This is a genomic window from Marinobacterium lutimaris (assembly GCF_900108065.1).
Taxonomy (GTDB): domain Bacteria; phylum Pseudomonadota; class Gammaproteobacteria; order Pseudomonadales; family Balneatricaceae; genus Marinobacterium_D; species Marinobacterium_D lutimaris.
In genome coordinates this window covers 342,463-399,733 of sequence record NZ_FNVQ01000004.1, presented here as the reverse complement: position 1 = coordinate 399,733, position 57,271 = coordinate 342,463, and the positions used below count along the sequence as shown (strand labels likewise).

General features: G+C 59.5%; 50 protein-coding genes (2 of these 50 running past the window's edge). 29 read left to right on the top strand and 21 right to left on the bottom strand.

All coding sequences use genetic code 11. The features are described from left to right. Together spoT and C4S72_RS18935 are read left to right on the top strand one after the other, a co-directional pair. Positions 1–2,046, top strand: the 3' portion of a protein-coding gene (gene spoT, locus C4S72_RS18940; protein ID WP_104004738.1) for a bifunctional GTP diphosphokinase/guanosine-3',5'-bis pyrophosphate 3'-pyrophosphohydrolase. It extends 78 nt beyond the left edge of the window; only the last 2,046 of its 2,124 coding nucleotides appear in the window; its start codon lies off the left edge, out of view; the stop codon is at positions 2,044–2,046. A 192-nt stretch (positions 2,047–2,238) separates the two neighbouring features. Then, a complete protein-coding gene (locus C4S72_RS18935) occupies positions 2,239–3,576 on the top strand; it encodes an HDOD domain-containing protein (protein ID WP_235009194.1) in 1,338 nt (445 codons plus the stop codon). A gap of 7 nt (positions 3,577–3,583) precedes the next feature. Here the strand turns inward: C4S72_RS18935 and C4S72_RS18930 are convergent, their stop codons facing one another. After that, complete coding sequence (locus C4S72_RS18930; protein ID WP_104004837.1) at positions 3,584–5,506, bottom strand: ATP-binding cassette domain-containing protein; 1,923 nt, start codon at positions 5,504–5,506, stop codon at positions 3,584–3,586. Between the two features lie 56 nt (positions 5,507–5,562). On the opposite strand from C4S72_RS18930, the gene C4S72_RS18925 reads away from it, so the two are divergent. Both C4S72_RS18925 and C4S72_RS18920 read left to right on the top strand, forming a co-directional pair. Then, entirely contained in the window at positions 5,563–6,063 is a 501-nt protein-coding gene (locus C4S72_RS18925; RefSeq protein WP_104004737.1) for a TIGR02444 family protein, read from the top strand. A 63-nt stretch (positions 6,064–6,126) separates the two neighbouring features. Further along, positions 6,127–6,831 carry an FKBP-type peptidyl-prolyl cis-trans isomerase gene (locus C4S72_RS18920; protein ID WP_104004736.1) on the top strand — a complete coding sequence of 235 codons (705 nt, stop codon included), beginning with the start codon at positions 6,127–6,129 and terminating at the stop codon, positions 6,829–6,831. 93 nt (positions 6,832–6,924) lie between these two features. On the opposite strand, the gene C4S72_RS18915 is transcribed toward C4S72_RS18920, so the two are convergent. Together C4S72_RS18915 and rsd are read right to left on the bottom strand one after the other, a co-directional pair. Next, positions 6,925–7,860, bottom strand: coding sequence for a WD40 repeat domain-containing protein (locus C4S72_RS18915; RefSeq protein ID WP_235009193.1), 936 nt, complete (start codon positions 7,858–7,860; stop codon positions 6,925–6,927). Between the two features lie 29 nt (positions 7,861–7,889). After that, entirely contained in the window at positions 7,890–8,366 is a 477-nt protein-coding gene (gene rsd / locus C4S72_RS18910) for a sigma D regulator (protein WP_104004734.1), read from the bottom strand. Between the two features lie 142 nt (positions 8,367–8,508). On the opposite strand from rsd, the gene C4S72_RS18905 reads away from it, so the two are divergent. Continuing rightward, a complete protein-coding gene (locus C4S72_RS18905; protein ID WP_104004733.1) occupies positions 8,509–8,907 on the top strand; it encodes a flagellar basal body-associated FliL family protein in 399 nt (132 codons plus the stop codon). A 39-nt stretch (positions 8,908–8,946) separates the two neighbouring features. Here C4S72_RS18905 and gshA read toward each other — a convergent pair whose 3' ends face one another. The 3 genes from gshA to pyk all read right to left on the bottom strand — a co-directional run bounded on the left by gshA (position 8,947) and on the right by pyk (position 14,376). After that, positions 8,947–10,512: a glutamate--cysteine ligase gene (gene gshA, locus C4S72_RS18900; RefSeq protein WP_104004732.1), complete on the bottom strand. Its 1,566-nt coding sequence runs from the start codon at positions 10,510–10,512 to the stop codon at positions 8,947–8,949. 69 nt (positions 10,513–10,581) lie between these two features. Then, positions 10,582–12,852 (bottom strand): Tex family protein, encoded by a 2,271-nt coding sequence (locus C4S72_RS18895; RefSeq protein ID WP_104004731.1) that lies wholly within the window; start codon positions 12,850–12,852, stop codon positions 10,582–10,584. Positions 12,853–12,939: 87 nt separating this feature from the next. Further along, positions 12,940–14,376: a pyruvate kinase gene (gene pyk / locus C4S72_RS18890; protein ID WP_104004730.1), complete on the bottom strand. Its 1,437-nt coding sequence runs from the start codon at positions 14,374–14,376 to the stop codon at positions 12,940–12,942. Between the two features lie 116 nt (positions 14,377–14,492). Between pyk and C4S72_RS18885 the strand changes: the two genes are divergently transcribed. After that, positions 14,493–16,772 (top strand): ATP-binding protein, encoded by a 2,280-nt coding sequence (locus C4S72_RS18885; protein ID WP_104004729.1) that lies wholly within the window; start codon positions 14,493–14,495, stop codon positions 16,770–16,772. A 1-nt stretch (position 16,773) separates the two neighbouring features. Further along, positions 16,774–18,147 (top strand): sigma-54-dependent transcriptional regulator, encoded by a 1,374-nt coding sequence (locus C4S72_RS18880; protein ID WP_104004728.1) that lies wholly within the window; start codon positions 16,774–16,776, stop codon positions 18,145–18,147. Positions 18,148–18,404: 257 nt separating this feature from the next. On the opposite strand, the gene C4S72_RS18875 is transcribed toward C4S72_RS18880, so the two are convergent. Continuing rightward, positions 18,405–20,012: a methyl-accepting chemotaxis protein gene (locus C4S72_RS18875; protein WP_104004727.1), complete on the bottom strand. Its 1,608-nt coding sequence runs from the start codon at positions 20,010–20,012 to the stop codon at positions 18,405–18,407. Between the two features lie 194 nt (positions 20,013–20,206). Then, entirely contained in the window at positions 20,207–20,329 is a 123-nt protein-coding gene (locus tag C4S72_RS26145) for a hypothetical protein (protein WP_268807723.1), read from the bottom strand. Positions 20,330–20,410: 81 nt separating this feature from the next. Here C4S72_RS26145 and C4S72_RS18870 point away from each other — a divergent pair, with 81 nt between their 5' ends. The 4 genes from C4S72_RS18870 to C4S72_RS18855 all read left to right on the top strand — a co-directional run bounded on the left by C4S72_RS18870 (position 20,411) and on the right by C4S72_RS18855 (position 24,235). Then, positions 20,411–21,397, top strand: a complete 987-nt coding sequence (locus tag C4S72_RS18870) for a TRAP transporter substrate-binding protein (RefSeq protein ID WP_104004726.1) — start codon at positions 20,411–20,413, stop codon at positions 21,395–21,397. Positions 21,398–21,527: 130 nt separating this feature from the next. After that, a complete protein-coding gene (locus C4S72_RS18865) occupies positions 21,528–22,085 on the top strand; it encodes a TRAP transporter small permease (RefSeq protein WP_104004725.1) in 558 nt (185 codons plus the stop codon). Then, positions 22,082–23,479, top strand: coding sequence for a TRAP transporter large permease (locus C4S72_RS18860; protein ID WP_104004724.1), 1,398 nt, complete (start codon positions 22,082–22,084; stop codon positions 23,477–23,479). Before C4S72_RS18865 ends, C4S72_RS18860 begins: the two co-directional genes overlap by 4 nt. A gap of 255 nt (positions 23,480–23,734) precedes the next feature. Then, positions 23,735–24,235, top strand: coding sequence for a hypothetical protein (locus C4S72_RS18855; protein ID WP_104004723.1), 501 nt, complete (start codon positions 23,735–23,737; stop codon positions 24,233–24,235). Positions 24,236–24,302: 67 nt separating this feature from the next. Here the strand turns inward: C4S72_RS18855 and C4S72_RS18850 are convergent, their stop codons facing one another. Beyond that, a complete protein-coding gene (locus C4S72_RS18850) occupies positions 24,303–24,926 on the bottom strand; it encodes a TetR/AcrR family transcriptional regulator (RefSeq protein ID WP_104004722.1) in 624 nt (207 codons plus the stop codon). A gap of 289 nt (positions 24,927–25,215) precedes the next feature. On the opposite strand from C4S72_RS18850, the gene C4S72_RS18845 reads away from it, so the two are divergent. From C4S72_RS18845 to C4S72_RS18830, 4 genes are all read left to right on the top strand, one after another. Then, positions 25,216–26,661: an efflux transporter outer membrane subunit gene (locus C4S72_RS18845; protein ID WP_160115549.1), complete on the top strand. Its 1,446-nt coding sequence runs from the start codon at positions 25,216–25,218 to the stop codon at positions 26,659–26,661. After that, complete coding sequence (locus C4S72_RS18840) at positions 26,658–28,196, top strand: MFS transporter (RefSeq protein ID WP_104004720.1); 1,539 nt, start codon at positions 26,658–26,660, stop codon at positions 28,194–28,196. The genes C4S72_RS18845 and C4S72_RS18840 overlap by 4 nt, the downstream gene beginning before the upstream one ends. Before the next feature lie 38 nt (positions 28,197–28,234). After that, entirely contained in the window at positions 28,235–29,263 is a 1,029-nt protein-coding gene (locus C4S72_RS18835) for an HlyD family secretion protein (RefSeq protein WP_104004719.1), read from the top strand. A gap of 98 nt (positions 29,264–29,361) precedes the next feature. Continuing rightward, positions 29,362–29,670: a DUF190 domain-containing protein gene (locus C4S72_RS18830; protein ID WP_104004718.1), complete on the top strand. Its 309-nt coding sequence runs from the start codon at positions 29,362–29,364 to the stop codon at positions 29,668–29,670. A gap of 78 nt (positions 29,671–29,748) precedes the next feature. Here the strand turns inward: C4S72_RS18830 and C4S72_RS18825 are convergent, their stop codons facing one another. The 3 genes from C4S72_RS18825 to ilvA all read right to left on the bottom strand — a co-directional run bounded on the left by C4S72_RS18825 (position 29,749) and on the right by ilvA (position 34,436). Then, positions 29,749–31,251: a Na+/H+ antiporter NhaC family protein gene (locus tag C4S72_RS18825; protein WP_104004717.1), complete on the bottom strand. Its 1,503-nt coding sequence runs from the start codon at positions 31,249–31,251 to the stop codon at positions 29,749–29,751. 89 nt (positions 31,252–31,340) lie between these two features. Next, on the bottom strand, positions 31,341–32,630 hold the full coding sequence (locus tag C4S72_RS18820) for an NAD(P)/FAD-dependent oxidoreductase (protein ID WP_104004716.1): 1,290 nt from the start codon (positions 32,628–32,630) through the stop codon (positions 31,341–31,343). 255 nt (positions 32,631–32,885) lie between these two features. Next, positions 32,886–34,436, bottom strand: coding sequence for a threonine ammonia-lyase, biosynthetic (gene ilvA, locus C4S72_RS18815; RefSeq protein ID WP_268807722.1), 1,551 nt, complete (start codon positions 34,434–34,436; stop codon positions 32,886–32,888). 114 nt (positions 34,437–34,550) lie between these two features. On the opposite strand from ilvA, the gene rpiA reads away from it, so the two are divergent. After that, entirely contained in the window at positions 34,551–35,228 is a 678-nt protein-coding gene (gene rpiA / locus C4S72_RS18810) for a ribose-5-phosphate isomerase RpiA (protein ID WP_104004714.1), read from the top strand. 469 nt (positions 35,229–35,697) lie between these two features. On the opposite strand, the gene C4S72_RS26140 is transcribed toward rpiA, so the two are convergent. Further along, positions 35,698–35,820, bottom strand: coding sequence for a hypothetical protein (locus tag C4S72_RS26140; RefSeq protein ID WP_268807721.1), 123 nt, complete (start codon positions 35,818–35,820; stop codon positions 35,698–35,700). Positions 35,821–36,057: 237 nt separating this feature from the next. Between C4S72_RS26140 and C4S72_RS18805 the strand changes: the two genes are divergently transcribed. Next, positions 36,058–39,225 (top strand): DUF748 domain-containing protein, encoded by a 3,168-nt coding sequence (locus C4S72_RS18805; protein WP_104004713.1) that lies wholly within the window; start codon positions 36,058–36,060, stop codon positions 39,223–39,225. Here the strand turns inward: C4S72_RS18805 and C4S72_RS25810 are convergent. The 3 genes from C4S72_RS25810 to C4S72_RS18795 are packed head-to-tail and all read right to left on the bottom strand — an operon-like array spanning position 39,222 to position 42,575. Further along, the gene (locus tag C4S72_RS25810) at positions 39,222–39,377 is read right to left on the bottom strand and encodes a hypothetical protein (RefSeq protein ID WP_160115548.1); all 156 of its coding nucleotides are present in this window, start codon (positions 39,375–39,377) and stop codon (positions 39,222–39,224) included. The two genes, C4S72_RS18805 and C4S72_RS25810, sit on opposite strands and share 4 nt — an antisense overlap. A gap of 19 nt (positions 39,378–39,396) precedes the next feature. Further along, a complete protein-coding gene (locus C4S72_RS18800) occupies positions 39,397–41,883 on the bottom strand; it encodes an ABC transporter permease (RefSeq protein ID WP_104004712.1) in 2,487 nt (828 codons plus the stop codon). A 2-nt stretch (positions 41,884–41,885) separates the two neighbouring features. Beyond that, positions 41,886–42,575 (bottom strand): ABC transporter ATP-binding protein, encoded by a 690-nt coding sequence (locus tag C4S72_RS18795; protein ID WP_104004711.1) that lies wholly within the window; start codon positions 42,573–42,575, stop codon positions 41,886–41,888. 122 nt (positions 42,576–42,697) lie between these two features. On the opposite strand from C4S72_RS18795, the gene C4S72_RS18790 reads away from it, so the two are divergent. Together C4S72_RS18790 and C4S72_RS18785 are read left to right on the top strand one after the other, a co-directional pair. Further along, the gene (locus C4S72_RS18790; RefSeq protein WP_104004710.1) at positions 42,698–43,309 is read left to right on the top strand and encodes an arylesterase; all 612 of its coding nucleotides are present in this window, start codon (positions 42,698–42,700) and stop codon (positions 43,307–43,309) included. 23 nt (positions 43,310–43,332) lie between these two features. Continuing rightward, positions 43,333–43,821, top strand: coding sequence for a hypothetical protein (locus C4S72_RS18785; protein WP_104004709.1), 489 nt, complete (start codon positions 43,333–43,335; stop codon positions 43,819–43,821). A 92-nt stretch (positions 43,822–43,913) separates the two neighbouring features. On the opposite strand, the gene C4S72_RS18780 is transcribed toward C4S72_RS18785, so the two are convergent. Beyond that, positions 43,914–44,495 carry a superoxide dismutase gene (locus C4S72_RS18780; RefSeq protein ID WP_104004708.1) on the bottom strand — a complete coding sequence of 194 codons (582 nt, stop codon included), beginning with the start codon at positions 44,493–44,495 and terminating at the stop codon, positions 43,914–43,916. Positions 44,496–44,792: 297 nt separating this feature from the next. On the opposite strand from C4S72_RS18780, the gene C4S72_RS18775 reads away from it, so the two are divergent. Continuing rightward, positions 44,793–45,077 carry a hypothetical protein gene (locus tag C4S72_RS18775; RefSeq protein WP_104004707.1) on the top strand — a complete coding sequence of 95 codons (285 nt, stop codon included), beginning with the start codon at positions 44,793–44,795 and terminating at the stop codon, positions 45,075–45,077. Positions 45,078–45,080: 3 nt separating this feature from the next. Here C4S72_RS18775 and nudE read toward each other — a convergent pair whose 3' ends face one another. Further along, complete coding sequence (gene nudE, locus C4S72_RS18770) at positions 45,081–45,638, bottom strand: ADP compounds hydrolase NudE (protein ID WP_104004706.1); 558 nt, start codon at positions 45,636–45,638, stop codon at positions 45,081–45,083. Between the two features lie 83 nt (positions 45,639–45,721). Between nudE and yrfG the strand changes: the two genes are divergently transcribed. Beyond that, positions 45,722–46,378: a GMP/IMP nucleotidase gene (gene yrfG, locus C4S72_RS18765; RefSeq protein ID WP_104004705.1), complete on the top strand. Its 657-nt coding sequence runs from the start codon at positions 45,722–45,724 to the stop codon at positions 46,376–46,378. Continuing rightward, positions 46,375–46,809, top strand: coding sequence for a ribosome-associated heat shock protein Hsp15 (hslR, locus tag C4S72_RS18760; protein ID WP_104004704.1), 435 nt, complete (start codon positions 46,375–46,377; stop codon positions 46,807–46,809). The genes yrfG and hslR overlap by 4 nt, the downstream gene beginning before the upstream one ends. Here the strand turns inward: hslR and C4S72_RS18755 are convergent, their stop codons facing one another. After that, on the bottom strand, positions 46,810–47,601 hold the full coding sequence (locus C4S72_RS18755; protein WP_104004703.1) for a phosphatase PAP2 family protein: 792 nt from the start codon (positions 47,599–47,601) through the stop codon (positions 46,810–46,812). 112 nt (positions 47,602–47,713) lie between these two features. Here C4S72_RS18755 and hslO point away from each other — a divergent pair, with 112 nt between their 5' ends. Next, entirely contained in the window at positions 47,714–48,589 is an 876-nt protein-coding gene (gene hslO, locus C4S72_RS18750; protein WP_104004702.1) for an Hsp33 family molecular chaperone HslO, read from the top strand. 181 nt (positions 48,590–48,770) lie between these two features. Then, positions 48,771–50,318 (top strand): phosphoenolpyruvate carboxykinase, encoded by a 1,548-nt coding sequence (locus C4S72_RS18745; protein ID WP_104004701.1) that lies wholly within the window; start codon positions 48,771–48,773, stop codon positions 50,316–50,318. 190 nt (positions 50,319–50,508) lie between these two features. Here the strand turns inward: C4S72_RS18745 and ppx are convergent, their stop codons facing one another. After that, positions 50,509–52,026 carry an exopolyphosphatase gene (gene ppx, locus C4S72_RS18740; protein ID WP_104004700.1) on the bottom strand — a complete coding sequence of 506 codons (1,518 nt, stop codon included), beginning with the start codon at positions 52,024–52,026 and terminating at the stop codon, positions 50,509–50,511. Between the two features lie 401 nt (positions 52,027–52,427). Here ppx and trxA point away from each other — a divergent pair, with 401 nt between their 5' ends. From trxA to C4S72_RS18720, 4 genes are all read left to right on the top strand, one after another. Then, positions 52,428–52,754, top strand: coding sequence for a thioredoxin TrxA (gene trxA / locus C4S72_RS18735; protein WP_104004699.1), 327 nt, complete (start codon positions 52,428–52,430; stop codon positions 52,752–52,754). 221 nt (positions 52,755–52,975) lie between these two features. After that, positions 52,976–54,235, top strand: coding sequence for a transcription termination factor Rho (gene rho / locus C4S72_RS18730; RefSeq protein WP_104004698.1), 1,260 nt, complete (start codon positions 52,976–52,978; stop codon positions 54,233–54,235). Positions 54,236–54,367: 132 nt separating this feature from the next. Then, positions 54,368–55,852: a 4-hydroxy-3-polyprenylbenzoate decarboxylase gene (gene ubiD, locus C4S72_RS18725; protein WP_104004697.1), complete on the top strand. Its 1,485-nt coding sequence runs from the start codon at positions 54,368–54,370 to the stop codon at positions 55,850–55,852. Next, positions 55,845–56,150, top strand: coding sequence for a 2Fe-2S iron-sulfur cluster-binding protein (locus C4S72_RS18720; protein WP_104004696.1), 306 nt, complete (start codon positions 55,845–55,847; stop codon positions 56,148–56,150). The genes ubiD and C4S72_RS18720 overlap by 8 nt, the downstream gene beginning before the upstream one ends. Before the next feature lie 6 nt (positions 56,151–56,156). On the opposite strand, the gene C4S72_RS18715 is transcribed toward C4S72_RS18720, so the two are convergent. Continuing rightward, positions 56,157–56,477: a ribbon-helix-helix domain-containing protein gene (locus C4S72_RS18715; RefSeq protein WP_104004695.1), complete on the bottom strand. Its 321-nt coding sequence runs from the start codon at positions 56,475–56,477 to the stop codon at positions 56,157–56,159. 217 nt (positions 56,478–56,694) lie between these two features. Between C4S72_RS18715 and C4S72_RS18710 the strand changes: the two genes are divergently transcribed. Continuing rightward, positions 56,695–57,271, top strand: partial view of a tat (twin-arginine translocation) pathway signal sequence gene (locus tag C4S72_RS18710; RefSeq protein WP_235009192.1) — the 5' portion only. The gene runs 14 nt beyond the window's last position; 577 of the gene's 591 nt are visible here — the first part of the coding sequence; it begins with the start codon at positions 56,695–56,697; its stop codon lies off the right edge, out of view.

Here is a 57,271-nt window from a genome sequence, read left to right as displayed (position 1 = left end):
TATTTCTACGCCGAACAGGCCCATGACGGTCAGCGCCGCAAAAGCGGTGAACCCTACGTAACCCATCCGCTGGCGGTCGCCGGTGTTCTCTCCGAAATGCACATGGATCATCAAAGCCTGATGGCGGCGATGCTGCATGATGTGATCGAAGATACCGAGATCAGTTACGAGGGGATCGAAACCCAGTTCGGCAAGCCGGTGGCGGATATCGTCGACGGCGTATCCAAGCTGACCCATCTTGAGTTCGAAACCAAGGCTGAGGCCCAGGCGGAAAACTTCCAGAAGATGGTGCTGGCCATGGCGGAGGACATCCGCGTCATTCTGGTCAAGCTGGCCGACCGTCTGCATAACATGCGCACCCTGGGTGCCATGCCGCCGGTGAAACAGCGCCGTATCGCCCGTGAAACCCTGGATATCTATTCTCCCATCGCTGCGCGTCTTGGTATGCGCGATCTGCAGGTGGAGCTCGAGGACCTGGCGTTCCAGGCCTACTACCCGATGCGCGCGCGCTATATCCGCCGCGCCGTGGTCAAGGCGCGGGGCCAGCGTCGCGATATCATTACCCAGATCGAACAGGCGATTCAGGGACGGATCGACAAGGAACACCTGCCCGGCATAGTGACCGGTCGCGAGAAGCACCTGTACAGCATCTATCGCAAGATGAAAACGCAGAGTAAGGCGTTTTCAGAGATCATGGATGTGTTCGCGTTCCGCGTCGTCACCGACTCGGTGGACGATTGCTACCGCATCCTGGGCGCAGTGCATAACCTCTATAAACCGGTGCCGGGTCGCTTTAAGGATTACATCGCTATCCCCAAGGCGAACGGTTACCAGTCGCTGCACACCGCGCTGTTCGGCGCCCGCGGAATCACCATCGAGGTGCAGATCCGTACCCGCGAGATGGATGCCGTGGCCAGCCAGGGGATCGCCGAGCACTCCCACTACAAGGTTTACGGCGATTCAGACAGCGCTGTCGGATCCTACAACCGTGCCCGCAAATGGGTTCAGGGGCTGCTGGAGATGCAGCGTCGTGCCGGCGATTCCATGGAGTTTATCGAGCACGTCAAGAAAGACCTGTTCCCGGACGAGGTCTACGTGTTCACGCCCAAGGGGCGCATTCTCGAGCTGCCTCGCGGTGCGACTCCGGTGGACTTTGCCTACGCCGTGCATACCGATGTCGGCAACTCCTGCGTTTCCTGTCGCATCAACCGCCGCCTGGCACCGCTGTCTGAAGCGCTGGACTCCGGCCAGACCGTCGAGATCATCACCACGCCGCGGGCACAGCCCAACATGGCCTGGCTCAATTTCGTCGTCACCGGCAAGGCGCGTTCCAGCATTCGTCACTTCCTGAAGAACCAGCAGCGCCACGAATCCGTGGAGCTGGGCCGGCGTCTGCTGAACCAGTTCATGGCTAACTATGGCGCCGGTATCGACGATATCGATCCGGACAAGCTGCAGGCCCTGCTGGATGAGGCGGAGCTCAAGAATATCGATGCCCTGCTGGAAGATATCGGCATGGGTAACCGCATGGCCTACGTGGTGGCGCGTCGGCTGCGGCCCGAGGTTGCACCGGACAGCGAACAGACCCAGACGCTCTCACCCCAGGGTAAGCCGCTGGCGGTGCATGGCACCGAGGGCATGGTGATGCACTATGCACGCTGCTGTCATCCGATCCCGGGTGATGCCATCGTCGGTCATATCAGCACCGGCCGTGGCCTGGTGGTGCATCGGACCGACTGCCGCAATATCCGCTACATGCGTGAAGATCCGGAAAAATGCGTTTTCCTCGAATGGTCGAGCCTGGCCGAAGAGGAATATCCGGTGGCATTGATGCTGTCGGTGGAGTCTCAGCGCGGCATTATTGCCCACCTGGCCATGGCGGTAGCTTCCGCGGGAGCCAATCTGCTCAAGATCGATAGCGGTGAGCGGGAAGGGCAGCTATACAGTGTTCAGATGGAACTGACCGTATTCAACCGTATCCACCTGGCGAAGGTGATCAAGCAGCTGCGCCGGCAGTTGGGCGTAAACCATATCGCTCGTCTCTAAGATCTCTTCTGTCTCTGTGTTGTGTCAGTTCTTTATTGAAAGTTAAAGGTTTTTGCGGTTTTCAGCCGCTCGTTCATATAATCTGGTTCATTCGCTGGAACGTATTGAATGGGCCAGGGAAGCTGGTAAGGAATACTGGCTTCTCTTCGATATAAATTCCTGACATAGCTTTTTCCAATCCGGAGATTTTCAGTGACTTTAGGTGTGCAGATCCCCGCATATGACAACCCAGAAGGGGCCTGTGTCCGGCTCGTGCTGATGCATGATGCCGAAGGCAAGGTGCTGGTTCTGGTGCCCTCCGACAAACTGCTCAACATGGCTGCCGTCTGGTCGCTTTCAGGCCGCAAACTGCGCGCCGCTCGCGGCGAGGATACGCTGCGCTATTTCTCCCAGGCGGGTCTGCAGAACGAAGAGGGGCAGCAGCGGTTGATGCACTCCTTTACCCTGCTGGTGGATTCATCCCTGCAGGGGTGTAGCGGCGTAGAGCTCTGTGAGTTGCGCAGCGGACTGCACTTTCACTGGGGGCTGGATACGGCGCCGGAACAGGAGGTTCTCTACGGCGAGCTGGGTCTGGAGCCTGAGACCATCCAGGTGCAGAACGGCGGCGAGCGCGGCCGGGATGCCGTAGCAATCACTCGCGCGGTGGAGCGTTTTACCGCGCTGCGTATTCAGCAGCGCCTCGAAGACACCCTTGGGCTGCCGGCGCTGGCGCCGACCACCCAGAAGATCATCATGTTGCGCTCGGATCCGGATTCCGGTGTTGATGCTTTGGTCCCTGTCGTACGTCTGGACCCCAGCCTGTCGGCCCAGGTGATGAGCTGGGCGGCATCGCCCTATTACGCGGCGCCGGGCAAGGTAGAATCGATTGAGGATGCGGTGATCCGCGTGCTGGGCTTTGATCTGGTGGTAAACCTGGCGCTGGGAATCGCCATGGGCCAGGTGTTGAACCTGCCGGAAGATGTGCCCCGCGGCTCGACTCCGTACTGGAAGCAGTCGGTATATACGGCCACTCTGTGTGAGCTGTTGACCCGTCGCATGCCGATCGAAACCCGGCCCAAGGCAGGTCTTGCCTATCTTTCCGGGCTGCTGAATAACTTTGGCTACCTGGTGCTGGCCCACCTGTTCCAGCCGCAGTTCTCCGTGTTGTCACGTTACATCGAGGCCAACCCGCATCTGGAGCCCCAGCTGGTTGAACAGCATGTGCTCAAGGTAACCCGGGATCAGGTCGGTGGCTGGTTGCTGGAAAGCTGGAATCTGCCGTCGGAGGTGTGCTCGGGTATACGCCAGCAGCAGTTCGAACTGCCGGTCGGAGATGGCGAACCCTACGCCCGCTTACTGCGTCTGGCTCAGGCTCTGTTGCGTCAGGAGAAACTGGCCGATGGGCCGATCACGACCCTGGAGCCGGATATGTATGAGTCTCTGGGGCTCAGTGAAGATGATCTGGAAGCCGCCATGACAGCATTACTTGCCAACCGTGACGGCCTGGATCAACTGACCCACACCCTCAGCAAACACCGGACGGCGGTCTGAGCGACGCTCAGCTGTCCGCCTGATCCAGCTCTTCCTGGAGCAGTTCGAGTGCTTCGAGCTGCTCCATCCAGGCTTCTTCGATCTCCTGCTGTTCACGGGTCAGGCGAGCCTGATCCGCCAGCAGGGTCTTCAGCTGCTCCTTGGCGCTGTCATCATAGACTGCCGGATCACCCAGTGCTTCTTCCACCTTGCCCAGCGCATCGCTGGTTTTCTCCAGCGCCTTTTCCAGCTTTTCCACCTCTTTCTTCAGCGGTCTTAACTGAGCGCGTCGCTCCGCTTCAAGGCGTTTCTGTTCCTTGCGCTCGGCAGCGCTGAGCGAGCGGGTCTCTTTAGGTGCTTCGTCGCTGCTGGACTGGTCCCGGCGCTGCTGTGCCAGCCACTGGTGATAGTCGTCCAGGTCTCCGTTGAACTCCTCGACACCGCCGTTTGCGACCAGCAGGAAGCGGTCCACGCTGTTCCGGATCAGGTGGCGGTCGTGGGAGACCAGGATCAGCGCACCATCGAAAGATTGCAGGGCCAATGTCAGTGCATGACGCACTTCCAGGTCCAGGTGGTTGGTGGGCTCATCGAGCAGCAGCAGGTTGGGTTTGCGCCAGGCGATCAGGGCCAGCGCGACGCGGGCCTTTTCGCCGCCGGAGAACGAACCCACCGGGTCCAACGCCTGATCACCGATGAAGCCAAAGCTGCCTAAAAAGTTACGCAGCTCCTGGTCGGAGCTTTTGGGCGATATACGTTGCAGGTGCAATAGCGGTGATGCGGCCAGATCCAGGGCTTCCAGCTGGTGCTGGGCGAAGTAGCCTATCTCGAGATGCTCGCCCTCATGGCGCTCACCGTTCACCAGATCGATGGAGCCGACCAGGCTTTTGATCAGCGTCGATTTACCGGCGCCGTTATGACCCAGCAGGCCGATCCGTTCGCCCGGCGTCAGCGTCAGCGCGATATCCTTGAGTATGGTGCGGCCCGGGTAGCCGAGATCCGCATCGTAGAGCGTCAGCAGCGGCGAGGAGAGCTTGTCGGAGCAGTCGAAAGTAAAGGTGAACGGGCTGTCGATATGAGCCGGGGAGAGTTGCTCCATCCGCTCCAGCTCCTTGACCCGGCTCTGCGCCTGCTTGGCTTTCGAGGCCTTGGCCTTGAAGCGGCGCACAAAGCCCTCGATCTGCTCGATACGGGCCTGCTGTTTCTCGTAGGCGGCCTGCTGCTGGGAAAGCTTTTCTGCACGCAGGTGCTCGAACGCCGAGTAGCCACCCTTGTAGAGAGTGAGCTGACGGTTGTGCATATGCGCCACATGGCCGACTACGGCGTCGATAAAGTCGCGGTCGTGGGAGATCAGCAGCAGGGTGCCCGGGTAGAGCTTGAGCCACTGCTCCAGCCAGATGGTGGCGTCCAGATCCAAGTGGTTGGTGGGCTCGTCGAGCAGCAGCAGGTCGGAGCGGCACATCAGCGCCTGGGCCAGGTTAAGACGAATCCTCCAGCCGCCGGAAAAGCTGTTGACCGGACGTTCGGCGTCACCCGGCATAAAGCCAAGGCCGTCGAGCAGCTGGTGGGCGCGGGACTCGGCCCGGTAGCCGTCGATGGCATCGAGCTCGGCGTGCAGTTCACCGATACGGCCCGCCTGGTGCGCCGCTTCCGCCTCGGCGAGCTGTTGCTGAACCTGGCGCAGACGCGCGTCGCCGTCGAGCACATATTCCAGCGCCGTGCGGTCGGTGGCGGACACCTCCTGGGCCATATGGGCGATAGAAAGCCCTGCCGGCAGCTTGAGCTCGCCGGCATCCGGCTGAAGCTCGCCCAAAAGCAGTTTGAAGAGGCTCGATTTACCGACGCCGTTGTTACCGACAATGCCGACTTTCCAACCGGAATGCAGGGTCAGATTTGCCTGCTCCAGCAGGGCCAGGGCGCCGCGGTTTAAGCTGAGATTCTGGATCTGTATCATGGCGCTGAATCTTACAGCGCGCATGGCCTTCAGCGCCAGTTCTAAGGAGTGCAATCATGGCACTGGATAATCCACTTTGGCGCTTTGCTCTCGATCTCTATGCTCGACCGGGAGTGGAAGCCGCCGCCCTTGAGCTGCAGAGTCTTGGATGCAGTATCAACCGCCTGATACTGGCCTGTTTCCTGGCGCAGAAGGGGTGCCGGTTGATGCCGGAGCTGCTGCGCGGTGAAGCGCAGCAGTGGCAGAACGAACTGACCCATCCACTAAGGGCGCTACGCTACAAAGTGAGAGCGCGGAAAGCGGATAACCCGGAGCTTGATCCGTGCTATCGCAAGCTGCGTGAAGCCGAGCTCGCCTGTGAGCAGGTTGAGATCATGCTGCTGTGGCAGTGCGTTGAGGCTGTGCCTGAGGTGCAGTTGGCGCTTGGGGAGGATCTGCTGCGTGGCAACATTGAACAGATCGTTGCAGAAATGGGTGATCGGGCTGTATCTCAAGCGTCATCACAGATCGACGCTTTTATAACTGTCGTTGATCCAGGTCGGCTGGCCAGTGGCTGAACTTTCGCGTTTAATGGACGACTAACCCAGCACAACCCGCGTTAAACTGTTAAGGAATCGAGCATGAAGAAAACCTTAATCGCTGTGGCACTGACCGGTGCGCTTGTGTCTGCACCGGCTCTCCAGGCCGAGGAGCTTAGCACCGACCAGGAGAAACTCAGCTACAGCTTGGGTCTTATCCTCGGCCAGAAGCTGAAACTGGATATTGAAGACCTGGATATCGATGCCTTCCGTAGCGGCGTGGAGACTGTCTACTCCGAGGAAGAACCGCTGCTGACCCAGGAAGAGATGGGCGCGGTGATGCAGTCGTTCCAGCAGCAGAAAATGCAGGAACAGCAGGCTGCCATGGCCAAGCTGGCCGACGACAACAAGGCTGCCGGTGAAGCGTTCATGACTGAAAACGGCAAGAAGGATGGCGTGGTTACCACCGATTCCGGCCTGCAGTATGAAGAGCTGACCGAGGGTGAAGGCGCAAGCCCGAACGAAGAGGACACCGTCAAGGTTCACTACCGCGGTACTCTGATCGACGGCACCGAGTTTGATAGCTCTTACGCACGTGACAAGCCGGTATCTTTCCCGCTGAACGGGGTGATCCCGGGTTGGACCGAAGGTCTGCAGCTGATGAAAGAGGGCGGCAAGGCACGCCTGGTGATCCCGTCCGACCTGGCCTATGGTCCGGGTGGCATGGGTAACGCTATCGGCCCGAACGAAACCCTGGTATTTGAAGTCGAGCTGCTGGAGATCAATCCGGAATCCGACGCTCAGTAAGGCACTGCCTTGCACCGAAAAACGGCCGCTGATGCGGCCGTTTTCGTGTCTGGTAGGAGGCGCGCCTCGCGCCGATTGGGAGGGCAGAAGAATTTACCTCAGCACGTTAATCAGCCCGTTAGAGCCGATGGCGTAATAACGGCCATCGTTGCCGAAGCCTACCGCTTCGATGCTGGTGCTGGTGGGTCCGTAGGCTTCACGCTTTTTGGTCTGCCACTTGCGCAGCTGTTTGCCGGTGCTGACATCCCAGAGCTGCACACTGCCGGACGCGGAGCCGGTCAACAGCTGGCTGCCATCGTTGGAGAAGCGGGCGCTGATGTAACTGATCCGTTTTTGCCACAGCATCTCGTCCCCACTCAGCGTATGCAGAATCTGCCCGCTGCGGGTGTCCCAGATATAGGCCTTGTCCAGCGTGGCAGAACTGAAGGCGAAGCGTCCGTCTCCGGAGAGAGCCACGGTATCGACGGTATTATTGAAGCTGACGCTGTGCAGTTCTTTACCGCTGCTCATATCCCAAAGCCTTGCGGCGTAGGCGTCATCGCCGGTCAGCGCCAGGCTGGCGGTGTTGTCGAGCGCCACCGAACGCACCCGGGCAGGATGCAGCAGAGTGCGCAGGATGCCGCCATTCTTGATATCGAAATAGACCGCCTGATGGTTACCCAGGCCGAGCAGGGCGTAGTCGCCGTTGTTTGACAGTGCGATAGAGAGCACCTCGGCGGGAGCGATCCAGTACCAGATCGGGCTGCCGTCATCGGTGTTCCAGAGCACCAGGTCGATGCTGCTCGCAGTGGCGGCAAAGCGGCCATCCGGCGAAAAGCTGCTGTCGACGATGTTGGTGTATTCGCCCTGCTTGTGGTTCCAGTCGTAAAGACGTTCATGCCGGCGTGTGTCCCAGTAACTGCCGCCATGCTGGGTAGAGCCGACGATAGCATGGCTGCCATCGGGCGAGAGGGTGGCGCTGTAGATCCCCTGGGCGGTGTACTCCTGCCAGCTATCCGGGCTATCGCCGCTGCAGCCAGTCAGGAGCAATACACTGCAAAGGAGGGCTAGGCTGAACTTCACGCCTCGTCGGCCACCGCGGGTCGGTGGGCGTTGTGCAGAACCTCGATCAGCTGGTCTTCCAGCTCGAAGCGGTCTTCCAGCGTTTCACACATGTTGGAGAGTTCCTCGGCAAAGTCGCGAATCTCACGCAGTGTGGGGCTGTCGAACGATCCGTAGCGGTCGTTGAAGTCCAGTGCGGCGTTGGTGGTCGGCTGAATGCGCGGGAACAGGTCCTGCACCTTGTCGACGCTGCCATCGTCAAACTCGCTGCCCTCAAGCAGCAGCTGCTCGTAGACTTCGAAGTGGCCGGAGGAGAGGTAATCCATCAGCAGGTCGCAGAACAGTGTCAGCTGTTCATTGAGCGGTTTGCCGATCTCACAATCCGAAAGGGAGAAAAGGGTTCGGATCAGCTGCTGACGCTGTTCTAGCCACTGATCGATAATATCGCTGACACCGCCCCAACGTTCTTTGGCATTACGGCATTTTTCCAGCATTTTCGCCCCTCCGCATTTATTATTCCCCAATACTAATGCCAGCCCAACAGGGGTGCAACAGCGCACCGAATAGTGTCAGCCCAGCCTCGGCACCGGTATACTTTTGCGGCACAGGCCACAGGTTTTCACAGAGGGAAAGGGAATGTTCAGAACGCTCAAGTCGCTGCTACTAATGATGCTGTTTCTGGCGGCTCCTCAGCTGCATGCGGCGGAAGAGGGTGCGCCCTATATCAGCTATATCGAGCTCAAGCCGTTCGTGACCAACTTCGGCTCGGCGGATGATCTGCATTTTCTTAAGGCTGAGGTGACGCTGCAGGTGGAGTCTGAAGCCGCGCATCACGCGGTGAATGCGCACAAGGCCCAGATCCGTAACGATCTGGTGTTCCTGTTCAGCGCCCAGACCGAGGAGAGTGTAGACAGCATCGCCTCACAGCAGGTGCTGTCCGGCGAGGCGTTAAAGCTGGTGCAGGATATGCTGCGCGAAGAGGAGGGCGAACCCTTTGTCGCCGACCTCTTCTTTACCAGCTTTGTCGTTCAGTAAAACAGGCGGGAAACCCGGCCAGCCTTAGCTGGCCGTCATTTAACTTGCCATGTAGTGGGCGAGGAATTCGTCGAAGCTCTGGCTGTCGGCGGCCTCAATCGCCTGCTGCTCGGCCAGGGAATCCGCGGCCATCTTGTCGAACAGCCGCTCTTTTTCCGCTGACAACGGCGTAGCGCACAGGTTTTTCCGGTGTGTGCGGCTCTGTTGCAGCGCCCATTCGTTATAACCGGCACCGCTTTCGCGGATGGCGTTCAGCACCTGTGCCGACGGCGTCTGATCCGGATCTTCCAGCTTGGCGTACTGCGCATCCACCGCTTTGGTATAGCTGTCGCCGCCCTTGATGCTGTCCATTACCTGGGCGGTGAGTCGCACCTGGTCGAGCATATCGCTGCCGCGCTCGGCCACGCTCTGGCCACCGTTGTAGCAGGCCAGTTTCAGGCCAGGCTCACGGCCACGGGTAACGATCAGCTGGTGGTTGATGGCGATCTGTTCGCACTCGGCATCGGTGATCGGCTCGTTGGAGCAGATCAGGCAGGTGATCAGGAACGCATCCATAAACAGGGACTGCTCCAGATCGATCCCCAGCGGTTTCAGTGGGTCGATATCGGTGCTGCGCACCTCGATGTACTCCACACCGCGCTCACGCAGCGCCTGGATCGGCTTCTCGCCGGAACGGGTCACCCGTTTCGGACGCACGTCGCTGTAGTACTCGTTCTCGATCTGCAGCAGGTTGGTGTTGAGCTGGTTGTACTGGCCGTTCTGCTTCACACCCAGCTGTTCGTAAGCCGGGTGGGGCCTGCGGATCGCATCGCTCAGCGAGGCGGTGTAGCTGTCGAGATGGTTGTAGCAGATATTCAGTGCCGACTGCGCCTTGTTGGAGTAACCCAGGTCGCTCATTCGCAGCGAGGTGGCCCAGGGCATGAACAGCGTATGGTCGCCGATCTTTTCCAGTTGATTCGGGCGGCCTTGCATAAAGCTGGATGACAGCGCCGGTGAGGCACCGAACAGGTAAAGCAGCAGCCAGCTGTAGCGGCGGAAGTTGCGGATAAGGCCGAAGTAACCGGCGGAGCGGAACGCATCCATAGTGCCCGCGGTCTGCGTCAGCTGCTGATACACCGGCCAGAAGTTTTCCGGCAGTGAAAAGTTGTAATGAATACCGGCTATGGTCTGCATCATCTTGCCGTAGCGGTGCTGCAGACCAACGCGGTAGATGTGTTTCATCGTACCCACGTTGGAACGGCCATACTCGGCGATGCGGATCGCCGCCTCGGACGGGATATCGCAGGGCATGCTGGCGTTCCAGAGCTCTTCGTCGCCGAGGTGCTTGTAGGTGTAGCGGTGCAGGTCAGCGAGGTAGGCCAGCGTGTCCGCCGGCGTATCGCACACCGGAGTGATGAACTCCAGCAGCGCTTCGGAATAGTCGGTGGTGATCTGCGGATGCGTCAGCGTGGAGCCGAGCGCGCGCGGATGGTCGGTCTGTGCCAGACGCCCCTGAGAGTCGACTCGCAAGCCCTCTTTCTCGATGCCATGGCCCAGTTGGGTCAGCAGTTTGGCATCGCCGGTGGCGACCAGTAGATCCAGATGTTTTTCCAGAGTTGCCTGCACAGGTGAATTCCTGTTCAAAAGACTAAAACGCGGCATTATACGCCCGCCCAAGGGCGGGAGTCATGCACCCTATTTTTTCCCGCGACCCAGGCCCGCTGCGCGCAGTTTAGCGCCCAGGCTGCCTTCGTGAGCCGGCTTCTGCTCACGGCTTGGGGCGCTCTTGTTTGGCTTGCGCTCGGACGCGACCTGGGCCGGGCGTTCGCTCTTCATGCTCAGGCCGATCCGCTTGCGGCGCTCGTCCACCTCAAGCACGCGTACCTGCACGATCTGGCCGCTGGAGACCACGTCATGCGGGTCGCTGACAAAACGATCCGCCAGCTCTGAGACATGCACCAGGCCATCCTGATGTACGCCGATATCCACAAAGGCGCCGAAGTTGGTGACGTTGGTGACCACGCCTTCAAGCTTCATGCCCGGCGTCAGGTCGGCCAGGGTTTCCACCCCTTCCTGAAATTCGACCGAGCGGAACTCCGGTCGCGGGTCGCGCCCAGGCTTTTCCAGTTCGCGGAATACATCGTTTACGGTATAGCTGCCGAAGCCTTCGCTGACAAAGCTGGACGGGTCCAGTGATTTCAGCGCATCCGGTTTCGCCAGCAGTCCGCTCTGGCTCAGCCCCGCCGCCCTGGCGATGGCCGCAACCAGCGAGTAGGACTCAGGGTGTACGGCAGAGTTGTCCAGCGGCTCTTCGCCGTCGCGGATGCGCAGGAAGCCGGCGCACAGCTCGAACGCCTTGGGTCCGAGCCGCTTTACCTTGAGCAGCTGGCGGCGGTTGCTGAACACGCCCGTTTCATCGCGCCAGGCGACGATATTGTCGGCCAGGGCGCTGTTGAGGCCGGAGACATGGCGCAGCAGCGCACTCGAGGCGGTGTTCAGGTCGACACCTACGTGGTTGACGCAGGTTTCGACCACCGCATCCAGCGCTTCGGCCAGCTTCTGCTGGTTCACGTCGTGCTGGTACTGGCCCACGCCGATGGAGCGGGGATCGATCTTCACCAGCTCCGCCAGCGGATCCTGCAGCCGGCGGGCGATGGAAACCGAACCGCGGATGCTCACGTCCAGGTCGGGAAACTCTTTCGCTGCCAGTTCGGAGGCGGAGTAAACCGAGGCACCGGCTTCACTGACGACTACGGGTTGCAGGTTGAGGCTGGTCTCGCGCTTGGCCAGCTCACGGGCGAGCTGCTCGGTCTCCCGCGAAGCGGTGCCGTTGCCGATGGCGATCAGCTCGACGCTATGCTTTTTGCACAGCTTCGCCAGGGTCGCCAGGGATTGGTCCCACTGTTTTTTCGGCACGTGTGGATAGATCGTGGTGTGTTCGAGGAAGCGGCCGGTGGCGTCCACCACAGCGACCTTGACGCCGGTACGCAGGCCCGGGTCCAGCCCCAGGGTGACGCGGGAGCCGGCCGGCGGTGCCAGCAGCAGGTCATTCAGGTTGCGGGCGAACACCTCGATGGCGGCGTCCTCCGACTGCTCACGCAACCGCTTGACCAGCTCGGTCTCCAGCTGCGGCTGGAGTTTTTTACTCCAGCACTGTTCCAGGGTTCGCTGCATCCAGTCGGACAGGGAAGCGGCGCGCAGCTGCCAATGGCGCAGAATCTGCTCGATGCCCAGCTGCTCGCGGCCTTCCGGCAGCTCCAGCTTGTACTTCAGTACCCCTTCCTGCTCACCACGCAGCAGCGCCAGAGCACGGTGGGACGGAATCTTCGCGACCGGCTCCGAATATTCGAAGTAGTCGCGGAACTTGCTGTCAGGATCCGCTTTGCCGCGGGCGGCGCGGCTGACCAGCAGGCCGTACTGCCAGAGCATTTTGCGCAGCGATTCAACCAGATCGGCGGCTTCGGACAGCTGCTCGATCAGGATATGCCGTGCGCCTTCCAGCGCTGAATCGCTGTCGGCGATACCCTTGTCTGCGTCGATAAAAGCTGTCGCGGCTTGTTCTGCTTGCTGTGACGGGTTTTGCAGCAGACTCTCGGCCAGTGGGCCAAGACCTGCTTCGCGCGCCTCCTGTGCCTTGTTGCGGCGCTTGGGGCGGTAGGGAGCGTACAAGTCTTCAAGTCGGGCGCGGTTATCTGCCGCCAGCAGCTCCTTTTTCAGGCCGTCGCTGAGCTGACCGTTGTCCTCGAGTTGGCGCAGAATCGTCTCGCGGCGGCTCTCCAGGTCACGCAGTTGTCCCAGGCGCTGATGCAGGTTACGCAGCTGGGTATCGTCGAGAGCGCCGGTGGCTTCCTTACGGTAGCGGGCGATAAAGGGGACGCTGGCGCCTTCGTCCAGCAGTGCGATGGTGGCGCGCACCTGACCGGGGTTGATGCCAAGGTCACTGGCCAGTCTCTGTTCTATCTGCATGGGGTTTTCCGGGGTGAATGGAGAGCGAATCGAGGTGGAAAAAGCCCCCGCGTGGCGGGGGCTGGATGGCTGTCAGCAACGCGGTGCTCAGGGCACCTGGATGATCTGCATGGAGTTGGTGCCGCCATGCACGCCCAGCTTCTGGCCGCGGGTCAGCAGCACGGTGTCGCCGCTGTTGATCTTGCCGGCGGCAACCAGTCCCGCCAGCGCCTCTTCGTTGAGCTTCGCTTCGCTGGCCTGGGTGGCGTCGAAGAACATCGCTTCCACACCGCGGTAGAGGGCCACGCGACGCATGGTCTGCTCGTTACGGGTCAGCGCGTAGATCGGCAGACCGGAGCGGATACGCGACATCCACAGCGGGGTAGAGCCGGATTCGGTCAGGCAGATGATCGCCTTGATGGTCGGCAGACTGTTGGCGGTGAACATGGCGGAACGGGCGATCGCCTCGTCGCTGCTCTTACAGGCATGTTCCGGCTCGGTGGTGATCGGACGCGACAGCAGGTGCTTCTCGGCGCCCTGGCAGATGCGGGTCATCGCCTGCACTACCTCTACCGGGTATTGGCCGGCAGCGGTCTCTGCGGACAGCATCACCGCATCGGTGCCGTCGAGGATGGCGTTGGCCACGTCAAACACCTCGGCACGGGTCGGCATCGGTGCGGTGATCATGGTTTCCATCATCTGGGTGGCGGTGATGACAACGCGGTTCAGCTCGCGGCCGCGGCGGATGATGTGCTTCTGTACGCCGATCAGCTCGGCATCGCCGATCTCAACGCCCAGGTCGCCTCGGGCCACCATGACGCCGTCGCAGGCAAGGATGATCTCATCCAGCGCCGCTTCGGTAGCGACGGTTTCGGCGCGCTCCACCTTGGCGATGATCTCGGCGCGGCTGCCGGCTTCATCGAGCAGGGCGCGGGCTTCGCGCAGATCGTCGCCGGAGCGCGGGAAGGAGACCGCGACATAGTCCAGGTCCAGCTCGGCCACCACCTTGATGTCGGCCTTGTCTTTTTCGGTCAGCGCGGCAGCGGAAAGACCGCCGCCCTGGCGGTTGATGCCCTTGTTGTTGGAGAGCTTGCCGCCGATGGTCACTTCGGTGTTTATGCGGCTGCCTTCGATGCTGGTAACACGCAGCTGCACGCGGCCATCGTCGAGCAGCAGGATATCGCCTTCAACGCAGTCACCCGGCAGCGCCTTGTAGTCGATGCCAACTTCCTGCTGGTTGCCGGCGTTGGTGTCCAGCGCCGCGTCGAGGACAAAGTGATCGCCGATCTTCAGCGTGATCGGACCCTCGGCAAAGCGGGCGATACGGATCTTCGGTCCCTGGAGGTCGCCCAGGGCCGCGACTGAAATGCCCAGCTTGCGGCTGGCTTCGCGCACCGCCTGAACACGCTGGCGATGATCGTCGGCGCTACCGTGGGAGAAGTTAAGGCGGACAGTATTCACGCCGCTCTGAATCAGCTGTTCCAGAACGCCGGGTTGGTCGGTGGAGGGGCCCAGGGTGGCAACGATCTTGGTACGTTTCAGCATCGGAAGGTCTCTGCTTGCAGTGGAGGACGCCTGTTCGGCGGAGCGCGACTAAAGTAAGATTCAGACACTACAATTTCAAGTCATGCAGGATTTCAACATGGAGATAGGTCGATAAGATGGCGGAAAAAACCGACCCGTCCATCCATCCGCCCAAGGCCTTGCGGCCTGCCATCCTGTTCCTGCTGCTTGCGCTGTTCTCCCTGCTCCTGCTTGAAACCGGCGTGATCAGCCGACAGGAGGCGCTTGAAGATCTGCAGCAGAGTGCCGAGTCTCACCTCGATCGCTATATTATCAGTTTGCAACAGAAGCTGAGCCGCTACAAAGATTTGCCGCATCTGCTCTCGACTCATTCCGATCTACGCTCCGCCGTGGTAGCCGAAGCAGGCGTCCCTGCCATCGACAGCGCCAACCGTTATCTCGAGCAGGTTAACGAGATCATGGGCACCACCGATGCCTACCTGATGAACGCCGAGGGGTTGACCGTGGCGGCCAGCAACTGGCGCAAGGAAGACACCTTTATCGGTCGTAACTTCAGCTTCCGCCCCTATTTCCAGGACGCCATGGCTGGTAACGAAGGTCGTTACTTTGCACTGGGCACCACCTCCAACCGCCGCGGTTATTACTTCTCCAGTCCTCTGCGTCTTGATGGCAAGGTGGTTGGCGCGGTAGTGGTCAAGGTGGATCTGCACGATGTGGAGCGCCACTGGAGTAACCCGCTGATCGATATTCTGGTGACCGACTCCGATGGGATCATCTTTATTTCGACCCGGCCGGAATGGAAGTTTCGCTCGCTGCGGGCGCTCTCCCAGGCCGATCTTGGGCGCATTGTGGATAGCCAGCGCTACGGCGATTACGAGCTGTCGGCGCTGGAAGTGGTTAAACGAGAACCCCTGGCTGAGGGCGGTGAGCTGATTACGCTGCTCGATGGTAAGGAGATCCGCAACGAAGCCCTCGATGGGGTGGAACCGAAAAAGTATGTGCTGCGTCGCAAGCAGGTGCCGGGTACCGGCCTTCATGTCTCGGTACTGGCGAGCCTGGCGCCAGTAGGCGAGGCGATGTGGAGTGCGCTGCTGCTGGTGGGCTTCAGTACCGCCGCCATCACTCTGCTGATCCTGTTCCTGCTGGCGCGTCGTCGTATCGTGCGCGAGCGGGCCCTGTTCCAGCAACGCGAGATGCTGGCGCTGGAGGAGAACGAAGCGCGAGTACGGGCGATTATCGACAACACCCATGCGGGGCTGGTGGTGCTAGATTCCAGCGGTTGTATCGAGTCGATCAATCCCACCGCAGAAATCCTGTTCGGGCAGAGTCTGGAGCGGGTGCGTGGGCACTATTTCAGTCAGCTGCTGACACAACCGGACCGGGTCAAATGCTGGCGCCATATCCTGGCCGATACCGTCGAGCAGGCGGACCTGCTTAACGCGGAGGTCACCGGGCTGCGTGGCGATGGTGGCGAGATTCCGCTGGAGATCACCATCAACCGCATGGCGCTGACCGATGGCCGCCACTTTATCGTCACCCTGCACGACCTGACCGAGCGCAAGGAGCAGGAGGACCGGCTGCGGGCTGCCCAGGAAGCGCTGGAAAGCCGGGTGGAAGAGCGTACCGCCGACCTGAGCCGCGCCAACGACAAGCTGCGCGAAGAGATGGAACAGCACAGCCAGACCCAGAACGAACTGATCCAGACCGCGAAACTTGCGGTCATCGGGCAGATGTCCGCCGGGATCAACCACGAACTGAACCAGCCGCTGACGGCGATCCGCAACTACGCCGATAACGCCCGCGCCTTCCTGGCCCGGGACCGACTGGAAACCGTGGACAGCAATCTCACCGAGATCAGCGGCCTCACCGAGCGCATGAGCCGCATCATCCATCCGCTCAAGGAGTTTGCCCGCAAAAGCAGTAACAGCTCAGAGCTGGTATCGCTCCAGGCGGTGCGCGATGGCGCCATGTCGCTGATGTACGGCCGCTTCGAAAAGGCCGGTGTCGATGTGCACTGGCCGCAGCGGCTGGCTGAATTTTACGTGCTCGGCGACATTCTCAGGCTCGAGCAGGTGCTGGTGAACCTGCTGGCCAACGCGTTGCAGGCGATGGAGCAGAGCCCGGACAAGCGCATCGATGTCAGCATTGAGACCCATGACAAGCGCCTGCTGCTGGCGGTGCGCGACCATGGGCCGGGTATCCCCGAAAAGGATCTTGAACGAGTATTTGAACCCTTCTTCACCACCAAGAAGTCGGGCCAGGGGTTGGGGCTTGGGTTGTCGATCTCCTACAGGATCGTCGAAACCCTGGACGGAAAGCTCACGGCGGCGAATCATCCCGAGGGCGGTGCGGTATTTACCATCGATCTGCCCCGTGGCGTGCGCCCGGAACTGACAGTCCTGCCGGCGGAGGAATAGGATGACAAGCGTTGAAGCGACGATCGCACCGATACTGCTGATCGACGATGAGAAACATATACGACTGGCGGCGGGGCAGACGCTGGAGCTTGAGGGCTACACGGTGGAAGCCCTGCCTTCAGCAGACGGTGTGCTGGAGCGCCTGGATCCGGACTGGCCCGGTGTGATCGTTACCGATATCAACATGCCCGGCATCGATGGCCTGGAGCTGATGCGCCAGGTGCGGGCGGTAGACAGTGAGCTGCCGGTGATACTGATTACCGGACATGGCGATATCTCCATGGCGGTCAGCGCCATACGCGAAGGGGCCTACGACTTTATCGAAAAGCCGTTCGCTTCCGATTTTCTGCTCGATACCGTGCGTCGTGCCGTCGACAAGCGCCGGCTAACGCTGGAAAACCGGCGTCTGCGTCAGGAGCTGGAGATACAGAACACGGCGGGGCCGCGCCTGGTGGGTAAAGACCCGAAAATCGTCGCCCTGCGCAAACTGTGCAAAACAGTGGCGGAGACCCCGGCGGATATTCTGATCCTGGCCGAAACCGGCTCCGGCAAGGATCTGGTGGCGCGCTATATCCATGAGAGCAGTCCGCGGCGGTCGAAAAACTTCGTCGCCATCAACTGCGGCGCGGTGCCGGAAAACCTGATCGAGAGTGAGCTTTTCGGTCACGAGGCGGGTGCTTTTACCGGTGCCAAGGCGCGGCGTATAGGCAAGCTGGAACACGCCAACGGTGGCACACTGTTTCTCGATGAGATCGAGAGCATGCCGATGTCGCTGCAGATCAAACTGCTGCGGGTGCTCGAGGAGCGCGCCATAGAACGTCTGGGTTCCAACCAGCTGATCCCGCTGGATATCCGCGTGGTGGCCGCGGCCAAAATCGATCTGAAAAAACTGGCGGAAGAGGGTAAGTTCCGTGAAGACCTCTACTACCGTCTGAATGTGGTCAGGATCGATATCCCGCCGCTGCGCGAGCGCCGCGAAGATATTTCACTGCTGTTCCAGCATTTCGTACTGGTGGCCTCGGCGCTGTATGGACGCGAGGTGGTGGAGGTTTCCGCCGAGCGCATGCACAGCCTGTTGATGCATGACTGGCCCGGTAACGTGCGTGAGCTGCGTAACCTGGCGGAGCGTTATGTGCTGCTGGGTGAATCCTGCACCTTCGACTTCGACAACCGGCCGATCACCGACGAGGCCCAGGGCAACGGCCTGACCCTGCCGGAACAGGTGGAGCGGTTCGAGCGCATGCTGATCCACACCGAGCTCTCCAAGCATGGCGGTTCGATCAAGGACACCCTGCATGCGCTGGGCCTGCCGCGCAAAACCCTGTACGACAAGATGAAGAAGTACGGACTGGAAAAGGAAGACTACAAGGCGTAAGCGGCGTCGCGCCACGATCAACCGCCAGAGTTTGAAATAACCGCCGTGCCGGGTTCAATCGGCCCGGGGGCGGGCCTCCTACCGGGTGGAGTGGTTGCTTTTGCGTAGGAGCGACGCCCCCGTCGCGATAAACCGCCGTGGTTTGAAATCACTGCGGGGCCATGTCCAATCGGCATGGTGGCGTGCCTATTACCCGGATTTAAAAGAGTGGCGAAAATCCGCCACTCTTTTAAAACTCCTCTAAACTGTCCCCGCAATCAGAGTTTGAATCGGCTCACCATCTGTTCCAGCTGCTGCGACAGATCGCTGAGCTGGTCAGAAACGCTGGCCAGTTCCTGCGCCCGGCTGGCGGTGGTTTCGGCGCCGTCGTTGATCTCGGTGATGCTCTGCTCCACGCTGGTGGCCATCTGGGTCTGCTCGCGTACGGCGCTGGCTACCTGGTGGTTCATATCGTTGATGATACGGACCTCCTCGGCGATGTTGCTCAGGGCATTGGCGGTTTTACGCACATGCTCCACGCCATCGCCGGCACCATCGAGCGCAGTGCGCATTACGGAAACGGCGTCCTTGGCATCCACCTGCAGGTCGCTGATGATCTTGTTGATCTCTTCGGTGGAGGCGTGGGTGCGGCTCGCCAGGGTGCGTACCTCGTCGGCCACCACGGCAAAACCGCGGCCCTGTTCGCCGGCCCGGGCCGCTTCAATGGCGGCGTTCAACGCCAGCAGATTGGTCTGCTCGGCCACCTTCTGAATCACCTCCAGCACCGTGCCCACGTTCTCGCTCTGGGAGTCGAGCCGTTCAATGACGGCGGTCGCGCGCTCGATACTCTGCTTCAGCGACTCGATCGATTCGATGGCGGTCTGGGTCACGCGGGTGCCGTCGGAGCTCTCCTGCAGCGCCAGATCGGAGGCGGAGACGGTGTTTTCGGCACTGGCCTCCACGCTCTTGGTGGCGGCTTCCATCTGTTCCATGGCAGAGGCTACGGAACTGGTCTGCATCTGCTGGCCACGCGCGGCATCGATGGAATGAGTGGCGATGGTACTGATCTGGGAGCTGGAGCTGGCCAGTTTCTGCACCGTTTCATTCACATGCTGAATGCTGGACTGGAAGGTACCCAGCATGGAGTTGAAGGCGGTGGCCATCTGACCGACCTCGTCACCGGACTGGATATCGACACGCTGGCTCAGGTCGGCGTTTTTCTCGATATCGCTCATGGTGCTGGCGAAGGCGTTGATCGGGCGGATAACGATGCGACGGATGATAAAGCTGATCAGCAGTACGCCGGCAATAAACAGAGCCAGTTCCACCAGCGCCACGTTGCGCAGGTTCTTGAGAATCTCGCCGTCGACCCGGGCGAAGTCATAGGTGACACGGACGGCGCCCAGCACCGTGCCTTCTTCGACCTGGTGACAGAGCAGGCAGTTGGTGCCCTTGTATTCGCTCAGTGCCTTCATCGGCGTGACCACGGTCAGACGGTGGCCCTTGCTGTCGTTGAACTCTTCAACCACGTGCTCGCCGCTCATGGCGCGCTCATCCAGCTCGTCCATAACGACGGAGTCTTCGCTGCCGGGACCGTACATATCGGTGACGGGAGCGCCGCGGATGATACGGGCCTCGGTGACCGATTCGTTGCTGAGAATCTTCTGCTGCAGGGTGCCGCGGTTCTGCATGGCGCCGCTGAGCATCAGGATATTGATGCTGTCGAAGTAGGAATCAGCGGTAGCGAGCGTGGTGAATTCCGCCACGTCACGGCTGAGTGAGCCCTCGCTGCGGTATATGGCCGTCAGTGAGCTGGCAAATACGATCAGGAACACAATCGCCAGCGAGAGGTTCACTTTAGTCTGTATAGAGAGGGCCTTCTTCACTGCACCGTTCATCCTTTGATATGGGGTGGCTACTTAATAGGGCTTTCGGCATGTTGCGCAAATTCTATAGTCCGTTCAATACGAAAGGTCTTTATGGCGCAAAAAGAATACATCTTATTGACCTGGAGAGTGGTTTTCAGTTTGGGCGAACTACCGCCTGTTTTCATTTTTCGATGTGTGGAAATCCGCCGATTTCACGCTTCTTCCGCCAGACCCGTTTTCGCCTCTTGCTGGTTGCTGTTTCTTAAGTTTCTGAATTTTTTGAGTTTTTGGCGTTTGTTGAAATATTTTTCATATTTGGCATCGGTTTTGCTCATCTATGGTACTGCCGGGATTTCCCCAAGATGCCGGCGACAATAACGACGACTAACAACGATAAATGTTTCAGGAGAAGTAAAATGCGTCTACTGACTGCCGCAGTTACCACCGTTGCCCTCACCCTGGGTGCCCAGATCGCCAGCGCCGCTCCGATCGAGATCAAGTTTTCCCACGTGGTTGCCGAAAACACCCCTAAAGGCAAGATGGCGCTCAAGTTCAAGGAGCTGGTGGAAGAGCGTATGGGAGACGAAGTAAGCGTTTCCGTATTCCCTAACTCCCAGCTGTTCGGTGACGACAAGGTGCTGGAGGCGATGCTGCTGGGCGATGTCCAGATGGCGGCTCCGTCCCTCTCCAAATTCCAGAAGTACACCCCGAGCCTGCAGGTATTCGACCTGCCGTTCCTGTTCAACGACATGGCCGCGGTTGATCGCTTCCAGCAGGGTGAAACCGGCCAGGAACTGCTCAACTCTCTGAACAAGCGTGGCCTGGTTGGTCTGGGCTACCTGCACAACGGCATGAAGCAGATGTCTGCCAACCAGCCGCTGCGTGTACCGGCCGATGCTGATGGCAAGAAATTCCGCATCATGACCTCTGATGTGCTGCAGGCGCAGTTCGAAGCTGTCGGCGGTGTGCCGCTGAAAAAGCCGTTCTCTGAAGTGTTCACCCTGCTGCAGACCAAGGCGATCGACGGTGCCGAAAACCCCTGGTCCAACATCTACTCCAAGAAGTTCCACGAAGTTCAGCCTTACATCACTGAAACCAACCACGGTCTGCTCGACTACATGGTTGTGACCTCTGCCGAGTTCTGGAATGGCCTGGACGACGACCTGCGTGTTGAAGTCAAAAAGGCGCTGGACGAAGCCATTGCCTACGGCAACCAGATCTCCCAGGAACAGGATGCCGCCGACCGTCAGGCGATCATCGACTCCGGTCGTTCTGAAGTGATCGAGATCACTCCGGAAGAACGTCAGCAGTGGGTTGATGCCATGAAGCCGGTTTGGAAACAGTTCGAAGACGAGATCGGTTCTGACCTGATCGACGCTGCGCTGAAATCCAACGAAGGCTAATCTCCCCGCGCTACATACCGCCCGGATGGCTTCCATCCGGGCTCCTTCTACTGCCGTCAGGGATGTAGAGGAAAGGCCCGGGGTCTCCCCTGTGCGTCTGTCGCACCACGGCTGGATAGAGGTTTAAATCATGGCTGTACGTAATTTGGTCACCCAGATTGAGGAGGCGATCCTGTCTCTGCTGCTGGTGAGCGTGACCCTCCTGGTTTTCGCTGAAGTGGTTGCCCGCTTCGGTTTCAACGCAGGTATCCACTGGGCGCAGGAAGCAACACTGCTGCTGGCCGGCTGGTTTGTCCTTTTCGGCGCCTCCTATGGCGTGAAAGTGGGTGCTCACATCGGTGTCGATGTGTTTGTCCGCATGTTGCCGAACAAACTGCATCGTGCTGTGACCCTGCTTGCGATCGCACTGTGCGTTGTTTATTGCATTCTCTTCCTGATCGGCTCCTGGGAGTACGTGATGAAGATGAAGATGATCGGCATCGAACTGGAGGATATCCCGGTACCCAAATGGACGGCATCCACCATCCTGATTATCGGTTTTGTACTGTTGATCATCCGTTTCCTGCAACTGGGCTGGAAGGTGTTCCGCGGTGAGGCCGATGGCTTTGCCTTTGCTGACGAAGCGGAAGAAAGTATGCACCTGGCTAACGAACTGAAAGAAGCTGAGCAGAAGGAGAATCGCTCATGACCACTGCGATGCTCTTTATCATGCTGTTCGGCTGCATGCTGATGGGCATGCCGATCGCGATTGCACTGGGACTTTCCAGCGTGACCACGATTCTGCTGTTCTCCAACGACTCGCTGGCGTCGATCGCACTGAAGCTGTTTGAGGCGACCTCTTCGCACTACACGCTGCTGGCGATCCCGTTCTTTATTCTGTCGTCTGCGTTTCTGTCTACCGGCGGTGTGGCGAAGCGTCTGATCAACTTCGCCGTCGATGCGATCGGTCACGTTCGTGGCGGTCTGGCGATGGCGTCCGTTATGGCGTGCATGCTGTTCGCTGCAGTGTCCGGTTCTTCTCCGGCCACCGTGGCGGCGATCGGTTCTATCGTTATCGCCGGTATGGTGCGCTCAGGTTATCCGGAAGCGTTCGGCGCTGGTGTTATCGCCAACGCCGGTACCCTGGGTATCCTGATTCCGCCGTCTATCGTGATGCTGGTTTACTCCGCAGCGACTGAAGTTTCTGCATCGCGCATGTTCATGGCGGGTTTTATCCCCGGCATCATGATGGGCCTGATCCTGATGATCGCGATCTACATCGCGGCGCGGATCATGAAGCTGCCGGCGCAGCCGTTCCCGGGCTTTGGTGCGCTGGCGCGCTCCGGTCTGATCGCGTTGGGCGGCCTGATGCTGATCATCATCGTGCTGGGTTCCATCTACGGTGGTGTTGCGTCGCCCACCGAAGCGGCTTCAGTGGCGGCGATTTACGCCTACCTGATTGCCGTGATGGGCTATCGCGATATAGGGCCGCTCAAGGGTGTGGCCTGGCGTAAGGATGGCGAAGGCATGGCCGGCATGGTGCTGCGTAATACTGGCATGATGCTGCTGGCGTTCCCGAAATCGGTGACCCACCCGGAAGTGCGTAAGGTGTTTGTGGATGCGTCCAAGGTCTCCATGATGCTGCTGTTCATCATCGCCAACGCGATGCTGTTCGCCCACGTACTGACCACCGAGCGTATCCCGCATCAGATCGCCGAAGTGATAGTTGACTGGGGTCTGCCGGCCTGGGGCTTCCTGATCGTGGTGAACATCCTGCTGCTGATCGCCGGTAACTTCATGGAGCCGTCCGCGATCCTGCTGATCATGGCGCCGATCCTGTTCCCGATCGCCACTCAGCTGGGTATCGATCCGATCCACCTGGGTATCATCATGGTGGTGAACATGGAGATCGGCATGCTGACGCCGCCGGTGGGGCTTAACCTCTTTGTCACCGCCGGTATTACCGGTCGCGACATGATCTGGGTGATCAAGGCCTGCGCGCCCTGGCTCTGCCTGCTGCTGTTCTTCCTGATACTGATCACGTATATACCGCAGATATCACTGTTCCTGCCGGAGTATATCGACAAGCTGCACGGCTACTGATCTGCTGACCCATTCCTAGAACAGGAGATCCGGAAGCACCGGCAGGACGCCGGTTCTTCCGCCAACACTCTTCCTGAAACCGAGTGTTTTACGCCGCTGTGGCTTCTACTGCAGCGGCTTTTTTGTTTCTGCGGAACGGGCGGTCAGCGCGGAAAAGTCTGTTCGATAACATAGTGTGCGAGTCGGATATGAGGGGCGTAATTCTGGTTGTATAATGCGGGGTTAATTTTTGAGCAGTTGTGGGGATATGCATTAATGCTGGGTACGATTGCGGCGGTCTGGGGATTCTGCGGAATTCTGATGCTGTTCAGTAGCGCCATCTATCGACTGGGCGCGCTGGCTCTGGAGATGCCTGTGCACAGCTTCAGCTGGTATCACTGGGTGGCTTTGGTGGCCTGTGTGCTGTTCATGGGGTTTGCCGAGGGGTACCGCGGTTTCCAGCAGAACTTCTCACCGCGGGTGGCGGCGCGCCTGCTTTATCTGCAGCGTAACGTGACCCCTGCGCGTCTGATCTTTGCGCCGTTTTTCGGTATGGGCTACTTCCACGCGACTCGCAAGCGCCAGATCATCTCGATCTGCCTGACCGCGGGCATCGTGGTGCTGGTGATGATCGTGCGCCAGATGGAGCAACCCTGGCGCGGAATTATCGATAGCGGTGTGGTGCTGGGTCTGGCCTGGGGCATAGTGTCGCTGGCGGCGTTTACCTTCAGGGCGTTTTCGCGGCCGGGTTATTCGGTCTCGCCTGAGACGCCCTGAGCAGTGCACCGATATCTGCTGTTTTAAGCCCCCGCGAGGGGGCTTTTTCGTTGTGGCTGCTCGATGCTTAAGGCTGCTTCGTGGCGTAAGCGCGCAGAAATGTATCCACGGCCAGAGTCACCCAGCGATCGATCTGCGCTTCTGAAGGCAGGGCGTTGGGATGGGTCAGCGCCTCCAGGTTACTGATACCGCGCAGCATGCCGATAAAGATCCTTCCCGCATCGGCGGTACCCACGGCGTGCAGGTCCAGCTCGCCTTTCTCTGCAGCCAGCTCCAGGTGCCCGGAGACCATCGGGTCGATCACGTTGGGGCCCACCAGGAAGAAGCGCCGCGCAAGGTTGGGAAAGTGGGGCGCCTCGGAGATGATCACCCGCAGCAGAGCCATGGCGCTGGAGGAGAGTGCCAGGTCCATGTAGGCATGCGCGATGGTGTGAAGACGGGAGCGCAGGTCGCCTTCGTTGACCGCCATCGCGGCGAATTCCGTGTGCATCCTGGAGCAGAGATGCTCGATGGCGTCGCAGAACAGCTCTTCCTTGGTGGCATAGCGAGTGTAGATGGTGGCTTTGGATACACCCGCCGCCCGCTGGATCATGTCGGTAGTGGCGCCACTGAATCCGTGTTGCAGGAACACGTCGGCAGCGGCACTGAGGATCGCCTGGCGTTTGTGGTCGGGTTTTGCACTCTGCTCCATGTGGCACCTTGTTATTGTGTGTTGATCTGTATGGATCGGTATTAGGGCGGGGCAAACTATAACCAGCTGGCCTGGCCGTCTCAATAGCAACGGGTTTTGTGCAGGTATTCAATTGATTTAAGTTAAATCTGTACTACTCGGTTCACTAAATCAAACCCAATTTAATCTGTATTAAATCGCTATATAAAATTAAACTGTACTGTCTAGTTTAGTTTTACGAGTGATTTTGTTGCGTATGTTCCCGAGTAGTCGATCCCTTCCCCGACGTTATCCATCGGTTCTCCTGAGTATGATGGCGGCCTGTCTGGCCCTTGCAGGCTGTGCGCCGATGGTCGAGGTCGATAATCCCGCAGAATCCGGGGTGATGGATGTAGATCTGCCGCTGGCCCAGCAGAACTCGCTGCTCAGTGATGCGATGCTGCCTTCGCAATGGTGGCAGCTGTTCGGTGATGACACGCTGAACTGGCTTGAGCAGCAGGCGGTGTCGGCAAGCCCTGAGCGCCAACTGGCGGCATTGCAGGTTGAGGCGCAGGCCGCGCGGCTGGGACTGGTGCAGTCGCAGGGCAATCCGCAGCTCGGTCTGGGTGCGGCTTACAGCCGTTCCGGTATCAGCGAAAACTCGCCCTCGGCCCGTATTGGTGGCAGCCCCAAGGCGCATGACTATTGGGAGCTGGGGATACAGGCAAGCTGGGAGCTGGATCTGTTCGGCTACCTGGATCAGCTCGAGCAGGGCGCCCGTGAAAGGGCGATGGCGAGTCGCTTCAACCAGCAGGCGGTGGCTATCTCCAATGCGGCGACAATTGCCCGTCACTATATGCTGCTGCGGGTGAGCGAGCAGCAGCTGCAGTGGAGTCAGCAACGGGTAGAGCTTTACCAGACACTGGTGGAACTGACCCAAAGCCGCGTGCGCAACGGTGTTGCCACCGAGACCGATGTGGCCGAGGTTCAGGCGCAACTGGCATCGGCCCTGGCGGATCTGGCGCCGCTGCAGCAGCAGCGGGAGCAGCAGCAGAACCTGCTGGAGCAGATGCTGGGGCTCAAGCCTCATGCGCTGGATCAGCGTCTCGCAAGCGGCGTATCGCTGCCAGAGTTACCAGCGTCCGTGCCGGTTGGCGTTCCCAGCAGCGAGGTGCGCAAGCGTCCCGATATTCTGCGTGCCGAGGCTCAGCTGAAGGCGGCTCTGGCGGATCTGGGTGCGGCGCAGGCGGATTTCTACCCACGCCTGAGACTGACCGGCAGCTACGACCGGGAGGCGTTTGAGCTGGATAATCTGGGCAGCTGGGGCAGCCGTGCTTTCTCGGTGGGGCCGAGTCTCTATCTGCCGATTTTCCAGGGCGGGCGTCTGCGTCGCACGCTGGAGCTGGCCGATCTGCATCAGCAACAGGCAGGGATCCGTTATGTCACCACGGTGCTGGATGCCTGGCATGAGGTGGACGATGCCCTGAGCAGTCATCAACTGATGACGCAGCGCTATGCGCGTCTGAACGAAGCGATGGAGCGGCAGCAGGACGCCTTTAACCGTACCGAACACGCCGAGTCCGAAGGCTATGCCAGCCGTATGGATGTGTTGCAGGCGCGCCTCAACCTGATCGCCCGCTCCCAGCAACGGGCCGCGGGCCAGGCCGAGGCAGCACTGAGTATCGTCTCGCTATACCGGGCCTTGGGCGGTGGCTGGCAACAGCAGGCGGACAACGCCGGTGAAGCCGATCTGGCCTCGGCAGGTGATGCTTCATGAGTGCAGCTCAGGCCGCAGCGCCGAGTGCCACGCCCCAGGGCGGCCAGTCGATATATGACTGGCGCGTGCTTTCCGGACTGCTCGGTATTCTGCTGGCGGCGATGATGTCGGGCCTCAGCAACCGGGTGGTTGGCCTGGGCATGACCGATATCAGCGGTGCGCTGGGGATCGATCATGATATGGCAGGCTGGCTCGACTCCGCCTATGCCGCCGGTGAGCTGGCGGCGATGCCTTTTGCCACCTGGTTTGCGATCACCTTTTCCCTGCGCCGCTTTCACCTGGGCATGCAGGTGGTGGTTGTGCTGTTGGCGCTGATCATCCCAGAGGTGACCAACTATCAGGCTCTGCTGGTACTGCGTGGCCTGCAGGGGCTGTTTGCCGGCGCCATGATCCCGCTGCTGATGATGGCGGCGCTGCGCTTTCTGCCGGCGCCCATACGTCTGCACGGCCTGGCGCTCTATGCGATGACCGCTACGCTGGCGCCCAACGTGGCCGTGTGGATCGCTGCGTATTGTCTCGATACCTTGCATGACTGGCGCTGGCTCTACTGGCAGCTGGTGATTATCGGCGCGATCTCGATACCGCTGGTGGCCTGGGGCGTTCCGAAGATGCCGCCGGCGTACGAGCGCATCAAGCAGGGTAACTGGATCGGGATGCTGATCGGCTTTCCGGGGCTGGTGATCATTGCGTTGACCACCAGCCAGGCGGTGCGCCTCGACTGGCTGAATTCATCGCTGGTGCAGGCCGGATTCGTCACCGGCGGCGGCCTGTTTCTGCTGTTTTTGATCAGCGAGTGGTTCCATCCGGCCCCGTTTATCAAGCTGCAGTTGCTGGGGCGGCGCAACCTTGGGCTCGGTTTTACCGTCTTCTTCTGCCTGCTGTTGGGAATGGCCGCCGGTGTGGGCCTGCCGATGAATCTGTTGAGTGGGATGCAGGGTTTTCGTATCGAACAGATGACCGGGCTTGGCCTGATTGTCGGTCTGCCGCAGATCGTGCTGGGTTCGGTGATGGCTATTCTGCTGTATCAGCGCTGGGTCGATGCACGTTACCTGTTTGCCTGCGGCCTGTTCCTGATAGCGATGGGCTGTCTGACCAACTCGCACCTGACCAGCGAATGGATGGTGGATCAGTTCTTTATCGGCCAGGTGCTGCAGACGCTGGGGCAGCCGATGGCGGTGGTGCCGCTGCTGTTTCTCGGCACCAGCGTGGTACAGCCGTTCGAAGGTCCCTTTGTCTCCGGCATCATCAATACGATGCGCGCCTTTGGCACCCTGTTCAGCGGCGCCATGGTGGGTGAGCTGATGCACAGCCGGCAGACCTTTCACAGCGAGATATTGCGAGGCCAGACCAGCTACTGGCTTTCGCAACCGGATACCGGCGCCAGTGTCGGGGAGCTGGGGCGCATCGTTAACCAGCAGGCACTGGTGTTGGCTGGGGCGGATATCTACGAGATTTACGGCGTGCTGATGCTGCTGCTGATCCCGCTGGTGCTGTGCCTTAAATATATCCCCGCGCCCCAGGTGAAGCCTGAGTAATCCGCATCATTAATGAATGACTGAAACACGGAAATAGCATGTCCAAGAGTACGCGATCCATCATCCTTGCCACCGTCGCCCTGTTCCTGATCGGGGCGGGTATCTATCTGTTCAACGGCGATGAGGGTGCAAGCGCCACGCAGGTCACCGACGATGCCTATCTGCGCGCCGACTTTACCGTCGTGGCGCCACGCATTACCGGCGAGGTCGCCGCTCTGCACGTGGAGGATTACCAGCCCGTCAATGCCGGCGATCCGCTGGTCGATATCGATGATCGTGACCTGAAGCTGGCGCTGCAGCAGGCCGAGGCTGAACAGGCTCGGGCCGAGGCACAGGTCGATACGCTGGCGCAGCAGATCGAACGGCAGAAGAGCCAGGTGGCCAAGGCGCTGGCGGTGATTGAGGTCGACCGCTCAAAGCTGACCCTGGCGAAAGCGGATTTTCAGCGCTTCAGCAATCTGGCCAATGAGGGCTCGGGTACCCGTCAGGCCAAGGAGCGCGCCCGCGCCGAGCTGGATGGCCTTAAGGCGACCGCGGCCCGGGACGAGGCGGAGTTGAACGCCGCCCGTCAGCAGGTTGAGGTGCTCAAGGCGCAACTGAAGGCGGCCGAAGCCGGTCAGGCGGCCAGCGTTAGCGCTGTGGATAACGCCAAACTGCAGCTTTCCTACGCGCATATCGCTGCGCCGGTGAGTGGCGTGGTGGCGCAGCGTCGTGCCCGTGTCGGCGGCTATGTGCATCCGGGCGATGCGTTGCTGGCGCTGGTGCCCCTGGATCAGATCTATGTGCAGGCGAATTTTCGTGAAACCCAGCTGACCCATATGCAGCCGGGCCAGAAGGTCAGCATCAGTGTGGACAGCTTCCCGGATCTGGAGCTGGAGGGCGTGGTGGATAACATAGGCCCTGCCAGCAGCGTCTCCTTCTCACCGGTGGCGCCGCATAACGCTACCGGCAACTTCACCAAGATCGTTCAGCGTCTGCCGGTTAAGATCCGTCTGACCTCGGCGCCGGAAAAACTTGCGTCCTTGCGCGTGGGCATGTCGGTTATCACGCAGGTTCAAGTACGCTAACAGGATATTGAAACGCTATCTGCGTTGCCGAATGCGGCGTTAAACACCCTGTGTTACAGGATCAGTGCTGCGGCCCCAGTGCCGTATCGGAGGAAAAGATGGACGGTTATCAGCTCACTTTTTACACCCAGCAGGATCGCCAGCACGAAGGCCGGGGAGTGGCCCAGTGGGTGATGGATGAGGCGCTTAAGCTGGGTGTGCGCGGCGCCACCATGAACGCCTCGGTGGAGGGTATCGGCCACGACGGCAAGTCCCATATGGTCAACATGTTCGACCTGTCGGAGCAGCCTATACAGGTCACCATTGTGGCGGAGGCGCAAGCTTGCGACGCGCTGCTGGAGCACTTCAAGGACCGCGGCCTCAACCTGTTTTACACCCGAATGCCGGTCAGCTTCGGCTATCTATGACTGGCCCTATTCTCCACCCATAAAAAATCCCCAGCCTGCCGCAGCAGGGTGGGGAGTGGAGAAAGCAGGGTGGCAGAATCAGGCGAAGGCGTAGCCCAGGCCGATAAACAGCACAAAGGTGAACGCCGCGCCCAGCAGCGCATAGGGGATCTGGGTGAGCGCATGCTGCATCGATGTGCAGCCGGAGCCCTGGGCCGAGAGCACGGTGGAGTCACTGAAGAAGCAGGCGTGGCTGCCAAACGCTGAAGCGGAGAGCAGCGCGCCCACGGTCAGCGGCATCGACATATCCATCACCTGCGCCATCGGAATTACGATTGGCAGCGAGACCACAAACACCCCCCAGCTTGAGCCTGTGGCGAAGACCACCGCCGCCATTACCGCGAACACCAGTGCAGGAAGCAGCTCTTTCGACAGTAGAGGCGTCAGCGCATCGATGATGTAGGGCGTCATGCCGAGCTGGTCGTTCACATCCTTCAGCATAAAACCGGCGCAGACCACGGCGATTGGGTGCAGCATCACCTTGAAGCCATCGAGCATGGAATCCACCAGCTGGCCGAAGTTGAGCAGGTTCTGCCAGTAGTAAAGCACCATGGTGAACAGGGAGGCGGTCAGTGCACCCAGCAGCAGATCGATCTCGTAGTAGACGCTGGCGCCCACCAGCACCGCCATCGGCAGCAGAAAGTTGATCAGACCCACCGTTGGCGAGACCTTCTTGATGTTGGAGGTGTCGAAACCATCGAGGATCACGCCCGGCGGCACCGGCTCACCTTTCTGCGCCCGCGCTTCCGCCTGTTTCATCGCCCCCAGGTTGCCGAGGATGCCGCCGGCCACCAGGAATACCACCAGCAGTGCGATCCAGCCGTAGGCCATAAACGGAATCGAGTCGATATAGAGCGACATCCCCTTGCCGGCTTCGGTGGCGCCGTTCTCCTCCAGCAGCGCGGCAAAGTAGACGGCCCAGGTGGAGATCGGTACCAGGATGCAGACCGGGGCGGCGGTAGAATCCACCAGGTAAGCCAGTTTCTCGCGGGAGATGCGGTACTTGTCGGTGAGGGTTTTCATCGACGCCGACACCGCCAGCGAGTTCAGGTAGTCATCGATAAACACCAGCATGCCCAGCACGCAGGTGGTCAGCATGGTGCCGCGCTTGGTCTTGATCCGGCGCGCCAGGGTCTCGCCGAAGCAGACCACGCTGCCGCCGCGCTCAAGAATATTGATCAACCCGCCCATCATGCCGCAGACCAGTACGATCCAGGCGATGGTCTCGTTCATCACCACGTTGAGCGACAGGTCGCCAAGTCCGGCTACCACCTCGAAAGGGTTCAGCAGCACCAGCCCGGATATGATGCCGGCAAAAATTGCTTCCAGCGCGCGGCGGCTGTAGATGGCGACGCAGAGGGTCAGCAGGGCTGGCAAAAGGCTGACAAAACCGTAGCCTTCCTCGGCGGAATACTGAGTGGAAAGATAGGCGAAACCCACCATGATGACGCAGTAAAAGAGGATCGAACGGGATCTGTTGGACAGCGAATTCCGGCCGCCGGGCTCTATCACCTCGGCGTTAAGGCTAGGATTGGTATTCATTCAGAGGGCCTGTTTATTATTGTCGGGTTTTTAATGGGGCGCGATGCCACACCACCCCGACATTCCGGAGTAGCAGGGCATCAACAGCGTCAGATACCGAGTTTGTCCCGCAGGTTGTAATAAGCCGCACCGATGGCGGTGTAGGGCACGCGCATCATGCGCCCGCCGGGGAAGGGGTATTGCGGCAGGGAAGCGAAGATATCGAAGCGCTCCGCCTGGCCCTGGATTGCGTCCGCCAGTACCTTGCCGGCCAGGTGCGAACAGGTCAGACCGTGGCCGCTGTAGCCCTGCGCATAGTAGATATTGGCGTGGGAGCCGACCCGGCCCAGCTGCGGCAGGCGCATCAGGGTGAGCAGAAAGTTGCCAGTCCAGGCGTAGTCGATCTTCACGCCTTTCAGCTGCGGATAGGTTTTCAGCATCTTCGGCAGAATCAGCGATTCGATCTTGCTCGGCTCGCGGGCACCGTAGGTGACGCCACCACCATAGATCAGGCGGCCGTCGCCGGAAAGACGGAAGTAATCGAGCAGGTAGTTACAGTCTTCTACGCATTGATCCTTGGGTAGCAGTTCGCGCTGCTGCGTCTCACTCAGCGGGGCGGTAGCGATCACCTGAGTACCGCAGGGCATCGCCTTGGCCTGAAGTTTAGGGATCAGGTCACCGAGATAAGCGTTGCCGGCAACCACCAGGAAGTTGGCGGTGACGGCGCCTTTCGGCGTGTGCACTTTAACCTTGTCACCCTCTTCCATCTTCACCGCGGGCGAGCCTTCGTAGATTACGCCGCCCAGGCTTTCCAGCGCTGCGGCTTCGCCCAGCACCAGGTTGAGCGGATGGAAATGACCGCCGGACTTGTCCAGCAGCGCGCCCTTGTAGCGGCTGGAGCCGATATAGTTGCGGGTCTCGGCTTCGCTGAGGAGTTCAAGCTCCTGATGGCCGTGGCTTTCCCAGAGTGCCTTTTTGCCTTTCAGCTCCTCGAACTGCTTGTTGTTGCAGGCCGCAAAGATGCCGCCGTCCTTGAGATCACACTGAATGCTGTAGTCCTTGACCAGGCGGCGGATGATACGGCCGCCCTCGAACGCCATGGCACCCATCGCTTTACCGGTGGCCTGGCCATAGTTGCGCTCGATAAAGTCGATGTCGCGGCTGTAGCTGTGGACGATCTGGCCGCCATTGCGTCCGGAGGCGCCAAAGCCGATACGGGTCGCTTCAAGCACGATAACCTTGAATCCCTTCTCGGCCAGATGCACGGCGGTGGAAAGCCCGGAAAAACCGGCGCCGATGACGCAGACATCGGCCGTGACCTGGCTTTCCAGGGCCGGGCGGATGCTTTTATCGTTGGCAGATGCGGCGTAGTAAGAAGTGGTGTGTGAAAGCTCGGACATGATCTGTTTCGTAACCCTAAACTAAACCCCAGCGTCCGGTCATAAGTCCGGAGTGAGATGTTAACAATCGCCATAGGGGCGACTGGCCATGGTTAAACGATAGATTTTGCGCGGGTTAAAGGGATATACCCTTCAGGGGATATTTTTGCGTGCTTCAGAGGCAGAGCTGGGAGTATCTAGAGAGAATAGAGGGGCAGAGAGAATAAACGCGTAAGAGCCCCGAGACCCGGACGGGCCTCGGGAACAGCAGGCTGTTTAGCCGAGGAACAGTTTGTAAGCGGCGTTATCGGTTTCGTCGAAGTAGGTGTAACCGATCTCTTCGAGGAACTGACCCACCTGGGCATGCTCTGCGGCAGGCACCTGCATGCCGACCAGAACGCGGCCGTAGGCAGCGCCGTGGTTACGGTAGTGGAACATGGAGATGTTCCAGCGGCCGCCCAGCTTGTTAAGGAACTTCATCAGTGCACCCGGGCGCTCCGGGAATTCGAAGCGGTAAACCACCTCGTTATCCACGCTGGCTGGGGCGTGACCGCCCACCATGTAACGCACGTGCAGCTTGGCGGTTTCATCGTCGGTCAGGTCGACCACGTCTTCGATATGCTCGCGCAGCTCGGCCAGCAGCTCTTCACGACCGCCATTGTTGGGCAGAATCTGCACGCCGGCAAAGACGATGGCCTGGCTGTCATCGGAGTAACGGTAGTTAAACTCGGTGATGTTGCGTTTGCCCAGCGCGGCGCAGAACTTCTTGAAGCTGCCGGGCTTTTCCGGGATGCGCGCAGCGATGATCGCCTCACGCTGTTCACCCAGCTCAGAGCGTTCGGCGATATGACGCAGACGGTCGAAGTTGACGTTGGCGCCGGAGTCGATGGCGATCAGCGTGCCGCCTTCGATCCCCTCGCGGGCGACATACTTCTTCAGGCCAGCCACGCCCAGGGCGCCGGCCGGTTCGCAGACGGAGCGGGTGTCGTCGAAGATATCCTTGATGGCGGCGCAGATTTCGTCGGTGCTGACGGTGATCACCTCATCGACGTAATCCTTGGCGATCTCCCAGGTGTATTCACCGATCTGGGCTACGGCCACGCCATCGGCGAAGATGCCGACCTGGTCCAGGGTATCGCGGAAGCCTTTCTCCATCGCCAGCGCCAGGCTTGCCGATTCGTTGGATTCCACGCCGATCACCTTGGTTTCCGGGCGCAGGTATTTAACGTAGGAGGCAATGCCGGCGATCAGACCACCGCCACCGACGGGGACGAAGATCGCATCGATGTGGCCGCTCTCCTGGCGCAGGATCTCCATGCCGATGGTGCCCTGGCCTGCGATCACGTCTGGATCGTCGTACGGGTGCACAAACACCAGGCCTTTCTCTTCCATCAGCTTCTGAGCGTGGGTGCGGGCCTCGTCGAAGGTGTCACCATGCAGCACCGCGCGGCCTCCCAGACGCTTGACGTTGGCGACCTTCACATCAGGAGTGGTCTTCGGCATGACGATGGTCGCCTTGATGCCGAGCCTGCGTGCCGACGCCGCCACGCCCTGGGCGTGGTTGCCGGCCGAGGCGGTAATGACGCCGCGTGCTTTTTCCTCTTCATTCAACTGCGACATCTTGTTGTAGGCGCCGCGAATTTTGAATGAGAACACCGGCTGCTCATCCTCACGTTTGAGGAGAACACGGTTGCCAAGGCGTTCGGACAGACCACGGGCTTCGTCCATCGGCGTTTCACGCGCGATGTCGTAGACCCGGGCTTCGAGGATCTTCTTGATATAACGCTGCATAGGGCACTTCTGATTTGTAGTGGATGCGCATTGCACGCGGAGAATTAAGGTCGAAATGGTATCGGCTGAAACCCCCAGCGTCTATAAGGGGAGCTGAGTGTTGCGTATAATCACGCGTTCATGATCAACCGCGACAGGATCTGACAGGCGATGACCCAGGACGAAATGAAAAAAGCGGTGGCCGAGGCCGCTGTCGAACATATCAAGCCACTGCTGGAAAGCGACACCATTATCGGTGTGGGCACCGGCTCCACAGCCAATCTGTTCATCGATGCCCTGGCGGCGGTGAAAAACCAGTTTGCCGGCGCGGTGGCCAGCTCCGAGGCGACAGCCGAGCGTCTGCGCGGTCACGGTATCGAGGTGTTCGACCTGAACAGCGTCGACCAGCTGGCGGTCTATGTGGATGGCGCCGATGAGTTCGACCCGCATATGAACCTGATCAAGGGCGGCGGCGCTGCGCTGACCCGCGAAAAGATCGTTGCCGCGGTGGCAAAAGAGTTTGTCTGCATCGTCGACAGCAGCAAGAAGGTGGATCTGCTGGGTGAGTTTCCGCTGCCGGTGGAGGTTATCCCCATGGCACGCTCTTATGTAGCCCGTGAACTGGCCAAACTCGGCGGCCTGCCGGTGTATCGCGAAGGCGTTGTCACCGACAACGGTAACGTGATTATCGATGTGCAGGATATGGAGATTCTCGATCCCAAGGCGCTGGAGCAGCAGATCAACAATATCGTTGGTGTCGTCACCAACGGTTTGTTCGCCCGTCGCGGTGCCGACCTGGTGCTGATGGGAACCCCGAACGGGGTGGAAGAGCTGCGCGACTCTCATTGATTCGACAGCAAACAGCTGAAGCCTGTGCCGGGTCGTCATCGCTCCGGTGCAGGTTTTTCAATATCCGTGTAGACCGTCTTTTCCCTGCTTGCTACGCAACAGCGTTTTAAGCCATTCCTGCTGATTCCGCTATCCAGCGGCATCTTTTCGTCCATCCAAACTTAGCTTCTTCTGACCGCTATTCACTATTAGTTTCTGTTCACTTCGCTCGCACTGATCGCCTGATCTATTCCAGCCGTAACCGTGCTGAATCTTATCCACGGAAAAGTCCGGCGATTAACCGTGTTTGATATACCTCAGACCAGGTGGATGCTTTGTTTTTTCGGGAGCAGAGAGGCTATGTCAGGGGCGCAGTGTTAAACGGCGGAGGAAGAGCGGGAGGAGGGAAAGGCTGAGCGTTGCGCGAGTTCGCCGTCCGTCTGGCAAACCCGCAACGCTTCACCAGCTGAGCTGGTTACCACTGAGCTTCTTACCACTGAACCACTTTGGTCAGTACGATGCTCACCGGCATGGTAATCCACAGCATAGCGACCGCGTTGATCAGCAGCCAGCCCCAGCCGGAGGAGTCGCGGAAGTTTTCATCATGTGCCATGACGTTATTCACCCTTTTGAAAAGTATACAAAATATGGTTTCTTAGTATGTGGCCGCATGGAAGTGCAGCAGAAAAGCGGTCAAGATTTTACCAGAGCGCCACGGAGCTTAGTAGCCGACCTTTTGTCGTAGTACGGCAGTGACATAAGCAGTACCGTCAGTCGTATAGCTCTTTGCGCTTTCCGCTATGCTGTATATCGTCATCCTTGGATTGAAGGTTAGCAGGAGTAACGCCCCATGAAATGGATTGCCTGGTTGGTGGGAATTGTCCTGACGGTAACGCTGACATTTCATGCACTGCCCTATGTCGTGCGTGACCAGGTGGTCATCTGGCTTCGTGCCCAGGGGGTGGAGGATGCCCGCTTCAAGGCGCTGACGGTCAACTGGTTCAGCGGCGAGGTGATTATCGAGGGACTCAAGGCCCGGCGCGAAGGTCACTATCCGCTGGATATCGACCGCTTCCGTGCCGCCATCGATTATGGCGACCTGTTCGACAAAAAGATTCACCTGCTACCGCTGGAGGTGGAGGGAGTGCGTTCCGGCTTCGTCTACACCCTTGAAGAGCAGTGGTTGGGGCCCTTGAACCTGGCGGAGCTGATGCCGCCGGCGGATGAAACTCAAGAGCCCGAAACCGACGAGAATGACGCGCCGTCTGGCTGGAGCGTCGGCCTCGATGCGCTGTCGCTGGATAACATCGACTGGCGCCTGCAACTGTTCAAGCAGGAACATCATCTGGAGCTGGACCAGCTGCAGCTTGGCGGCCTGTTTTTCTGGCAGCCCCAGGAACCCACCGCACTGATTCTGCATGGCCGCATCAACGATGCCCCCTTCAATATCGATTCCAGCGCCCTGCCGCTGCCGGCAGACAAGCGCGCCGATCTGGCCCTGAAGCTGGAAAACCTGCCGGTGCACGCGCTGGTGGCGCAGTTTGTTCCCCAACTGGAGTCGGGCACCATCAGTGCCGATCTGAAGCTGGGCAGTGAGCTGGCTGGTGACAGCATTCATATCACGCCTAACGGCACTATCAGTATCAGTGACTTCAGCTGGCAGGACGAGAATCTGAGTTTTAAAACCCCGTCGCTGACCTTTGATGGCGGAGTGGAGTTGAGCCTGCAGGCGCTGAGTCCGGCCAATATCGCCGTCGGTGCGCGGGTGGCTCTTGCCGAGGGGGCATCGCTGACTCAGGGAACACAGCAGATCGATCTGGGTGGCCTGAAGTGGGATGGCAAGGTAGACCTGGATCTGACCCGCGAGGGGCCGCTGAATCTGGGCGTTGCCGGTTCTCTGGATGCGCAGCGGCTCGCCCTGGCGATGACCGGCGAGACGCCTCTATCACTGAATTTCGGCCAGCTCGGCTGGCAGGGTGACAGCGATATTCAGATTGGCAGGGATGAGACCCTGGCGGTGAATGTGCAGGGTGCAAACCGGCTGCAGTTGGCTGATCTGGCGCTGCAGCAGGGTGATGCACTGTCGCTGGGCCTGGCTTCTGCCGACTGGCAGGGCGATACCCAGGTGCAGGTCAGCGGCGGCGAAACCACGAAGGTAGATCTGCAGGGGCAGAACAAGCTGGCGCTCGCCTCTTTGAAACTGCAGCAGGACGATGCGCTGTCGCTGGGCCTGGCTTCTGCCGACTGGCAGGGCGATACCCAGGTGCAGGTCAGCAGTGGTGAAATCACGAAGGTAGATCTGCAGGGGCAGAACAAGCTGGCGCTCGCCTCTTTGAAACTGCAACAGGGCAGTGCGCTGTCGTTGGCCCTGAGCAAAGCGGATCTTTCCACGGCGCTGACCTCGGAGGCGCTGAACAGCTGGAACCTGTCTGGCACCCAGCTTAACCTCAGCGGCATCGAGCTGAACCAGGGCGGCGCCATGCAGGTCGCTCTGGATAACCTGACTACCAGCGCCGATGCAAGCTATGCCATCGATAGCGGCAAACTGGCGCTGACTGCGCCGCAACTGTCTTTGGGCGCCGCCAAGGTGCAGGCGGGCGGTAAACCGCTGGCCGCGCTGAATTCGATACAGCTGAACAGCCTGAATGTGGCGATGCCCCTGAAGGTGGGCCTGGGCTCGGCCCAGGTGTCTGGTCTTAGCCTGGCCAGTACCCAGGCCGGGGATCCGCTGCTCTCCATGGCGGGAATTAGCCTCAATAAACTGGCGTTGGATCAGGCCGGTGTGCAGATCGACGCCATCGAAGCGGATGGACTGAACGCTGCTCTCAATCTTGATGAGCAGATGCAGCCGGAGGATATCCAGGCGTTGCAGCTGCAGCTGGCGTCTCTTTCCGGCGCAGACACCCAGGGTGGTACCGATTCCGGCGCAGAAAAACAGTCTGCTGCTGATCCCTTCCATGTGCGTGTTGGCCGCATCGGTCTCGCGGGTGAGAGTCATTTCAAACTGTCGGATCGGTCGGTCAATCCTGCCTACAAAATGGATATGGCGATCAACCAACTATCGCTGACCAACCTGGATACTCAGAGCAGTGAACAGAGCGAATTCGGTCTCAGTGGCGTGATTAACCGTTTTGCAAAGCTTGAAGCCCAAGGGGCAGTGAACCTGCTGGCGTCTCCCCGCAGCGGCCACTGGACAGTAAACCTGGATGATGTGCAGCTTCCCGCTGTGAGCCCCTACAGCATCAAGTACACCGGCTATTACCTGCAGAGTGGCCAGCTCAACCTCGCCATGGAGGGAACCCTGGATGAGGATCAACTGGACGGTAAAAACCATATCCGCATCAACCGCCTGACCGTGGATCCGGTGGATCAGGAGCAGATCGGCGAGTTCCAGGAGACAATAAGTCTGCCGCTGGAAACGGCGATCTCGGTGCTGCAGGACGACGATGAAAACATCGACCTGGATGTGCCGATCAGCGGTTCGCTGAATGATCCCTCGTTCGATTACCAGAGCGTCATCAACCGGGTGCTGGGGAATAGCGTCAAGCAGGGGGTGATGACGTACCTGGTGCAGGCGCTGCAGCCCTACGGTGCGCTGATTACGTTGGCGGAAACCGCCATCGATGCCAGTAAGACGGGCTCGTTTATCAACCTGGAGCCGGTAGCGTTCGCCGCTGGTGAGGCGGAACTGAGTGGTGATGGCGGCGATTATCTGGATCAACTGGCCGGATTGATGGCCGAGCGAGGCGGGCTGCGACTGAACCTCTGTGGCGTCACTGTGGCGGCTGATCGCCAGGCAGTTGGCGAGGTGCAGAACGTGGAAAACGGCAAGCGCACCAAGCCGTTGGAGGGTGAGGAGCTGGCGGCGGAATTGAGTGATCTGCTGCGTCAGCTGGCGCAGGCTCGTTCAGAGGTACTCAAGGAGCGCCTGCAGCAGAAGGTCGAAGCAGACCGCCTGTTCCTCTGTTATCCACAGATCGACCAGGATGGCGAACCGCGTGTGGATTTGTCGCTCTAGTCCACGTCGCGCAGATCTGAATGCCCCGTGTGCCAGACTTCATCGGTGCGAGGCGCGCCTCCTACCCGGTAATTACCCAGAGTAGGAGCGACGCCCTCGTCGCGATCACCCGCGGTGGCTGTAAATACCCCCGTGCCGGATGCAATCGGCACGGGGGCATTCCTTTCTACATCAGCTCTGTGAGCGCAGCAGTCGGTAACACTGATCCAGTCGCAGCGGGCGACGGATCAGGAAGCCGGTAGCCACGAAAAACAGCGATGCCAGCGCCGGCAGGCTGATCCAGAGCCAGGGGTGCAGCTTGGGCTCTACATCCAGTAGCTGAACGTGCAGCCCGGCCAGGGTGATCTCCGAGGCGACTCCAGCCAGTACACCGCACACCAGCCCCAACAGCAGGAACTCCAGCAGATCCAGACGTCTCGTCTGTTCACCGCTGGCGCCCAGCGTCTGCATCAAGGCGGACTCAAAGCGGCGTTGTTCCAGCGCCTGCAGCAGGGTCACCGCCATCAGAATCAGCCCGCAGAGCAGCGTCAGCGCCAGGATCATCGCCGAGCTGTCACCCAGGCGTTTCAGCCAGGTGCCGAGCTGTGCCAGCAGCTGGTCGATATCGATCAGCGTCAGTGACGGGAAGTCGCGCAGCATCTCGGTGGCCAGCTGTTTGCGTTCGCCTTCAAGTCGGAAGCTGGTGATCCAGGTACCGGGGTAGTTTTCCAGCGCACCTGGGCTGAAGATCACGTAGAAGTTGGGTCGGAACGAGGTCCATTCCACACCGCGGATACTGGTGATCTCGGCTGAGACCTGCTGGCCACCGATATCGAAGCCAAGGCTGTCGCCTAGCTCCAGCCCCAGGTCTTCCATCATGTCCTGCTCGACGGAGATCTGCGGTCTGTCCGGTGTGGTTTCCCACCACTGGCCGGCCAGCAGCTCGTTATGCTCCGGCCTGTCGCGGGTCCAGCTCAGGTTCAGTTCACGCCTCAGGGTGTTGTTCTGCAGCTGCTCCTCGGTCAGCTGGGGCCGGATCGGTTCGCCGTTGAGCTCGTTCAGGCGACCGCGGATCATCGGATAGAGGGTGCTGTCGATACTGTTATCCTGCAGGAACCCATCCAGATCCGGCTTCTGCCAGGGCTGGATATTGATCACGAAGAAGTTTGGCGTGTCGGTGGGGAACTTAGCGCGCCACTCCGACAGCAGATCGGCGCGACTGACCCAGACCACTGCCAGCAGCGTGAGCAGCAGCACGATCACCGCCGACTGCAGTCGGTGCCATTTGCGCTGTTGGCGCAGACGCAGGCGCAGCAGGCGCCCGAGCAGCAGCTTGCCGGCCATGGGCTCGGCCAGTTTCTCCAGCAGGAACTGGGCGATATAGCCGAACACCAGTCCGCCGATCACCAGCAGGCCCAGCAGGATTAACGCCGCCGCCGGCGCCTGCAGGAACAGCAGCAGCGTCACCGCCAGAATCACCAGGCAGCTGGCCTGCAGCACGCGGGCGCGTCTGTCCTGGGGCGGCGTATCGCCGCGCAGCAGGTGGGCCACCGGAATGCGTGCCAGTGAAAGCACCGGTGGCAGTCCTAGCAGTATCAGCATCACCAGGCCCAGGGCAGCGCCGCTGAACCAGGTGTAAAACGCGGGATCCGGCAGGCGCTGCGGCAACAGGTTGATCAGCCAGGACTGCACCAGTCCATCCACCAGAGCCGCAATAGCAGTACCGATGAGTGCCAGTAAACCCCAGGCGAACAGCAACTGGTAGAGATAAACGCGCACCAGCTGCGCGGGATTAAGGCCCAGGTTCAGCAGCAGCGCACTGCGGGTGAACTGCTTCTGGCTGAAGCGTCGCAGGCTCAGCAGGATGGTCAGTGCTGACAGCAGCAGGGCGGTCAGTGCCGAGAGTTTCAGGTAGGCGAGGGCGTTGCCCAGCGCATTACCGGTGACCGGCTGGTCGGTTTGCAGGGCCAGCAGGCGTTCGTAGTCGGCCAGCGAAGGGCGCAGCTGTGCATCCAGTGCGGCGATCTGCTCCTTGTCGCCGGACATCAGCACGCGGAAGCTGGCACGGCTACCCGGTGCGAGGACGCCGGTGGCTTCCAGGTCGGCACGGTCGATGATGATATGTGGGCTGAAACTGCGAAAACCGGTGCCTCGATCCGGTGAGCTGATCAGCTCCGCACTGACGGTAAATTCGCTGTAGCCGAGCTGCAGCCGGTCGCCAATCTCCAGTCCCAACTGGCTCATCACCCGGGCTTCTATCCAGACATTGCCGGAAGCGGGAAGGTCGCTGGTGTGGGCGGGCTCGGTAATGATCTCGCCACGCAGGGGATAGGGCGGGTCGGCGGCCCGAACCGATACCAGCATCGGTGGTGTCTCTTCACCGGCGTCCGGGTTGGATACCATGCTCGGGAACTGCACCACCTGGGTGCTGGTGACATCGTTGGCTGCGATCTCCTGCAGACGTTCATCGCTGAGAGGGCGGCCGCTGCTCAGGACCAGGTCGGCGCCGAGCAGGTTGGCGCTCTCGCGCAGCAGACCGCGCTCCAGCCGGTCGCCCAGTAGAGTCAGCAGGGTGGTCAGGGTGATGGCGATCAGCGTAGCCAGCAGCAGCGCCCGCCACTCGGTGGTGCGCAGTTGGGTTTTAAGCTGGCGCAGGGCCAGCCGGGGGAGCAGGTTCATGATTACTCCTCCGTCAGCTGACCGTTATGCAACCTCACACGCCGCTGGCAGCGTGCGGCCAGCTCCGGGTCGTGGGTGATCAGAATCAGTGTCGTACCCTGCTGCTGGTTCAGGCTGAACAGCTGCTCGATGATACGGCCGCCGGTCTCTTCATCCAGGTTGCCGGTGGGTTCATCAGCAAACAGCAGGGCCGGCTGGGTGGCGAAGGCGCGGGCGATGGCCACGCGCTGCTGTTCGCCGCCGGAGAGCTGCGACGGATAGTGGTCGGTGCGCTCTCCCAGCCCTACCTGTTCAAGCCAGCGCTTTGCCTCTTTTTCCGGGTTGGTGCTGCCGCGGATCTCCAGCGGCAGGCGCACGTTATCCAGTGCGGTCAGCTCCGGCAGCAGATGGAATGACTGAAAAATAAAGCTGACCTTGCTGGCGCGCAGCTCCGCGCGCTGGCGGTCGTCCAGCTTTTCCATCGCTTGGCCGTCGATGCTGACACTGCCATGAGTCGGGGTGTCCAGCCCGGCCAGCAGGCTCAGCAGGGTGGATTTACCCGCGCCGGAGCGGCCGATCACCGCCAGACTTTCGCCGCGAGGTACGTTGAGGTTCAGTTCTTCGAACAGGGCAACGCGTCCCGCCTCGGTGTCGAAGTGCTTGCTGATTGCCCGCGCTTCGATCATCGACGGGCTCGGGTTAGACTGGTCCATATCTCTCCTTGGATGGCGTATCACTGCCAGTACGGCGAATTCGTCTGAATGGATTTGGAACACTGAACGATCAGAAGGTTCTAAACGTATCGATCCAGAGACTAATCGAAGGAAGTCATGCAATGCGTACACTGCTGTTTTTGTTGCTGATCTTAACAAGCCCGGTCAGCTTTGCCTCGATGCTGGTGCTGGGTGACAGCCTGGCCGCCGGCTACGGTATCGATGAGGAGAAGGGCTGGGTCAACCTGATGCGCGGCCGGCTGCAAAACAACGGCTATACGCTGGAGGTGGTGAACGCCAGCGTCAGCGGCGAAACCACCAGCGGTGGGTTGTCGCGCCTGCCGGCGTTGCTGGAGACCCATCAGCCGTCACTGGTGCTGATCGAACTGGGCGCCAACGACGGCCTGCGTGGCACGCCGCTCAACATTGTGCGTGGCAATTTGGAACAGCTGGTTGAGCTGTCCCGCGCCTCGGGCGCCGAGGTGCTGATGATCGGTAACCGCCTGCCGCCCAATTACGGCCCGCAATATACCCAGGCGTTTTTTAGTCTGTTTGCAGAAGTGGCCGGAGAAAAACAGACTGCCCTGGTACCCTTCCTGCTGGATGGCGTCGCCAGTGACTGGGATCTGATGCAGGACGATGGCTACCACCCGAAAGCCAACGCTCAGGCGAAAATACTCGATACGGTCTGGACCGGGTTGGAGCCGATTTTGGATGAGACAAGGTCGAAGTAATTTTATTCTGAGTGGGCGCAGGAATGACGGATCAGACGCTGAATGGGATTCAGGTAAACGGTGTCGGTTACTCGGTTGTCAGTGTTGAACCCGGGGTGTTTTCGCCCTGGGATTACGGCATTGAACCGGAGAGTGTCTGTTCATCCAACTGGTCGGGGTATGTGGCCGGCTATGAGGTCGTCGAGGATCTACTCAGACTATCCTCGTTAAGTGTTGGCTGGTCGCCACCGCGAAAAAGGCCCAAGAGCCAGCAGTTGGCGCCTGATGACCCGCTGTGGATACTGGACGATTGGGATCCAGTGCCCTTGCCCGCGCTGAACGGTGTAGAGCCGGAATCGATCGGCAGCGGCTATATGCATTATGCCGATCTGGCTATGCCGCTGGACTACAGTGGTCGCATTCTCGGTTGTAGCGGTGACCCAGACTCGCCTCTTCCGGGTGAGTGTCAGGTATTTACCTTTGAATCTGGCAGGTTGGTCGAGGTTGTTGAGTCCAGCTGGAGCGGTCCCTAGGAGCTGCTTTAAGCCGATGTCGGCGCATTGAGGTAGGTTTTGAGCACAAAAAAAGCGCCCGCAGGCGCTTTTTTTCGATGGGACGATAACGATTAAGCGAAGTTTTCGTTCGCGAAGTCCCAGTTTACCAGCGCCCAGAAACCTTTCAGGTAGTCCGGACGTACGTTGCGGTAGTCGATGTAGTAAGCGTGTTCCCACAGGTCAACGGTCAGCAGTGCTTTCTGGCCGTTGGTCATCGGAGTACCGGCGTTGCTGGTGTTAACGATTTCCAGGGAACCGTCGCTGTTCTTGACCAGCCAGGTCCAGCAGGAAGCGAAGTTGTTAACAGCCTTGTCGTTGAACTCTTCCTGGAACTTCTCGAAAGAACCCCACTTGGCGTTGATCGCGTCAGCGATGGCACCGGTCGGAGCGCCGCCGCCGTTCGGGGACAGGGAGTACCAGTAGAAGGTGTGGTTCCAGATCTGAGCGGCGTTGTTGAAAACAGGGCCGGCCGGAGCGCTGGTGATGATCTCTTCCAGAGTTTTGCCTTCGAACTCGGTGCCCGGAACCAGGCCGTTCAGCTTGGTCACGTAGGTGTTGTGGTGCTTGCCGTGGTGGAACTCCAGAGTCTCAGCTGAGATATGCGGTTCCAGAGCGTCCTTTGCGTATGGCAGTGCAGGCAGTTCAAAGCTCATATTGTTTCACCTTATTTGTTTGACAGGTTTTCGAAAGTCACTGTTCGATTCCGGAGGCTGGCATTCAGTTCCGGGATCCCAGGATCAACTTCCTAGCATAAAACTGGGTTTTCCCATCTGGGTATGCCCTTTGGGTCACCCCCGGCGGTTTTTCGATCATACCACCCTTGTGGGTCAGTATCATGGCACAGTCTGTGGTGCTATTCGGTACGTCTCTGCGACTAATAGATAGCTGGAACTGCGCCTTTCTCTCCCTAAAATGGGGGCTCTGATAATAATTACAAGGCGTATGGACTGATGGGCAAGGTGTTTTTATGGATGGGGGTGGTTCTGTTTGCGATCTACCTGGTGAAATCACAGTTTCTGAATTCGAAGACCTGGACGCCGTTCCGCGATGGCTGCCTCGTATCGGAAAACGCCACTGAAGCGCAGTGCAACTGTCTGGCCGACTATGTGCACGAACGCTTCAGCGACCAGGATGTGCAGCGCATGATGGATAACCAGATCACCGATCCGGTTTTCGCCCAGAAGGTCAACAGCACCGTGGTTGCCGGCACATTGGCGTGCCGTAACCCAGGCTAGGTTTCAGCTGATATCGGCTTGCTGCTGCAGATACAGGCGGGCCAGAAACAGGCCCGCTATGGCGCGACCTTCGGCGAAGTCATCCCGGGTCACCAGCCGCTCTATATCGTCGAATGGCCAGGTCACCCGCTCCAGCGGTTCCGGCTCGTCTCCGGGCAGAACGCTGGGGTAAAGATCGCGCGCCAGAATCACGTTGATACTGTGGCCCATGTAGTTGGGCGCAGCGCTGATATTTTTCAGTAGCACCAGGTTGCGCGCGCCGAATCCGACCTCTTCCTGCAGCTCCCGGTTGGCCGCTTCCAATGCGGTTTCACCCGGGTCGATCAGCCCCTTGGGCAGGGTCAGAATATAGTCATCCAGGCCCGCCGCGTATTCGCGGATCAGCTGGACGTTGTTGTCCTCATCCAGAGCCACCACCATAACGGCGCCATGCCCCCGCGTGGCGAGCCGTTCGAACTGTCGCTCTTCACCGTTACTGAATCTCAGGTCCACCGCTTCGACGTGGAACAGGCGGCTGTCGGCGACCGGCGTTACCTTCAAAATCTCGGGCTTTCGGGGCATACTCTTCAATCCGTTTTGGGGAAGCTGGATAGTGTAGTCATAGCTTCCTTAGTCTATCCCATCCATGCGAGTGTTCCCTGATTATGCTGGATTGGCAAGCCGTTGATACCGTAATGCTGGATATGGACGGTACCCTGTTGGATCTGCACTTTGACTCCCATTTCTGGCTTGAATTCCTGCCCCGGCGCTATGCCGAGATTCACGGCCTGGATCCGGAGGAAAGCCGCGCACCTTTGATCAAGAGGATCATGTCCGAGCGCGGCTCCCTGAACTGGTACTGTCTCGATTACTGGAGCGAGCAGCTCGAAGTGCCGATCGCCGAGCTGAAACGGGAGATCGCTGACCGTATCGGCTACCGTCCCGGGGTAGAGCTGTTTCTCGAGCGGCTGCGCGCCAGTGGCCGGCGTACGCTGATAGTGACCAACGCCCATCGCGACAGCCTCAACCTGAAGATCGAGAAGACCAGTATCGACCAGCAGGTGGATCGGGTGATCTGCTCCCATGACTTCGGTCTGCCCAAGGAAGATGTCCGCTTCTGGGCTAAGCTTCAGGAGGTGGAGCCGTTCAACCCGCAACGCACACTGTTTGTCGATGACAGTCTGCCGGTGCTGGAGTCTGCCCGCCGTTTCGGTATTAAACACCTGCTTTGCATCACCACGCCGGACAGCCAAATGCCGGGTCGGGTGATAGAAGGCTTTGACGCTACAGATGACTTTTCCGAGGTAATGCCACCCCTATGAGCAAGCAGTCTCATAACGACAGTTCACACCATGACAAGTCACACCAGGACCATTCACATCATGAGAAGGTCCGCCTGGATAAATGGCTCTGGGCCGCCCGTTTCTACAAAACCCGCGCCATCGCCAAGGCGATGATCGAGGGCGGCAAGGTCCATTACGACGGCCAGCGCGCCAAGTGCAGCAAGATGGTTGAGGTAGGCGCCCAGCTGCAGATCCGTCAGGGCAACGAAGAGAAAACCGTTGAGGTGATCGCTCTGTCGGACCAGCGTCGCGGCGCGCCCGAAGCACAGAAGCTGTACCGCGAAACCGAAGACAGCATCAAGGCACGTGAGGCGTTCGCCCAGGCGCGTAAAGAGACAGGCAGCGGCCCGGATCACCGGCCCAACAAAAAGAGCCGGCGCGAGCTGCTGCGTATAAAGGGGCACTTCTGATCAGCGCGTGGCGTTGAAAAACGCCAGCCGGCCCAGCAGCGGCAACTTGCCGCACAGCCGGAACAGGGGAGCAAACAGGCTGAGCACCAGCAGGTTTATCCTGTGTGCCAGCGGCGAGGCAAAGGCCCAGCTCAGGGTCGTCAGCGCCATGGCAAGGCCACCGACAGCCACGTCTGCCAGCCAGTGAGCGCCACCGATCAGGCGCGGCAGAATCAGCAGCAGGGTAAGCAGGCTGATCAGTAACGCGGTGACTTTACGTCGCGTGTGCCACAACAGGAAGCCAAACCAGATCAGCAGTACGCTGGCGTGGTCACCGGGAAAACTGCTCGATGCGTGATCCTTGGCGGGAATCGAGGGGCGCAGCTCGGAAAACAGGAATGACGGGCTCAGTGCCAGCGAGGGGCTGTCGCCGCTGAGGCCGTAATGCACGGTGACCTGGTTCAGCAGTGCCCTGGCGGGCAGCATGATGATCATCAGCGTCAAAAAGCCACAGAACGCCGGCTGCAGCTTTTCTTTTCTGATCGCCAGCGGAAATACCAGGAAGCAGATCATCAGCAGCCCGGTCAACAGATCAAGCTCACGGGTGTTCATCCAGGCCCAGAACCAGGTCCAGGCGCCGTTATCGGCCAGGGTGCTGTTCAGCAGGTAAAAGACCCGGGCACCGGCATCCTGCCAAAGGTTGTAGCCGCCGGGCAGCACGTAGCTGATCAGGGCGAGCGCAGAAATTAGGTGGCCTACAATCAGAGCGGGCCAGTTCCATCCAGTGGAAAAAACGGTTTTTGGGGTGATCATTGAATACTCAATCGGCTAGAATCAGCGCCCTATTTTAACACTCCCGTCATCTGGCTTCATTCTGGCGGGGTGGCGTTCTAATTGCTGCGGTGCGCAGGTGAGCAGGTGATAAGTGAGTAATAGCGACCAGATTCAACGTATCCTTTTTGATGACATCGATGTGCGTGGCGCCGTGTCCCGCGTCGAGGACTGCTATCAGGAAGTACTCTCCCGCGCCAACTATCCGGCCGTAATTGAGCGTGTGCTTGGAGAGATGCTGGCCGCGGTCAGCCTGCTCAGCACCAACCTAAAGTTCGAAGGCCGTCTGATGCTGCAGGCGGCGGGGGAGGGTTCCCTGCGTGTGCTGATGGCGGAGTGCAGCCATCACCAGAACCTGCGTGCGATCGCCCGTTACGACGGCGATATCGACAATGATGCCACGTTCAATGAATTGCTGGTGAACGGCCGTCTGGCGCTGACCATCGAGCCGGATAATGGCCGTCGTTACCAGGGCGTAATCCCGCTGGAAAAACCGACCCTGGCCGGTTGCCTGCAGGATTACTTCCGTCAGTCCGAGCAGCTCTCCACCAGCATCCAGCTGGTTGCCGATGGCAAACGCGCCGCTGGCCTGCTGCTGCAGGTGTTGCCGGCATCCGATTCGGGCGATGCAGACTGGCAGCATATCAACACCCTGGCGCATACGCTGAAGGGCGAGGAACTGCTGGAGCTGGATAATGAAACCATGCTCTACCGGCTCTTCCACGAAGAAAACTGCCGTCTCTATGATCCCGATCCGCTCAAGTTCCACTGTGACTGCAGCCGCAGCCGCAGCGCCGAGGCATTGAAGATGATGACCGAGGAGGAGTTGCTCGAGGTGGCCGAGGAGCACGGTGGCGTGATCGAAGTCAGTTGCCATTTCTGCAACGAACTTTATCGCTTTGACGAGGCAGACGTCCGTGCACTCTTCCACGACGCCGGCCAACTGGATGATACGGACAATCTGCACTGACCGTCATAGCGGCGGCTGCGGGGTTTTGGAGGGTAAGTTTTGCGGGTTATCCTCGGTTAGAACTTATGCGATAATTATGGGTTCTATACATAATTAAAGCGGGGCCTAACCCGCTAATAAAAACTACTAAGTCTTCTATTGCTTTCAGGTAAATTGGCGCGGAGCCAAGGGAATCAGGGTAATGACCAAAGAAACCGTCACTAATGTACACGTGAATCCCAGCCCGGCTGAGCTGGTCGAGCTGGCGATTGCACGCAACGAAGGTGTTCTGGCGGACACCGGCGCACTAGTCGTCAAAACCGGTAAACGTACTGGCCGTTCGCCGATGGATCGCTTCATCGTCGAAGAGCCCAGCACTGCTGACTCTATCGATTGGGGCAACATCAACCGCCCGTTCAACGCCGATAAGTTCGACGCCCTCTGGGATCGCGTTGAAGCCTATCTGGCTGATCAGGAACACGTTGTGTCTAACGTGCATGTTGGCGCCGATCCGAGCCACTACCTGCCGGTGAAGATGACTACCCAGACTGCCTGGCAGAACCTCTTTGGTCTGAACCTGTTTATCCGCCCCCACGAATTCAACCCGAAAGGCAAGGAAGAGTGGCAGATCCTCAACGCTGCAGGTTTCGAATGCGAACCCGAGCGTGACGGCACCAACTCCGATGGCTGCGTTATCCTGAACTTTGCCAAGCGCAAGGTCCTGATCGCCGGTATGCGTTACGCCGGTGAAATGAAGAAAGCGATGTTCTCCGTGCAGAACTTCCTGCTGCCGGAAAAAGACGTGCTGCCGATGCACTGCTCCGCCAACATCGGTGAAGACGGTTCCACCACCCTGTTCTTTGGCCTTTCCGGTACCGGCAAGACCACTCTGTCCGCAGATCCTGAGCGTTACCTGATCGGCGACGACGAGCACGGCTGGGGCAAGGGCGTGGTGTTCAACCTGGAAGGTGGTTGCTACGCCAAGACCATCAACCTGAGCAAGAAGAATGAGCCGATCATCTGGGACGCGATCCGCTTTGGTTCCATCGTTGAAAACGTACACCTGGATGAGAAGCGTCACGCGGATTACAACGATACGCACCTGACCGAAAACGGTCGTTGCGCTTACCCGCTGGACCACGTTGAGAAGCGTTCCGCTACCAACATGGGCGGCGAGCCTGATTCCATCGTATTCCTGACCTGCGACCTGACTGGCGTACTGCCGCCGGTATCCGTACTGACCAAGGAAGCGGCTGCGTACCACTTCCTGTCCGGTTACACCGCGCTGGTTGGCTCTACCGAAATGGGCTCTGGCGGTGGTATCAAGTCCACCTTCTCCACCTGCTTCGGCGCGCCGTTCTTCCCGCGTCCGGCTCACGTATACGCCGATCTGCTGATCAAGCGTATCGAAGAGTTTGGTTCCCGCGTATTCCTGGTCAACACCGGCTGGACCGGCGGCTCCTACGGTACCGGCGAGCGTTTCAGCATCCCGACCACTCGCGGCATCATCAGTGCTATCCAGAGCGGTGCGCTGAACAACTGCGAAACCCAGCACCTGCCGGGCATTAACCTGGCTGTACCGACCTCTGTACCGGGCGTTGACAGCAAACTGCTGAACCCGCGCGATACCTGGGCTGATCCGGCTGCCTACGATGCAGCTGCGGCTGAACTGATTGCCAAATTCACCGGTAACTTCGAGAAGTTCGACGGCGTATCTGAAGCGATCAAGAGCGCCGGTCCGCAGAACTGATTGCTGGCTCCCGGCTATAAAAAACGCCCCGTCTGAGACGGGGCGTTTTTGTTTCTGGCGTTTCTGTTCAGTACCGCTGCTGATCGCAGGAGCGGCGCCCTCGTCGCGATCAACCAGGGTGGTTTTGATTTACCGCCGTGCCGGGTTCAATCGGCGCGAGGGCGCATCTCCTACAGCAGGCGTAGCGTTCTCAGTCGATCTCCAGTTCGAAACCGATGGCGCGCAGGTATTCCGCTTCGCTGTCCAGGTCGGCGCGGGTCAGCGGATGATTTTCCAGCCAGCCAGCGGGGAAGCTCAGACGCAGCGACTTCTCCTTGACCCTGAATTTGAGCGCCGGCAGCTTCGCGGTGCTGCGGCTGCGATGCATCAGCACCGACAGGCGCAGGATCAGGCAGAGAAAGCGGTAGCTGTGGCGCTTGTCGTCCGTCAGTAGCTTGTATTCCTCCTTGGGGAATTTGCGGCGGTGGCCGCGGGCGAGGAACGCCAGCAGCTGCTGTTCGGTATTGGTAAAGCCCGGCAGGTCTGAGTGCTGCAGCAGGTAGGCGCTGTGCTTGTGAAACTGGGTGTGGGCGATGGTCAGGCCGATCTCGTGGGTGCGGGCCGCCCAGACCAGCATATTGCGATATTCCTCGCTGTTCAGTGACCAGGCATCCGCCGCCTGATCCAGCAGGAACCGCGCCGTCGTCTCGACACGCCGGCTCTGGCCTGCATCCACGTGATAGCGTTTCTTCAGAGCCTTGATGGTGCGTTCGCGTACATCCTCATGGCGCAGCCGGCCGGCCATGTCATAGAGCAACCCTTCACGTAGCGCACCATCTGAGTAATCCATGGCAGTAATACCGAGAATCTCGAACACAGCGATCAGAATAGCGGTTCCTGAGGGCAATACCGCACGGCGTGCCGGTTTGATGCCCTCGATCTCAATCTTGTCTGCCTGACCGAACTGAATCAGCTGGTCGCGGACAGCCTTAAGCCCCTCGAGGGTGATCTGCTCGCCGAAGCCGAGCGTCATACAGGCCTGGCGCAACGCCTTGGCGGTGCCGGAGGAGCCGATGGTGCTGCTCCAGCGTAAACGACGGTAATCGCGGCGGATGGCGACTAGCTCGCGCGCAGCGGCTGTGCGCGCCCTGTCCATCGCTTCGCGAGTGATGCTGCCATCACTGAAGAAACGCTTGGTGTAGCTGACGCAGCCCATATGCAGGCTTTCGAGGCGCAGCGGCTCAAAGCGTGAGCCGATAATGAATTCGGTACTGCCGCCACCGATATCCACCACCAGGCGGCGGTCGTTATCATCGGAGAGGGTATGGGCGACACCCAGGTAGATAAGTCGTGCTTCCTCGCGGCCGGCGATTACCTGAATGGGCACATCAAGGACCTCGGCGGCGCGGGCGATAAAGTGACTGCGGTTTTTCGCCTCGCGCAGGGCGTTGGTACCGACGATACGGATGCTGTCACGGGGCAGTTGGGAGACCCGCTGGGCAAAACGGCTGAGGCAGTCGAGGCCGCGCTGCTGCGCTTCCTCATCGAGCAGACCCTCGGCATCCAGTCCTGCGGCAAGCTGCACCTTCTCCGACATGATGTCGATCGGCTTGAGTTCTCCGTCGCTGACACGTGCGACCACCATATGAAAGCTGTTTGAGCCGAGGTCGATGGCGGCTAACAGATCACCCTGCTTGCCGTTGTGCGTGGAGAGGTCCTGTTCGGGCATCCTTGAATGGTCTCCGCATCGGATGAAAAGAGTCGTGCCCCGGGTTCACTTTATTGCCGGGGAATGGCGAAGATTAACAGATGTCTTCTGCGCCGTGCATGCCTAAAACCCCTGTGAAATGCGGGTTTAATACGCTGTTCACATTGGTTTCGTGCTGGTGGTATCATCACTTGTCAGTTTTTAACGCACTCGGGAAGTGCCGACATCAGTCACTTTGCCAAAGTACGGGCGAGAAAAGTACAGGCGAAATCTGCAATAAAGCTCACCATCTGATCAATACCGGCTTCAGATCTGTCTGAAGATAGGGCAGCATTGTCGCTGGTGGCTGCTAACCTTTCTGGTTTTCGCCTGGTTGCTATAGACTGATTTCATCTTCCCTGATGCACTGGAGAGCAGAGCTAATGAGTGAGAACATCGTAAGCGTTACCGATGCGACTTTCGAAGAGGAAGTCCTGAAAGCGGATGAGGCTGTCCTGGTCGATTACTGGGCTGAATGGTGCGGTCCCTGCAAAATGATTGCGCCGGTGCTGGAAGAGGTCGCCAAGGACTACGCAGGTCGCCTGAAGGTCTGCAAACTGAATATCGACGAGAACAACGAAACTCCGCCGAAATTCGGTATTCGCGGCATCCCCACGCTGATGCTGTTCAAAGGTGGCAATGTAGAAGCAACCAAGGTCGGCGCGCTGTCTAAGTCTCAGCTCGCGGCTTTTGTTGACGCCAACCTCTGATCGATGTGCGAAGACGCAATGTGCCGGTTTCCGGCCATTGCGTTTTCTTACCCCGTACGCTGGACAGCAGTTCCCTTAGGCTTTATATTGCTTTTCACTTATCTGTCCGGCTTCAGTGTCCGCTGCAGGCGTCGGCCTGAGCCACTTAACTTTTCTTCCGACTAATAACCACTCCGGTTTCCATCCTGGCCAGCCCATTGCGGCTGCGTTCAAATAAAACTATGAATCTTACCGAACTCAAAACTAAAAGCGTTCCGGAACTTCTGGATATTGCCACCCAAATGGGCCTCGAAAACATGGCCCGGTCCCGCAAACAGGACGTGATCTTCGCTATTCTGAAGAAGCACGCGAAAAGCGGGGAGGACATCTACGGTGATGGCGTTCTCGAAATTCTGCAGGATGGCTTCGGCTTCCTCCGCTCTGCAGACTCCTCCTACCTCGCCGGTCCCGACGATATCTACGTTTCCCCCAGTCAGATCAGACGCTTCAACCTCCGCACTGGTGACACCATTGCCGGTAAGATCCGTCCGCCGAAGGATGGGGAGCGCTACTTCGCGCTGCTGAAGGTCAACGAGATCAACTATGACCGTCCGGAAAACGCCAAGAACAAGATTCTGTTCGAAAACCTGACGCCGCTGTTTGCACAGAAGCGTCTGCGGATGGAGATAGGCAACGGCAGTACCGAAGATATCACCGCTCGTGTACTCGACCTGGTTACCCCGATGGGTAAAGGCCAGCGTGCGCTGATCGTGTCTCCGCCTAAGGCCGGTAAGACGCTGATGCTGCAGAACATCGCCAACAGCATTACCCGTAACAATCCCGAGTGCTACATGATCGTTCTGCTGATCGATGAGCGCCCGGAGGAAGTGACCGACATGCAGCGCACCGTGCGCGGTGAAGTGGTTGCCTCCACCTTCGATGAGCCGCCGTCACGCCACGTGCAGGTTGCCGAGATGGTGCTGGAAAAGGCCAAGCGCCTGACCGAGCACAAGAAGGACGTAGTCATTCTGCTCGACTCCATCACCCGTCTGGCCCGTGCCTACAACACCGTTATCCCGTCATCCGGCAAGGTACTGACCGGTGGTGTTGATGCTCACGCACTGGAGCGTCCGAAGCGTTTCTTCGGTGCTGCGCGTAACATCGAAGAGGGCGGCAGCCTGACCATCATCGCTACCGCGCTGGTCGATACCGGTTCCAAGATGGACGAGGTTATCTTCGAGGAGTTCAAGGGTACCGGTAACTCCGAGGTGCACCTGGACCGCAAGATCGCTGAGAAGCGTGTCTTCCCGTCGATCAATATCCGTCGCTCCAGCACCCGTCGAGAAGACCTGCTGACCTCTGAGGAAGAACTGCAGCGCATGTGGATCCTGCGCAAGCTGCTGGACTCCATGGAAGACACCGCAGCGACCGAGTTCGTCATCGACAAGCTGAAGGACTTCAAGACCAACGATGAGTTCTTCATGTCGATGAAGCGCAAGTAACAGCGACTGATCCATCGTTAGAAAGGGTGAGTAAGAGAAGCCTGAAGAGCGCTTCACTACTCGCCCTTTTTTATGCCCCTCGATCGGGCCTGTAACCGATAAACTGGAACTCAGCAGAAGGTATCCAAGCTGATGACTAGCCCCAAGTACAAGGATCTGCGCGACTTTATCAAGATGCTGGAGTCGCGCGGAGAGCTCAAACGTATCCGCACCGAGGTCGATCCCTACCTGGAGATGACCGAAATCAGCGATCGCACACTACGGGCCGGCGGCCCGGCGCTGCTGTTCGAAAACCCCAAGGGCTATGACTACCCGGTGCTGACAAACCTGTTCGGTACGCCGGAGCGGGTTGCCCTCGGCATGGGTGAAGAGTCCGTCGAGGCGCTGCGGCAGGTAGGTGAAACCCTGTCTCAGCTGAAAGAGCCGGAACCGCCCCGCGGTATGAAAGATGCCTGGGAAAAGCTGCCGCTGTACAAGCAGGTGCTGAATATGGGGCCGAAAGTGGTCAAGAATGCGCCCTGTCAGCACACGGTGATCGAAGGGGATGACGTTGATCTGAACCGTATCCCGATCCAGACCTGCTGGCCCGGCGATGCAGGTCCCCTGGTGACCTGGCCGCTGGTGGTAACCCGTGGCCCGGAAAAGCCACGCCAGAACCTGGGTATCTATCGTCAGCAGCTGATCGGTCGCAACAAGCTGATCATGCGCTGGCTATCCCATCGTGGCGGCGCGCTGGATTTTCGCGAGTGGCAGCAGCAGCATCCCGGTGAGCCTTTCCCTGTAGCCGTGGCACTGGGTGCTGATCCGGCGACTATTCTGGGTGCCGTGACTCCGGTTCCCGATACTCTGTCGGAATACGCCTTTGCCGGCCTGCTGCGCGGCGGCAAGACCGAGGTGGTGAAGTGCATCGGCAGCGATCTGCAGGTGCCGGCTAGCGCTGAGATCATTCTCGAAGGGTTTATCTATCCCGGCGAGATGGCCGATGAAGGTCCCTTTGGCGACCATACCGGCTATTACAACGAGGTGGACCAGTTCCCGGTGTTTACCGTGGAGCGGATCACCCAGCGTGAAGTGCCGATCTATCACAGTACCTACACGGGCCGTCCGCCCGATGAACCGGCGGTGCTGGGGCTGGCCCTGAACGAAGTGTTCGTGCCGATCCTGCGCAAGCAGTTCCCGGAGATCGTCGACTTCTACCTGCCGCCGGAGGGTTGCTCCTACCGCATGGCGGTGGTGACCATGAAGAAGCAGTACCCGGGCCACGCCAAGCGCGTGATGTTTGGTGTCTGGTCCTTCCTGCGCCAGTTCATGTACACCAAGTTCGTGATTGTCTGCGATGATGATGTGAATGCCCGCGACTGGAAAGACGTGATCTGGGCGATCACCACCCGCATGGATCCGGCCCGGGATACGCTGCTGGTAGAAAACACCCCGATCGACTACCTCGACTTTGCCTCGCCGGTATCGGGCCTAGGTTCGAAGATGGGAATGGACGCCACCAACAAATGGCCAGGCGAGACCGACCGTGAGTGGGGCGTTCCGATCGAGATGGACCAGGCGGTGAAGGATCGCGTCGACAGCCTCTGGGATGAGCTGGATATTCTCGGTAATGGCTGAACAGCCTGACGCCGTGCGCTGGCAGATCCGTGTGCAGGGCGTCGAGCAGGTGATTCAGGCTGGCAGTGGTGAAACACTGCTCTCAGCCCTCGAGCAGGCGGGTGTGCCGGTACGGCATGCCTGTCGCAACGGCGTCTGTGAGATCTGTGAGGCGCGTCTGATCGCCGGTGCGGTGACTCAGCGCTATCCGGCGCTGCAGATTCAGGCGGGCGGGGATGCACCCCTGCTGAGGCTCTGTGCGGCCTACGCCGCCAGCGATCTGGAGCTGGAACTGATGCCCTACGCCTGGAAACGCTGAAACCGCTCAGCCGGCGACGGCGGCCTTGGGCAGCAAAGGCTCGGCGAAGCCGCCGGTGGCAGCGCTGGCTTTGTTGTTCAGGTAGATCGCACAGGCGACGCGCAACAGCGAGGCCAGATTGCCAACCTCACCGCGTTCTTCGATCACTTCGGTATACAGCTGGCTGATGAACTGCCCGGCGGATAGATCCTGCTCGGCGGCCAGCTCTTCCAGAATATCCCAGAACTCGTTTTCCAGCCTGACGCTGGTGACACAGCCCTGCAGTCTTACGGAACGGGTGACACACTCGTAACGGTCCGGTGTGGTCGACGCATAAACTCTGCACATGGTTGTTCTCCCTCTTTGTTTTTGTTGGCCAAACCATGGCGCCCTGACGGGCTGAGTCAGGCTGGGCGGCTCAGGGTGGAATATTCAATGTAGTACTCCACTAATACCCGCGGCCCGTTAACTCCGCCTAGACTCGTCCCTGATGCTAACCGGCATAAAGTCCGACAACAACAATAAGATGATCGGGCAGCGGTGCTGTCCGTGTCAGGAGAAAGCCATGTCATCGAAGAATCTTTCCAGGCGCACCTTCCTGAAGGCGGGTGGTGGTGCGCTGGTCGGCACGCTGGCAATGTCCGGTGGAGCCATTGCGTTGCTTGCCCCAAGCCGCAGCTGGGCCGTGACCACGAACCATCTCAGCACCGCTGAGGGCGAGGTCCTGCTTGGTTTTACCCGTCAGCTGTTTCCGCATCGGGATCTTGAAGATGCCGTGTACGCCCTGGTGGTGAAGGCTCTGGACAAGCAGATCGATAGCGATCCCGGCGTCTATACCCTGCTGATCGAAGGTGTCTCGATGCTGAACCGAAGTGCCGGCGGTGACTGGCTGGCGCTGGATAAGACGGCGAGGGCCGCCAGTGCCAGAGCAGTACGCACCAGCCTCAATCCCTTCTTTGAAAAGATCCGCTCCACCGCGGTCGTGGCGCTGTATGACAACCCTCTGGCCTATGCCCATTTCGGTTATCAGGGCTCGGATGGGGATGGCGGCTACCTGTTGCGGGGGTTTAACGACCTGACCTGGTTACCGGATCCGGGGCAGCCGGACTCGGGCCCGCTACCGCCCGGGGTCGCTAATAAAA

Excerpts from the sequence above, each read along its gene's own strand:
- C4S72_RS18930 (WP_104004837.1), bottom strand. The coding sequence starts at position 5,506 with ATGATACAGATCCAGAATCTCAGCTTAAACCGCGGCGCCCTGGCCCTG.
- C4S72_RS18925 (WP_104004737.1), top strand. The coding sequence starts at position 5,563 with ATGGCACTGGATAATCCACTTTGGCGCTTTGCTCTCGATCTCTATGCT.
- C4S72_RS18920 (WP_104004736.1), top strand. The coding sequence starts at position 6,127 with ATGAAGAAAACCTTAATCGCTGTGGCACTGACCGGTGCGCTTGTGTCT.
- rsd (WP_104004734.1), bottom strand. The coding sequence starts at position 8,366 with ATGCTGGAAAAATGCCGTAATGCCAAAGAACGTTGGGGCGGTGTCAGC.
- C4S72_RS18905 (WP_104004733.1), top strand. The coding sequence starts at position 8,509 with ATGTTCAGAACGCTCAAGTCGCTGCTACTAATGATGCTGTTTCTGGCG.
- C4S72_RS18895 (WP_104004731.1), bottom strand. The coding sequence starts at position 12,852 with ATGCAGATAGAACAGAGACTGGCCAGTGACCTTGGCATCAACCCCGGT.
- pyk (WP_104004730.1), bottom strand. The coding sequence starts at position 14,376 with ATGCTGAAACGTACCAAGATCGTTGCCACCCTGGGCCCCTCCACCGAC.
- C4S72_RS18885 (WP_104004729.1), top strand. The coding sequence starts at position 14,493 with ATGGCGGAAAAAACCGACCCGTCCATCCATCCGCCCAAGGCCTTGCGG.
- C4S72_RS18880 (WP_104004728.1), top strand. The coding sequence starts at position 16,774 with ATGACAAGCGTTGAAGCGACGATCGCACCGATACTGCTGATCGACGAT.
- C4S72_RS26145 (WP_268807723.1), bottom strand. The coding sequence starts at position 20,329 with ATGAGCAAAACCGATGCCAAATATGAAAAATATTTCAACAAACGCCAA.
- C4S72_RS18870 (WP_104004726.1), top strand. The coding sequence starts at position 20,411 with ATGCGTCTACTGACTGCCGCAGTTACCACCGTTGCCCTCACCCTGGGT.
- C4S72_RS18865 (WP_104004725.1), top strand. The coding sequence starts at position 21,528 with ATGGCTGTACGTAATTTGGTCACCCAGATTGAGGAGGCGATCCTGTCT.
- C4S72_RS18860 (WP_104004724.1), top strand. The coding sequence starts at position 22,082 with ATGACCACTGCGATGCTCTTTATCATGCTGTTCGGCTGCATGCTGATG.
- C4S72_RS18855 (WP_104004723.1), top strand. The coding sequence starts at position 23,735 with ATGCTGGGTACGATTGCGGCGGTCTGGGGATTCTGCGGAATTCTGATG.
- C4S72_RS18850 (WP_104004722.1), bottom strand. The coding sequence starts at position 24,926 with ATGGAGCAGAGTGCAAAACCCGACCACAAACGCCAGGCGATCCTCAGT.
- C4S72_RS18845 (WP_160115549.1), top strand. The coding sequence starts at position 25,216 with ATGATGGCGGCCTGTCTGGCCCTTGCAGGCTGTGCGCCGATGGTCGAG.
- C4S72_RS18840 (WP_104004720.1), top strand. The coding sequence starts at position 26,658 with ATGAGTGCAGCTCAGGCCGCAGCGCCGAGTGCCACGCCCCAGGGCGGC.
- C4S72_RS18835 (WP_104004719.1), top strand. The coding sequence starts at position 28,235 with ATGTCCAAGAGTACGCGATCCATCATCCTTGCCACCGTCGCCCTGTTC.
- C4S72_RS18830 (WP_104004718.1), top strand. The coding sequence starts at position 29,362 with ATGGACGGTTATCAGCTCACTTTTTACACCCAGCAGGATCGCCAGCAC.
- C4S72_RS18825 (WP_104004717.1), bottom strand. The coding sequence starts at position 31,251 with ATGAATACCAATCCTAGCCTTAACGCCGAGGTGATAGAGCCCGGCGGC.
- C4S72_RS18820 (WP_104004716.1), bottom strand. The coding sequence starts at position 32,630 with ATGTCCGAGCTTTCACACACCACTTCTTACTACGCCGCATCTGCCAAC.
- rpiA (WP_104004714.1), top strand. The coding sequence starts at position 34,551 with ATGACCCAGGACGAAATGAAAAAAGCGGTGGCCGAGGCCGCTGTCGAA.
- C4S72_RS26140 (WP_268807721.1), bottom strand. The coding sequence starts at position 35,820 with ATGGCACATGATGAAAACTTCCGCGACTCCTCCGGCTGGGGCTGGCTG.
- C4S72_RS18805 (WP_104004713.1), top strand. The coding sequence starts at position 36,058 with ATGAAATGGATTGCCTGGTTGGTGGGAATTGTCCTGACGGTAACGCTG.
- C4S72_RS18800 (WP_104004712.1), bottom strand. The coding sequence starts at position 41,883 with ATGAACCTGCTCCCCCGGCTGGCCCTGCGCCAGCTTAAAACCCAACTG.
- C4S72_RS18795 (WP_104004711.1), bottom strand. The coding sequence starts at position 42,575 with ATGGACCAGTCTAACCCGAGCCCGTCGATGATCGAAGCGCGGGCAATC.
- C4S72_RS18790 (WP_104004710.1), top strand. The coding sequence starts at position 42,698 with ATGCGTACACTGCTGTTTTTGTTGCTGATCTTAACAAGCCCGGTCAGC.
- C4S72_RS18785 (WP_104004709.1), top strand. The coding sequence starts at position 43,333 with ATGACGGATCAGACGCTGAATGGGATTCAGGTAAACGGTGTCGGTTAC.
- C4S72_RS18780 (WP_104004708.1), bottom strand. The coding sequence starts at position 44,495 with ATGAGCTTTGAACTGCCTGCACTGCCATACGCAAAGGACGCTCTGGAA.
- C4S72_RS18775 (WP_104004707.1), top strand. The coding sequence starts at position 44,793 with ATGGGCAAGGTGTTTTTATGGATGGGGGTGGTTCTGTTTGCGATCTAC.
- nudE (WP_104004706.1), bottom strand. The coding sequence starts at position 45,638 with ATGCCCCGAAAGCCCGAGATTTTGAAGGTAACGCCGGTCGCCGACAGC.
- yrfG (WP_104004705.1), top strand. The coding sequence starts at position 45,722 with ATGCTGGATTGGCAAGCCGTTGATACCGTAATGCTGGATATGGACGGT.
- hslR (WP_104004704.1), top strand. The coding sequence starts at position 46,375 with ATGAGCAAGCAGTCTCATAACGACAGTTCACACCATGACAAGTCACAC.
- C4S72_RS18755 (WP_104004703.1), bottom strand. The coding sequence starts at position 47,601 with ATGATCACCCCAAAAACCGTTTTTTCCACTGGATGGAACTGGCCCGCT.
- C4S72_RS18745 (WP_104004701.1), top strand. The coding sequence starts at position 48,771 with ATGACCAAAGAAACCGTCACTAATGTACACGTGAATCCCAGCCCGGCT.
- ppx (WP_104004700.1), bottom strand. The coding sequence starts at position 52,026 with ATGCCCGAACAGGACCTCTCCACGCACAACGGCAAGCAGGGTGATCTG.
- trxA (WP_104004699.1), top strand. The coding sequence starts at position 52,428 with ATGAGTGAGAACATCGTAAGCGTTACCGATGCGACTTTCGAAGAGGAA.
- rho (WP_104004698.1), top strand. The coding sequence starts at position 52,976 with ATGAATCTTACCGAACTCAAAACTAAAAGCGTTCCGGAACTTCTGGAT.
- ubiD (WP_104004697.1), top strand. The coding sequence starts at position 54,368 with ATGACTAGCCCCAAGTACAAGGATCTGCGCGACTTTATCAAGATGCTG.
- C4S72_RS18720 (WP_104004696.1), top strand. The coding sequence starts at position 55,845 with ATGGCTGAACAGCCTGACGCCGTGCGCTGGCAGATCCGTGTGCAGGGC.
- C4S72_RS18715 (WP_104004695.1), bottom strand. The coding sequence starts at position 56,477 with ATGTGCAGAGTTTATGCGTCGACCACACCGGACCGTTACGAGTGTGTC.